This window comes from Paenibacillus pectinilyticus (genome assembly GCF_001700435.1).
Taxonomy (GTDB): domain Bacteria; phylum Bacillota; class Bacilli; order Paenibacillales; family NBRC-103111; genus Paenibacillus_E; species Paenibacillus_E pectinilyticus.
Genome location: NZ_LYPC01000014.1, coordinates 1,038,085 through 1,095,755 on the forward strand (window position 1 = coordinate 1,038,085; position 57,671 = coordinate 1,095,755).

42 protein-coding genes (2 of these 42 only partly in view) are annotated in these 57,671 nt (G+C 46.6%); 34 read left to right on the forward strand and 8 right to left on the reverse strand.

What is annotated here, in order from left to right:
- Nucleotides 1-1,061: the 5' portion of a response regulator gene (locus A8709_RS11280; RefSeq protein WP_065852442.1), read on the reverse strand. The gene continues 565 nt to the left of window position 1, outside the view; 1,061 of the gene's 1,626 nt are visible here — the first part of the coding sequence; the start codon lies at nucleotides 1,059-1,061; its stop codon lies off the left edge, out of view.
- Nucleotides 1,062-1,295: 234 nt separating this feature from the next.
- Here A8709_RS11280 and A8709_RS11285 point away from each other — a divergent pair, with 234 nt between their 5' ends.
- The 8 genes from A8709_RS11285 to A8709_RS11320 all read left to right on the forward strand — a co-directional run bounded on the left by A8709_RS11285 (nucleotide 1,296) and on the right by A8709_RS11320 (nucleotide 10,560).
- Nucleotides 1,296-2,699, forward strand: a complete 1,404-nt coding sequence (locus A8709_RS11285; RefSeq protein WP_065852443.1) for an ABC transporter substrate-binding protein — start codon at nucleotides 1,296-1,298, stop codon at nucleotides 2,697-2,699.
- A 79-nt stretch (nucleotides 2,700-2,778) separates the two neighbouring features.
- Nucleotides 2,779-3,675 (forward strand): carbohydrate ABC transporter permease, encoded by an 897-nt coding sequence (locus tag A8709_RS11290; RefSeq protein WP_065852444.1) that lies wholly within the window; start codon nucleotides 2,779-2,781, stop codon nucleotides 3,673-3,675.
- A 15-nt stretch (nucleotides 3,676-3,690) separates the two neighbouring features.
- On the forward strand, nucleotides 3,691-4,521 hold the full coding sequence (locus A8709_RS11295; protein WP_065852445.1) for a carbohydrate ABC transporter permease: 831 nt from the start codon (nucleotides 3,691-3,693) through the stop codon (nucleotides 4,519-4,521).
- Between the two features lie 84 nt (nucleotides 4,522-4,605).
- A complete protein-coding gene (locus A8709_RS11300; protein WP_065852446.1) occupies nucleotides 4,606-5,523 on the forward strand; it encodes a dihydrodipicolinate synthase family protein in 918 nt (305 codons plus the stop codon).
- 16 nt (nucleotides 5,524-5,539) lie between these two features.
- Nucleotides 5,540-6,220 carry an N-acetylmannosamine-6-phosphate 2-epimerase gene (locus A8709_RS11305; RefSeq protein ID WP_065852447.1) on the forward strand — a complete coding sequence of 227 codons (681 nt, stop codon included), beginning with the start codon at nucleotides 5,540-5,542 and terminating at the stop codon, nucleotides 6,218-6,220.
- Between the two features lie 10 nt (nucleotides 6,221-6,230).
- Nucleotides 6,231-7,187, forward strand: coding sequence for an ROK family protein (locus tag A8709_RS11310; protein ID WP_065852448.1), 957 nt, complete (start codon nucleotides 6,231-6,233; stop codon nucleotides 7,185-7,187).
- 256 nt (nucleotides 7,188-7,443) lie between these two features.
- Entirely contained in the window at nucleotides 7,444-7,671 is a 228-nt protein-coding gene (locus tag A8709_RS11315) for a hypothetical protein (RefSeq protein WP_065852449.1), read from the forward strand.
- Nucleotides 7,672-8,910: 1,239 nt separating this feature from the next.
- Nucleotides 8,911-10,560, forward strand: coding sequence for an exo-alpha-sialidase (locus A8709_RS11320; RefSeq protein ID WP_065852450.1), 1,650 nt, complete (start codon nucleotides 8,911-8,913; stop codon nucleotides 10,558-10,560).
- Between the two features lie 121 nt (nucleotides 10,561-10,681).
- Here the strand turns inward: A8709_RS11320 and modB are convergent, their stop codons facing one another.
- Complete coding sequence (gene modB, locus A8709_RS11325) at nucleotides 10,682-11,347, reverse strand: molybdate ABC transporter permease subunit (RefSeq protein ID WP_065852451.1); 666 nt, start codon at nucleotides 11,345-11,347, stop codon at nucleotides 10,682-10,684.
- 11 nt (nucleotides 11,348-11,358) lie between these two features.
- A complete protein-coding gene (gene modA / locus A8709_RS11330; RefSeq protein WP_065852452.1) occupies nucleotides 11,359-12,225 on the reverse strand; it encodes a molybdate ABC transporter substrate-binding protein in 867 nt (288 codons plus the stop codon).
- A gap of 160 nt (nucleotides 12,226-12,385) precedes the next feature.
- Between modA and A8709_RS11335 the strand changes: the two genes are divergently transcribed.
- Nucleotides 12,386-13,339 carry a helix-turn-helix transcriptional regulator gene (locus A8709_RS11335; RefSeq protein ID WP_065852453.1) on the forward strand — a complete coding sequence of 318 codons (954 nt, stop codon included), beginning with the start codon at nucleotides 12,386-12,388 and terminating at the stop codon, nucleotides 13,337-13,339.
- An 83-nt stretch (nucleotides 13,340-13,422) separates the two neighbouring features.
- Here A8709_RS11335 and A8709_RS11340 read toward each other — a convergent pair whose 3' ends face one another.
- On the reverse strand, nucleotides 13,423-13,686 hold the full coding sequence (locus A8709_RS11340) for a hypothetical protein (RefSeq protein WP_065852454.1): 264 nt from the start codon (nucleotides 13,684-13,686) through the stop codon (nucleotides 13,423-13,425).
- A 225-nt stretch (nucleotides 13,687-13,911) separates the two neighbouring features.
- On the opposite strand from A8709_RS11340, the gene A8709_RS11345 reads away from it, so the two are divergent.
- Together A8709_RS11345 and A8709_RS11350 are read left to right on the forward strand one after the other, a co-directional pair.
- The gene (locus tag A8709_RS11345; RefSeq protein ID WP_065852455.1) at nucleotides 13,912-14,640 is read left to right on the forward strand and encodes a hypothetical protein; all 729 of its coding nucleotides are present in this window, start codon (nucleotides 13,912-13,914) and stop codon (nucleotides 14,638-14,640) included.
- The gene (locus tag A8709_RS11350; RefSeq protein ID WP_065852456.1) at nucleotides 14,606-15,439 is read left to right on the forward strand and encodes a hypothetical protein; all 834 of its coding nucleotides are present in this window, start codon (nucleotides 14,606-14,608) and stop codon (nucleotides 15,437-15,439) included. Before A8709_RS11345 ends, A8709_RS11350 begins: the two co-directional genes overlap by 35 nt.
- A gap of 82 nt (nucleotides 15,440-15,521) precedes the next feature.
- Here the strand turns inward: A8709_RS11350 and A8709_RS11355 are convergent, their stop codons facing one another.
- Entirely contained in the window at nucleotides 15,522-17,033 is a 1,512-nt protein-coding gene (locus tag A8709_RS11355) for a sulfatase family protein (RefSeq protein ID WP_065852457.1), read from the reverse strand.
- Between the two features lie 155 nt (nucleotides 17,034-17,188).
- On the opposite strand from A8709_RS11355, the gene A8709_RS11360 reads away from it, so the two are divergent.
- Together A8709_RS11360 and A8709_RS11365 are read left to right on the forward strand one after the other, a co-directional pair.
- Nucleotides 17,189-18,031 (forward strand): AraC family transcriptional regulator, encoded by an 843-nt coding sequence (locus tag A8709_RS11360; protein ID WP_065852458.1) that lies wholly within the window; start codon nucleotides 17,189-17,191, stop codon nucleotides 18,029-18,031.
- Nucleotides 18,032-18,157: 126 nt separating this feature from the next.
- Nucleotides 18,158-19,693: an ADP-ribosylglycohydrolase family protein gene (locus tag A8709_RS11365; protein ID WP_065852459.1), complete on the forward strand. Its 1,536-nt coding sequence runs from the start codon at nucleotides 18,158-18,160 to the stop codon at nucleotides 19,691-19,693.
- On the opposite strand, the gene A8709_RS11370 is transcribed toward A8709_RS11365, so the two are convergent.
- Entirely contained in the window at nucleotides 19,690-20,601 is a 912-nt protein-coding gene (locus A8709_RS11370; protein ID WP_065852460.1) for a helix-turn-helix domain-containing protein, read from the reverse strand. The two genes, A8709_RS11365 and A8709_RS11370, sit on opposite strands and share 4 nt — an antisense overlap.
- A gap of 180 nt (nucleotides 20,602-20,781) precedes the next feature.
- On the opposite strand from A8709_RS11370, the gene A8709_RS11375 reads away from it, so the two are divergent.
- The 6 genes from A8709_RS11375 to A8709_RS11400 all read left to right on the forward strand — a co-directional run bounded on the left by A8709_RS11375 (nucleotide 20,782) and on the right by A8709_RS11400 (nucleotide 28,602).
- Nucleotides 20,782-22,530, forward strand: a complete 1,749-nt coding sequence (locus A8709_RS11375; protein ID WP_065852461.1) for a sensor histidine kinase — start codon at nucleotides 20,782-20,784, stop codon at nucleotides 22,528-22,530.
- A 3-nt stretch (nucleotides 22,531-22,533) separates the two neighbouring features.
- Nucleotides 22,534-24,096, forward strand: a complete 1,563-nt coding sequence (locus A8709_RS11380; RefSeq protein ID WP_065852462.1) for a response regulator transcription factor — start codon at nucleotides 22,534-22,536, stop codon at nucleotides 24,094-24,096.
- A gap of 94 nt (nucleotides 24,097-24,190) precedes the next feature.
- Complete coding sequence (locus A8709_RS11385; RefSeq protein ID WP_065852463.1) at nucleotides 24,191-25,525, forward strand: ABC transporter substrate-binding protein; 1,335 nt, start codon at nucleotides 24,191-24,193, stop codon at nucleotides 25,523-25,525.
- Nucleotides 25,526-25,787: 262 nt separating this feature from the next.
- Nucleotides 25,788-26,690 carry a carbohydrate ABC transporter permease gene (locus tag A8709_RS11390; protein WP_065852464.1) on the forward strand — a complete coding sequence of 301 codons (903 nt, stop codon included), beginning with the start codon at nucleotides 25,788-25,790 and terminating at the stop codon, nucleotides 26,688-26,690.
- 67 nt (nucleotides 26,691-26,757) lie between these two features.
- Nucleotides 26,758-27,534 (forward strand): carbohydrate ABC transporter permease, encoded by a 777-nt coding sequence (locus A8709_RS11395; RefSeq protein ID WP_425262320.1) that lies wholly within the window; start codon nucleotides 26,758-26,760, stop codon nucleotides 27,532-27,534.
- A gap of 24 nt (nucleotides 27,535-27,558) precedes the next feature.
- Nucleotides 27,559-28,602, forward strand: a complete 1,044-nt coding sequence (locus tag A8709_RS11400; RefSeq protein WP_065852466.1) for a glycoside hydrolase family 88/105 protein — start codon at nucleotides 27,559-27,561, stop codon at nucleotides 28,600-28,602.
- A gap of 528 nt (nucleotides 28,603-29,130) precedes the next feature.
- On the opposite strand, the gene A8709_RS11405 is transcribed toward A8709_RS11400, so the two are convergent.
- Nucleotides 29,131-31,119, reverse strand: coding sequence for a beta-galactosidase (locus tag A8709_RS11405; RefSeq protein WP_065852467.1), 1,989 nt, complete (start codon nucleotides 31,117-31,119; stop codon nucleotides 29,131-29,133).
- Between the two features lie 252 nt (nucleotides 31,120-31,371).
- Between A8709_RS11405 and A8709_RS11410 the strand changes: the two genes are divergently transcribed.
- The 7 genes from A8709_RS11410 (at nucleotide 31,372) to A8709_RS11440 (ending at nucleotide 42,515) form a co-directional block, all read left to right on the forward strand.
- A complete protein-coding gene (locus A8709_RS11410; RefSeq protein ID WP_065852468.1) occupies nucleotides 31,372-32,343 on the forward strand; it encodes an ABC transporter permease in 972 nt (323 codons plus the stop codon).
- Nucleotides 32,344-32,378: 35 nt separating this feature from the next.
- Nucleotides 32,379-33,263 (forward strand): carbohydrate ABC transporter permease, encoded by an 885-nt coding sequence (locus tag A8709_RS11415; RefSeq protein ID WP_065852469.1) that lies wholly within the window; start codon nucleotides 32,379-32,381, stop codon nucleotides 33,261-33,263.
- Nucleotides 33,264-33,310: 47 nt separating this feature from the next.
- The gene (locus A8709_RS11420) at nucleotides 33,311-34,897 is read left to right on the forward strand and encodes an extracellular solute-binding protein (RefSeq protein ID WP_065852470.1); all 1,587 of its coding nucleotides are present in this window, start codon (nucleotides 33,311-33,313) and stop codon (nucleotides 34,895-34,897) included.
- 168 nt (nucleotides 34,898-35,065) lie between these two features.
- Nucleotides 35,066-37,408, forward strand: coding sequence for an AraC family transcriptional regulator (locus A8709_RS11425; protein WP_065852471.1), 2,343 nt, complete (start codon nucleotides 35,066-35,068; stop codon nucleotides 37,406-37,408).
- A 130-nt stretch (nucleotides 37,409-37,538) separates the two neighbouring features.
- Nucleotides 37,539-40,139 (forward strand): exo-rhamnogalacturonan lyase family protein, encoded by a 2,601-nt coding sequence (locus A8709_RS11430; protein WP_065852658.1) that lies wholly within the window; start codon nucleotides 37,539-37,541, stop codon nucleotides 40,137-40,139.
- The gene (locus A8709_RS11435) at nucleotides 40,123-41,391 is read left to right on the forward strand and encodes an FG-GAP-like repeat-containing protein (RefSeq protein WP_065852472.1); all 1,269 of its coding nucleotides are present in this window, start codon (nucleotides 40,123-40,125) and stop codon (nucleotides 41,389-41,391) included. Before A8709_RS11430 ends, A8709_RS11435 begins: the two co-directional genes overlap by 17 nt.
- A 17-nt stretch (nucleotides 41,392-41,408) precedes the next feature.
- On the forward strand, nucleotides 41,409-42,515 hold the full coding sequence (locus tag A8709_RS11440) for a rhamnogalacturonan acetylesterase (protein ID WP_065852473.1): 1,107 nt from the start codon (nucleotides 41,409-41,411) through the stop codon (nucleotides 42,513-42,515).
- Nucleotides 42,516-43,639: 1,124 nt separating this feature from the next.
- Here the strand turns inward: A8709_RS11440 and A8709_RS11450 are convergent.
- Nucleotides 43,640-45,790 (reverse strand): S-layer homology domain-containing protein, encoded by a 2,151-nt coding sequence (locus A8709_RS11450; protein ID WP_208607668.1) that lies wholly within the window; start codon nucleotides 45,788-45,790, stop codon nucleotides 43,640-43,642.
- Between the two features lie 386 nt (nucleotides 45,791-46,176).
- Here A8709_RS11450 and A8709_RS11455 point away from each other — a divergent pair, with 386 nt between their 5' ends.
- From A8709_RS11455 to A8709_RS11490, 8 genes are all read left to right on the forward strand, one after another.
- Nucleotides 46,177-46,467: a hypothetical protein gene (locus A8709_RS11455; protein ID WP_084224832.1), complete on the forward strand. Its 291-nt coding sequence runs from the start codon at nucleotides 46,177-46,179 to the stop codon at nucleotides 46,465-46,467.
- An 89-nt stretch (nucleotides 46,468-46,556) separates the two neighbouring features.
- Nucleotides 46,557-48,284 carry an AAA family ATPase gene (locus A8709_RS11460; RefSeq protein ID WP_084224833.1) on the forward strand — a complete coding sequence of 576 codons (1,728 nt, stop codon included), beginning with the start codon at nucleotides 46,557-46,559 and terminating at the stop codon, nucleotides 48,282-48,284.
- A 376-nt stretch (nucleotides 48,285-48,660) separates the two neighbouring features.
- Nucleotides 48,661-51,975 (forward strand): discoidin domain-containing protein, encoded by a 3,315-nt coding sequence (locus A8709_RS11465; protein ID WP_065852476.1) that lies wholly within the window; start codon nucleotides 48,661-48,663, stop codon nucleotides 51,973-51,975.
- A 143-nt stretch (nucleotides 51,976-52,118) separates the two neighbouring features.
- A complete protein-coding gene (locus A8709_RS11470; RefSeq protein WP_065852477.1) occupies nucleotides 52,119-53,162 on the forward strand; it encodes an S-layer homology domain-containing protein in 1,044 nt (347 codons plus the stop codon).
- A gap of 251 nt (nucleotides 53,163-53,413) precedes the next feature.
- Nucleotides 53,414-55,201, forward strand: coding sequence for an LTA synthase family protein (locus A8709_RS11475; RefSeq protein WP_167357057.1), 1,788 nt, complete (start codon nucleotides 53,414-53,416; stop codon nucleotides 55,199-55,201).
- Between the two features lie 264 nt (nucleotides 55,202-55,465).
- The gene (locus tag A8709_RS11480; RefSeq protein WP_141692494.1) at nucleotides 55,466-56,320 is read left to right on the forward strand and encodes a sugar phosphate isomerase/epimerase family protein; all 855 of its coding nucleotides are present in this window, start codon (nucleotides 55,466-55,468) and stop codon (nucleotides 56,318-56,320) included.
- Between the two features lie 3 nt (nucleotides 56,321-56,323).
- Nucleotides 56,324-57,358, forward strand: a complete 1,035-nt coding sequence (locus A8709_RS11485) for a Gfo/Idh/MocA family protein (RefSeq protein WP_065852479.1) — start codon at nucleotides 56,324-56,326, stop codon at nucleotides 57,356-57,358.
- Nucleotides 57,351-57,671, forward strand: partial view of a 6-phosphogluconolactonase gene (locus A8709_RS11490; RefSeq protein ID WP_425262321.1) — the 5' end (the start) only. Its footprint extends 450 nt past the window's final position; only the first 321 of its 771 coding nucleotides appear in the window; it begins with the start codon at nucleotides 57,351-57,353; its stop codon lies off the right edge, out of view. Before A8709_RS11485 ends, A8709_RS11490 begins: the two co-directional genes overlap by 8 nt.

Here is a 57,671-nt window from a genome sequence, read left to right on the forward strand (position 1 = left end):
GTCATCAACGTTTGAGCCAGTTGCCCCATCAACGCTTGAATCTCTGACGCCTGCCCACCTTCGATTCCGGCAATGATCCGATTCTTGTCAGCCTCATCCAGAAGTAATCGCGTTTCTTTCACACGAAGGGATCCTTCGCCAGCATCGACAGGAAAGAACAACTGACAGTTCGGTTGGTAAAAGCGCTGATATAGAGCTTTATCCGTTTGAAGCAGCAGCTTGTGCAGATGGGTACTATCCGTTGTTGGTTTGCCCTCCGCTAAATAGAATCCAGTTTCACAAGGTGAAATTATGAGTTCAGGATCATTGCTGCGTATTTCTTGAGTTTCTTCTAGTACGGTGATCCCATAGCATTTCGTTTTATCTACATAGAGAAAAAGCTTTCTAGGTATCGTTGTAGGATAGGTTAAATCAAGAACGTGCTGTATCAAGCTTTCCGCATGCTGACGAAATCCTTTTCTGGCAGTGGAAAGAGGAGGTACTCCTGTTGGTAGCCATGTCACGACAAAGGGTTGATACATCAGCGTCGCATTCTCGAAGTCACGGAGAAGTGGCTTGATGCCTTCTTCCCAAGCGAGGTGATCATCCTCTAACAAAAATCGGACGAGCTGGTGACTTTCCTGAACGCTGCTTTCACTCGCTTGCTTTTCTAATTCGTTACGGGTGAGGAGCTCGTTTCGCCGTAAAGCAAGTGTATTCATAGCGCTCTGTATGGTGGCAAGGCTTTCATCATATTCTAAAGGCTTAAGCAGGAAGGCATGTACGCCCCCGAGGCGAATCGCTTTCTGAGCATATTCGAAATCATTGAAACCGGTCAATATAATAAAGAGGGTATCCGGGAGTGCCGCTCGAATGTGTTCAATCATCTGAAGTCCGTCCATTTCCGGCATTCGGATGTCGGTAATGACCAAATCAGGGGGCTCGCGTAAAGCGGTGAGATGACCGTCCTTGCCATTTTCAGCTTCAACAATGGAGCTTACTTCCAACGATGGCCAGTCAAAATAGTGCTGTAACCCAGCTCTGATCAGCGGTTCATCCTCGACAATGAGTAGTTTATACATGAAGTTCACCCTATCTTGTTAGGACTCTAAAACAGATATTGTTAATTATTTATTAAAGTATACCATTAAAAACTTCGCAGCAGCGGCTGTCATATCCTAGAAAACGAACAGGTCAGAATACGACCATGAAAGTAAAGATACAGGGATTCTCCTTGTTTTCAATATGACTTATAGTTAGCGCATGGAATGAAACGAAAGCAATTTTATTCCACAATACATAACGGGGGTGCTCAAATGAGGGCTATGAAAAAAGGACTTATGACATTGGTAGGCGTTGCTCTTGTCGGGTCACAGTTAGTTGCATGTACGAATACATCTACGAAAACACCAGCGAACACAGCCGCGAGTACTGCCGAAACGAAGACAGCAACAACACCAAGTCCAGTGGCTGCGAAGCCAGTTGAGATAACATGGTGGAATTTCCCGAACTTCCAACCGCTGGATGGTGAAGTTGGGAAATATGAGAAGCAGATCATTGCTGCTTTTAACAAGAAACATCCAGAGATTAAAGTCAACCTTGAAATGATTACATTCGAGGGTGGGCCGCAAAAACTGAATGTCGCAATCGCTTCCAATTCTGCGCCAGATGTGATCTACGATGCACCAGGACGAATCATCGACTGGGGGAAGAAGAAGCTGCTCGCTCCGCTTAACGATATCGTAACCGATGAAGTGAAGAAAGATATTACGCCAGCTCTTTGGAAGCAATCCATGGTCGGCGATCAAATTTACATGTATCCCATTAATACAGCGCCATTCATGATGGCCGTAAATAAGACTGTGTTTGAGAAAATCGGTGCCCTTGATTTGCTGCCGCTAAGCCGTCCTGATCGGACATGGACGATGGCTGAATATGAGAAAGCGCTGCAAGCTGTGAAGGATAAGGCGCCGGAAATTATTCCGACCGGCTTTTTCGCAAAAAGTACAGCTGGCGATCAAGGAACACGTGCTTACATTGCCAACTTAGGCGTGTCCAGATTCTTGAGTGAAGATAACTCTAAAGTTGCGATTAATACGGATAATGCAGCTAAAGCGCTTGATTGGGTGGCGAAAGCAACGAAAGATAAATTAAGTGTGGCTGGGGCCGCTTCCTTAGCAGCAGCAGATGTCAACGATTTATTCCTGCAAGGTAAATTAGCTTTCACACTGAACTATTCGGCCGTACTTAAAGCACAAAACGTTCCAAACAAAAAAGTGCAATTCGAAGATATCCTTTTACCATTCCCGACGTTAGATGGATCCAAGCCTAAGCTTGAGCCATATTTGGGCGGTATGGCAGTGTTTAATAACGGAAATCCGGACAAGATTGCCGCTGCGAAAAAATTGGTTGATTTCATTGCCAATGATCCCGAATATGCGAAGAAAAACTTGATCCAAACCGGCGGTTTGTCAGCACGCACATCAATTACTGGTCTGTACAGTGATCCTGAATATAAATATGCAGAAACAGCACGTCAATTTATTACAGATGCACCGACAATTGCCGATGGTTATGCCGATATTCGTACATTCTGGTTCCCAGAATTACAACGTGTGTTAACGGGCGGAGCGACAGGTAAAGAAGCATTGGATAGCTTTGCAGCCAAAGCGAACGAAGCTATTGCCAAAGCGAAGAAAGATCAAGCAGCTTCCAAATAACGAGAGGCATGTCCTCTGGGAGTAGAGTGCGTGAGTGCTCTACTCTTTTTAATAAAAAAAGGAATTGGAGGGGAGAAACATGGAGGTAACGGTTCGTAAAACGAAAGGCTACGTACGCCGGGATTGGCTGATGAGCTATTTATTTTTACTGCCTGCACTTGGATTCTTCTTGCTATTTGTAGCGTATCCCATGATAAAAGGTGTTTATATCAGCTTCTTTGATTACTCCTTACGCAATTTTAACTTTATCGGATTTGAAAATTATGTATCTCTAATACACAATGAAACGTTCCTGAAAGCAATGCGAAATACTCTGCTATTGGTTGTTATCACGGTACCGATTGTTATTGTATTTTCGCTATTCGTAGCGGTTTCGATTTATAAGAAAAAAGAATTTGCTCGGTCCTTTTACCGAGGTGTGTTCTATTTACCCGCCGTATCTTCGGTTGTCAGTATTACCGTTGTATGGGGTTGGATTTACCATCCGAATTACGGCATTCTCAATTATCTGGGCGGATTGATTGGGCTGGAGCCGGTTTCTTGGTTAGGTGATCAGCGAACAGCTTTATTAGCTATTATCGCTGTCCTCATTACGACATCCGTCGGTCAGCCGATCATCTTGTACGTGGCTTCTCTGGGGAATATTCCAACTTCGTATATTGAAGCAGCAGAGATTGATCGCGCCACGCCGTGGCAAATATTTTTGAAAATCATTTGGCCGATGCTGATGCCGACGAATCTGTATATTATCGTCATTACAACGATTAATACGTTTCAGTGCTTTGCGCTGATCCAGCTGCTTACATCCGGTGGACCTGTTTATAGTACAACAACCGTCATGTACGGCGTATATGAGCAAGCGTTCGTGCTGGGCCATTTTGGCAGCGCAGCGGCGATGGGTGTCTTTTTAGCCATCATTATCGGTATTATTTCACTGATTCAGTTCAAATTCTTTGGCAGCGATGTTGAGTACTAGGAGGGGACGGACATCATGAAACCAAGCGCTGGGCAAAGGGTAACTAAAGGGTTCGCGACACTACTTTTGATATGTTCTACGTTGTTTTTTATATTCCCATTTTACTGGATTGTAACAGGGGCCTTTAAGTTTCAAACGGTGGCTACCCAAATACCACCTGAATGGTTTCCACTGAAACCAACCCTGCAGAACTGGTCTGACTTATTTAAAAATCCGGTGTGGCGTTGGACGCTAAACAGCTTCGTGATCGCGTTGCTAGAAATGTTTGCAGTCTGTCTCGTCTCAGCATCAGCAGGCTATGTACTAGCGAAGAAGCTGTTCCCGGGACGCAAAATTATCTTCACGATGTTCATCGCCGCCATGGCGCTGCCTAAGCAAGTGATTCTGGTTCCGCTCTTTACGATGCTGGCCGACTTTGGCTGGGTCAATACGTATCGTGGACTGATTTTACCAGCGATTGGATGGCCATTCGGGGTGTTCCTGATGAAGCAATTCGCTCAGACGGTGCCAGGTGAATTAATAGAAGCTGCGAAAATCGATGGATGCTCGGAAGTTAGGTTATTCTCAACAATTATTTTGCCCCTGCTGAAACCAGCACTAGGCGCATTAGCGATCTTTACATTTATTGCATCCTGGAACGATTATTTCAGTCAACTGATTATGACAAGATCAACTTCGATGATGACTCTGCCACTTGGTGTGGCTACGATGCAAGGTGAATTTACCACGAACTACGGAATTATGATGGCAGGAGCGGCACTCGCGTCTGTTCCCATGATTACGATCTTTCTCGTGTTCCAAAAAGCCTTTACACAAGGGATTACGATGGGTGCTGTAAAAGGATAAGGATGTTAACTGGGGATTATCTGGGAATTCAATGTTAGGAAAATACAAAATCATTCAGTCAACCATGCGGAGGTTCGTTCATGTATGAAACCCTATAATCTAGAACAATTCAAAGGGATTATTATTGCCCTCTACGCCAGCTACGATGATCTAGGAGAAATAAATACGGAAGCTGTACGGCGATTAGCTCGTTATTATGCAACAACTGGCGTTAAGGGGCTTTACGTCGGTGGAAGCTCCGGGGAAGGGATGCTACAAACGGTTGAAGAACGTAAGCAAATTCTTGCAGCGGTGGTAGCGGAAGTCGGCGAAGAGTTGACAATCATTGCCCATGTTGGAGCAGCAGCAACTCGGGATAGTGTAGAGCTGGCGAAGCATGCGGAGGAAGTAGGCGCACACGCGGTTTCCGCGGTTCCGTCGATCTATTATCGTTTATCTGCGGATAGCGTGGAAGGGCATTGGCAGGCGATTATCGATGCGAGTTCACTGCCTTTCATCATTTATCATATCCCGCAAACAACAGGCTTTCATTTATCGAAGGGCTTGTTAACGAAGATGGCGGCACAAGATAAAGTCATTGGTGTGAAAATTTCGGCTGAGAGTACGTTCGAGTTACAACAGTTCAAAGCGGCAGGAGGCAGTGACTTCCTCGTATTGAATGGGCCTGATGAGCAGTACTTGGCTGGGCGCGCAATTGGAGCAGATGGCGGGATAGGTGGAACGTATGGCGTGATGCCGGAGCTTTTTCTGAAAATCGAGATGTGCTATGCGCAAGGGAACATGGCTGAAGCACAAGCGTGGCAGTTTAAAGTAAACGAGCTTATCGTTAAATTGCTCTCATTTCCTTCTTTGTATGGGGCTTGCAAAGCGATTTTGAAATTGCGTGGGTTCGATATTGGTGTTCCGAGAATGCCGTTATTACCGTGTACCGAAGGTGATCAGGGTCGTATCGAGCAATTAAATGCGGAAATCATAACGCTAGTGGAGCTTGCCAAAGGATAAAGGAAGGAATGACCTTATGAATCATAGAGATCTGTTTCCTTTACACGGCTTGATTGTCTCCTGCCAGGCGTTAGAACATGAACCCTTACATGGCGGGGATACGATGGCCAAAATGGCGCGAGCCGCTGTCCAATCAGGTGCGATTGGGATCCGTACGAACGGTGTGCTAGATATTTTGCTGATTAAAAAAGAAGTGAATGTCCCTGTAATTGGTTTGATTAAAAGGGATATGCCCGGCTCAAGCGTGTTTATTACGCCGACCTTGGATGAGGTGAAGGCCATCGTGTTGGCAGGCGCTGATGTCGTTGCCCTAGATGTGACGGATCGCGAAGGACGTTTGGATGCCGTGAAGTCATTAATTACGTGCGCACACGAGTTGGGTGCTGCGGTAATGGCCGATATTTCGACGCTGGAGGAAGGCATCACTGCAGAAGCGCTCGGTGTTGATTTCATCGGAACGACCCTTTCTGGTTACACACCGTACAGTACCCAGCAAGAGGGACCAGATTTCGAGTTGCTGCAGAAACTCTGTGCGCGTGTTAGGGTGCCTGTAATTGCGGAAGGGCGGATCTGGACGCCAGAGGAAGCTGTGAAGGCGCTAGCCTGTGGAGCAGTGAACGTGGTTGTAGGGAGCGCCATTACTCGACCGCAGCTTATTACGGAACGCTATGTGCGAGCTTTACGTCAGTGGATGTAGGTGGATTGCGATGACTGCTCATTGGTGGAATCCTGAAGCTCAATATGCAATTGGCGTGGATATTGGTGGTACGAAGATCAATGCGGGCATTGTGAATCGGCAAGGTGAGGTGCTGCACTTCGTAAGCTTAATGACGATGGCTGGCGATGTGTACACGGTAGATCGTGTTGTGCAGGCGGTTCAGGAGTTGATAGCGGAAGTAGGAACGCAACAGCCTGACCTCCAAGTGAGAGGGATGGGTGTCGGAAGTGCGGGGCAAATCGATTGGGAGAACGGGGCGATTCGATCCGCGTCTGAGCTGATTCCCGGTTATGCGGGAACGCCGTTGAGAGCGATTCTTGAGGCGCGATTTGGACTTCCCGTTATCGTAGATAACGATGTCAATGTGCTCGCGCTGACCGAAAAACATCTGGGCGCTGGGCAAGATGAGACACATTTCGTATGCCTAGCGCTAGGAACAGGCGTCGGCGGCGCACTTGTCGTCGATGGCCGTCTCGTACATGGCGCATGGGGCGGTGGCGGCGAGCTTGGCCACATGTCCGTTGACTTTCGTGGAATTCCTTGCGTATGCGGGGGAATCGGGTGTTTGGAGCAGTACGCGTCAGGGACTTCGATCGGCAGGCGCATGCGCGAGAGGCTTGCGCAAAGCGGCTTGGCAGACGACACCGTGGACACGCGTGAAGTGTTTAAGCGTTGGCAAGCGGGGGATTCGCTGGCCGGTGAGCTTATGGATGAAACGATAGCAGCCTTGGGTGCTGCTATCGCTTCGCTGATCCACACCTTTAACCCAACGCTGATTGTGATTGGCGGCGGGGTTTCCGAGGCTGGGGATCGATTATTTGCCGAGTTGCGGCAAGAAGTAGGCCGCAGGACGATGCCCTCGATGTGGGCAGGCGTTCGGATTGAACCCGCCTATCAGGGTAATTGGAGCGGGATGATTGGCGCAGCTTTGCAGATGTGGGAGTGAGGAATGAGATAGGAGTAGTTTTGCAGGGGTGGGAGTGAGGAATGAGATTGGAGTAGTATTGCAAGAGTGGGAGTGAGTAAAGATTAGATCAAGATTGGAGTATCTCTGCAATGTGAGAATGAAAATCACGTAAATGATTGCATAGCGTCGAAGATAGGCCTCCCTTCATCGGGATTCACGATGGAGGGGAGGTCTTTTGTGTTTTGGAGCGAGTGAGTGAGGCGTCTGGGTTTGTCGTTTTATCGACTAACAGGGTGTGAGTGCTGGAAGTGCATTTGTAAGTCGATTTTATCGAGCTGCAGGTGTCAAGCAAGCTGAAGCACCAGTGCAAGTCGAATTTATCGACTTGCAGGTGCCAAGGGAGGCTGAAGCGGTAGTGCAAGTCGAATTTATCGACTTGCAGGTGTCAAGCAAGGCTGAAGCACCAGTGCAAGTCGAATTTATCGACTTGCAGGTGCCAAGGGAGGTTGAAACACCTGTGTAAGTCGATATTATCGACTTGCAAGTGTCAAGCGAGGCGGAAGCATCTGTGTAAGTCGATTTTATCGAGCTGCAGGTTTCAAGCAAGCTGAATCACCAGTGCAAGTCGAATTTATCGACTTGCAGGTGCCAAGGGAGGTTGAAACACCTGTGTAAGTCGATATTATCGACTTGCAAGTGTCAAGCGAGGCGGAAGCATCTGTGTAAGTCGATTTTATCTACCTGCATCTGACAAGCGAGGCTGAAGCACCTGTGTAAGTCGATATTATCGACTTGCAGATGTCAAGGGAGGTTGAAACACCTGTGTAAGTCGATATTATCGACTTGCAAGTGTCAAGCGAGGCGGAAGCATCTGTGTAAGTCGATTTTATCTACCTGCATCTGACAAGCGAGGCTGAAGCACCTGTGTAAGTCGATATTATCGACTTGCAGATGTCAAGGGAGGTTGAAACACCTGTGTAAGTCGATATTATCGACTTGCAAGTGTCAAGCGAGGCGGAAGCATCTGTGTAAGTCGATTTTATCTACCTGCAGCTGACAAGCGAGGCTGAAGCACCTGTGAAAGTCGAATTTATCGACTTGCAAGTCTCAAGCGAGGCTGAAACACCTGTGTAAGTCGATTTTATCCGACTAACTATCATCGAAAAGCCCCGATTCTGAAAGAGATAGTCGGTTAATCCGACTAACTATCATCGAAAAGCCCCGATTCTGGAAGAGATAGTCGGTTAATCCGACTAACTATCATCGAAAAGCTCCGCTTCTGGAAGAGATAGTCGGTTAATCCGACTAACTATCATCGAAAAGCCCCGATTCTGGAAGAGGTAGGCGGTTAATCCGACTAACTATCATCGGAAAGCCCCGCTTCTGGAAGAGATAGTCGGTTAATCCGACTAACTAATCTCGGAAAGCCCCGCTTCTGGTTGAGATAGTCGGTTTATCCGACTAACAGTCATCGGAGAGCTCCGCTTCAGGAAGAGATAGACGTTTTTCCCGACTAACCCCCATCAGATGTCCCTTTTCTCACATCGATCGCACCCCAAACCCTCGACATAGTCAAAAAAGAGCCCCTAAATGTCAAGTTCGAGGGATTACCAAGGAGTAAATGTGGTTTTATGATGGAGCTAGTCAGGTGTGTGGAAGCGCTTTTGACGAGTACATAGTGGGGAGGTAACTAGCACGCGTAAGATGGAAGTTTGCTAAATGAAGTAGCTTCAATTCACAGAAGAGAGGAAGGTAATTTTTGATGAAAATAATAACAAATGTGTTTCGTTTACTCTTATGTACGGCTATAGTGATGACTATGCTTACCTTTCAAGGTAAGATTGCGGAAGCTTCTGTTCCTGCGGGTGTGCTGAATTATGCGATTAACAGCACGTTTAATGGGACATCGGACTACGTGGACAAAACAGCTGACCGCACTGTCGTCTCATCGCTAACGCAAGGATCGATCTCTGTCAAATTCAAATCCACGAGCACAGCGGTTGCGAAGACATTTCTCAGCGTATCAGATACGAATGATCCTTCTAGCAATCTGTCCTTCACGATGAATAATGGCACGGTATACTTTGAAAACCGAGAAAATGGCAGCTATGCCACGCAATTAAGCGCTGCTGGGACGTATAATGATGGTGCTTGGCACACAGCGGTCTTAACTGTTGGCTCTACGGGCACGAAGATCTACGTAGATGGTTATCAAAAAGCAAGCGCAGCTTCAACGAGCTTCTTCACCAATGTGACCAACATCAATGGCATGTGGGTTGGCCGAAACGTGGATAGTGGCGGGGGCCAATGGTATTATTCAGGCAGTCTTGCTTATGTGAACATATACAATGTTGCGCTTACAGCGGCTCAGGTCAAAGAGCTTGAGTTCCTGACGGAACAAACGCTATTTACGACGAGTGACGGATTGGGTTATGCCCAATATCGCATTCCTAGTATTGTGGTTAGTTCAAGCGGCACGGTGCTCGTAGCAGCAGAAGCGCGATCTGGCGGTGATCAAACGCCGACGGATATCGTCTTTAAACGAAGTACGGACGGGGGGACGACGTTCTCTTCGCAAGTGATTTTAGCCCCAGGCAAATCACAAGGCTATGCGGAAATGAATCCCATGCTCATTGCGGAGAATACGGGTACGCGGGTTCATCTGTTGTGGAGTCGATGGATCTGGGGCAACTGCCAATATTTCATCCGTACAAGTACAGACGACGGGGTGACATGGGGGGCAGCACAAGACATCACTTCTGCCTTACTTCCATACAAAACATCAGGAAATGCCTATTATTTTGCCAATTTATCCGGTGCTGGAATGGGCCCAGGGCATGGAATTCAAATGAGTAATGCGGTACTGGTCGTACCGATTTATATGACCACACCGAACTGGACGAATTCGACAGTCGCTTCCATCTACAGCACGGATAATGGTGTAACATGGAACGCAGGCTCCAAAGTACCGAATCCTTCGGGCTTTTCGCTCATCCATGAGAACATGATGGTTCAACTGTCCAATGGCAGCCTCATGACGAATATGCGCAATCCGGGAAGTGATTACCGGGCAATCTCTACGTCGACAGGTGTGAATGGGACATGGAGCACGCCAGTGTCGGATACCACGTTGATCGATCCTGTTGTTCAAGGCAGTCTTCAACGTTATGATGCCTCGACGATCTTGTTCACGAATCCTGCGAATACGAGCACGCGAACGAATATGACGATTCGGATGAGCAACGATGATGGAGCTACTTGGGTTAAATCCAAAGAGATTTATGCCGGCACGAATGGCTATTCGGATATCGGAGTTGCACCAGATAAAACCATTTTTGTACTGTATGAAAAGCCTGCGGGCAGCAAAATCGCGTTAGCGCGCTTAAGTAAGGCGTGGATCGAAACGCCTTAATAGAGTGGCAGGGAGCCTTGCATCATGCAAGTCTCTTCCAGCTTTTCGTGGCTGAGCGAGAGCTCACCCTGTGTAACAGAAAAAAGCAGCATCCTCAGGTAAATACCTGCAGGTGCTGCTTTTATTCGTTCTTCCCTCTGCGATTGGCGAAAAACAAAAGCCCGAAAGATATCAAGATAATGGCGCCAGCCCAGCACCACGCTAAGGTTTGATTGCCGGACTCGACTGCAATGTAGATAGCGGTCGGTAATGTTTGCGTTTTGTGCGGGATATTCCCTGCAATCATCAAGGTCGCTCCGAATTCCCCAAGTCCTCTGGCAAAGCCGAGAATATAAGCAGATGTCACAGATCGCCATGCTAACGGTAAGGTGATATATCGCAATACTTGCCACTCATTAGCACCGATAGACCTTCCAGCGTCTTCCAAATCTTTGTTGATGAGAGAGAAACCGGTTTTCATCGTTTGATAAACGAGTGGGAAGGAGACCACGACCGAAGCGATCACAGCCGCCCCCCATGTGAAAATAATCGACTGATCAAAGATACGCTCCAGAAGGTAGCCAATCCAACTCTTTTTGCCTAGCAGGACAAGTAAGATAAAGCCCACGACCGTAGGTGGGAGGACAAGCGGTAGAAGAAAGCTGGTTTCTAACAATGTCTTTCCCCGAAAACGGCGCCGCGACATGTTCCAAGCTGCGAGGCCGCCAAGCACGAGAACAAAAAGGCTAGAGACGACAGCAACCTTTAATGAAAGCAGAATAGGAGAAGCGAATTCGGACCAGCTCATGTGTTACAACCTCATTTTGGGATGGTAAAGCCGAATTTTACGAAAACATCTTGTGCTTCTTTACTTTGCAGATACGTGTAGAAATCACCAGCTTCTTTGCTGTGTTTGGTTGCTTTTACGATGCCGGCAGGATATTCAATCGGTGTGTAGGATTTAGGATCAACACTGAAGGCTACTTTGACACTTTTGGAAGTCAACGCATCTGTTTTGTAAACGAAACCAGCTTCCGCATTTCCAGACTCTACATAAGTAAGAACTTGACGTACATCTTTGCCTTGTACTGTTTTGGCTTGTAGTGTATCCCATAGCTTAGCGTTCGTCAATGCTTCTTTGGCGTAGCTGCCTGCTGGAACTGTCTGAGGCTCACCAACGGCTAAATGCTTGATACCGTCGCCAGTTAAATCTTCGACTTTCTGAACGGCTACTTTGCCATCAGCAGGAACTACAACGACAAGTTCATTGATCAATAAGTTCTTTTGCTGAGCGGGATCAATTAATTGCTTATCGGTGAGAGCTTTCATATTTTTCGTTGCTGCCGAGAAGAATAAATCTGCGGGAGCTCCTTGTTCAATTTGCTGTTGAAGTGCGCCGGATGCGCCGAAGTTAAAATTGAGTTTGATTTGTTTATTTTTGCTCTCATAGTTGGTTTGAATCTCTTTGAAAGCATCGGTCAAACTTGCAGCTGCTGAGATCGTAAGTTCTACTTTCTCGGTGGGTACAGGTGTTGCTGTTGGTGTAGCCGCTGCGGTTGCTTGTGCCGTTTGTGTTGGCGTCGTACTTGCTGATGACTGATCCTTATTACTTCCGCAACCTGAGATAATCATGGATATGATAGCGAAAGATGCTAAAACATAACTAACCTTCTTTAAACGTAACATGATATTCCCTCCAATGTTATATTTATATCTATTTGATTATAAATAAAATAATATAATCAATGTTCATTATATTAAACCATGTCTAATTAGTAAACAAATCGATTGAAATACCGTAAGCGTCGCCGTATGATAATAGAAGCTGCATTGATGGAGGTTTACCATGACAACGGACATGTCCTATACAACGGAAGAAATATCTAAACTTTTGAAAATATCTAAATTAACGGTCTATGATCTCATCAAAAAAGGGGAGCTTCCAGCCTATCGGGTGGGCAAGCAAATGCGTGTAGATGCTTCTGATCTTGAGGCATACAAAACACGTGCCAAAGGCGGCAAGCTAGCTGCGGTTCAAACGGAAGCCGTCCAGGCCCCAAGCCACTATCCAATCTCACCCGTTTCTTCATCAAAAAACACGCTTGTCATTACTGGACAGGATGTAAGTCTGGATATATTAGCGAAACATATTGAGAAATATGTGCCTCATTATCGACCGCTTCGGTCGTATGTGGGCAGTATGGACAGTCTGATTTCGATGTATAAAGGTGAATCCGATATAGTGAGCACGCATCTGTTAGATGGGGACACAGGTGAGTATAACCTTGCCTTTATTCGAAAATTATTGATTGGTTCCTCTTATGTAGTGGTGAATCTAGTGTCGCGAGCGGCCGGTTTGTATGTCCAGCAAGGAAATCCGAAAGGAATACTGGGCTGGGCAGATCTCACACAGCCTGATCTTCGCATGGTGAATCGGGAAAAAGGCTCAGGAGCACGAGTTCTTCTCGATGAACAACTCCGTCTACATGGCATCTCTCAGGGCGTACTGAGTGGATATGACCAAGAGGAATCGAATCACATGAGCGTAGCTGGGAAAGTGGCGACGGGTGAAGCCGATTTCGGGGTTGGTATTGAAAAGGCGGCCTCCATGGTTGGCGGCGTGGATTTCATCCCGCTGATTCAAGAACGCTATGATCTCGTTATGCTCAAAAAGCCGGAAAACCAAATTTGGATTGAACAAGTGAAGCGTGTGCTTCAATCGGAATCTTTCCGAAATGAGCTGCGCCCTATTCAAGGGTATGATTTGTCACAGACGGGGAACATCATATATGAGACGTAACGATACATTATTCGACAGTCTGTCACAGAAGCAAGAACCCACCTTGGCCTAAGGTGGGTTCTTGCTTTCTTTATAATCTATTTTCATATAGAAGCAGGAGTGAAAACGTTAGTATTCGAAGGGGGCGGCAAAATCCGTTGATTAAATGTTGTGCTGCAATCAATGTACATGGGGTACACACTCTCTGGCATCTGAATACGAGGAGGAAGATAGGGTTCGATGGTTACTTCATTTTCGGGAACGGTGGAAAGTCTGAGGCGTTTGCTCTTCTCGAACACATCAATTAAGAGATAGTACATGATACTAATCACAATAAATCCCAATCCACAGATTTGTAAATTATGCATTCTAGTTCGCCTCCTAAGAATCATTTTTCATAGAATAACGGATTTGGCGTGCGATGTCGCTCGAAAATCGGTGTCGTTTTCTGAATTATTTTCAGAGGAGGTGGGAGCATCGGCACTTGATCTTGACTTATTCAGTGAGAACCATTATCATTTGATGTAGAGTTCAATTGAAAATGATTATCAATGAAAGACGAAGGAATGGACATCATGAGGGGGCGAGTGAGGATGAATCACAACGAGAACGGAATCGGCAGCGGAACCATCCAAGTCATTGCGGATTATGAAGTAGAGCGGTGGCTGCACACGCTTTCTCTTGAAGACCAAGCGCGCACTTCCGAAGATCCAGATTGGCAGCAACTCACGCAGTACGCAGCCTACCATGCGATAAATGGGTGGTACTCCTTACCCGTCGCTTCACGGTCGTTGCTCGCGTTGACGCAGCTTTTTGAAAGAAAATGGACGAATAAAGTGAGTAAGTTTGGATCGGAAGCTACGTATCGAGAAGTGAAGCACCGTGTGCTAACGCATTTGTATGATGTGCTTAGAAGTGACAGCGCCTTGGAGTGGCCGCATCTGTTGTTTGAGAGCATAGATGTTTGGATGGAAGAGCTTCAAATGGGATTGTCGATGATTATTCAGGTGATGGCGCCGTCAGAGAAATCCTTTGTTATTCATAAATATGTCATGGACGACGGCGCGGCTTCGCTCGCACTGTTTACACATATGTCGATTGTTTTTTGTCATAAAGCATTTGGCGTCATGCCGGAAGCCTTGCAAATAGTTAATCTAATGAGCGGTATGCAGCAACGCATAGAAACGAAGGATTTCATCGTTGAACAGTCGATCGATTATATCCGACTTGTCAAAGATGTCTATTTAGAAAGCCGAACATGTGGATGCTGCGTAGAGGAGGGTCTTCATGGAAATAAATCCAATATGGCAATCCACCAGTGATTTATTATCCCTCCGTTTTACAACATTGACCGCCTCCTCGGATGGCATCTTGTATGCCGGAACGGAAGGGCATGGTGTCGTACAATTTACACCGTTACGCTCTTGGGAATGTGCATCTGAGGGTTTGCCGGAAGGTGTTCATGTTTCTCGATTGGATTGGGTAGAAGGGCAGTTATTCGCCTCCACGAGGCTTGGCTTATATCGGCTAGAGGACGATGTTTGGCAGCAAACTTCGGTTACCGATTCCTGTTATCGGGCGATTGGCTGGGGGGATCGATTCGTCCTAACGGAGAATGGTTTGCTCTGCGGGAATAATGAAGATTGGCTCCCCCTCGCCTATCGCGGGAAGAAGACGTATGATTTGCTTGTAACGCCTCATTTTATTTTCCTAGGATATGAGGATGGCGTTGCATTCTACGATTTATTTACGGGAGATTGGTGTACCATGCCGCTTCCAGAAGCTGTAACAAGCTTAGCTGTGTTTAATAGCATGCTGATTGGGACGACAGAGAGTGGCAGTGTGGTGATGGGCAATAAAAAAGGCGGCTTCCTGCAGCATCGATTCGAAGGCATGTTCATTAATCGCTTGGTGCCGCATCGAGGTTCAGTCTATGCTTGCGCGGATACAGGATTGTACAAGTTGATCGAGTTCAGAGGAAGTTTCATGATGCAAGCTTTGAATGCCCAAGCCGAGGTTACGGATTTGCTGATTTGGCGAGATATGATGGTGATCTCGACCAGAGAATCAGGGATTAAGTATAAACATGCTGATACAACCGGTTTTCAGACGGTCCTATAAAAGAAGAAGCTCCCAGATGACTACATTCTGGGAGCTTCTTCTTTTATAGAGGGAATCCAGCCGAACACATCCTTACATTCTGCTAAGCATGCCAAATCCGCGGCATCGCCAGCGGCTCCTTACCCAGCTCTGCCCAAATATAAGAAAGCAGCAAGCTCGCTTTCAGCTCTTTAAACGCAGGATCGTCCCACAGATTATTGATTTCACCAGGATCCTCGTGGAGATCAAAGATTTCACCGTAGGTTTGGTTATAGTAAACGGTTAGCTTATACCGCTCATCGACATATGTTTTTTGATGAATGGTCGTCTTCTCATGGCGGAATTCACAGATCGCATGTTGGCGAACCCGTTCGAGAATTCCTGTCCAAACAAGGCTTTGATCCAGACCTGTCATGGAACACGGAATAGGCAGACCAGCCAAGGATAGAAAGGTTGGCGCGAGATCGACGAGCGATTGAATCGCATTGGACGTTCGTCCGGCAGGCACGTGACCTGGATAGCGGACGATAAACGGCAGCTTAATGAGATCCTCGTAATGGAAGCCGCCTTTGTATTGAAGGCCATGCTGGCCGAAGAAATGACCATGATCCGTCGTAAAGACGACAATCGTATTATCCGCTAGGCCTAGTGCATCAAGCCGATCAAGAATACGGCCAATGTGCGCATCCATACAGCTAATCATGCCGTAATACGTGGCGACGATTTGTTTGCGCTCATGGTCAGGCAGCTGTGAATGAGAGTGATACCCATGAATGCCATAACCGCTTTCGTTTAAATAGGAAAAGTCGGGTTGATCCTCTTGTGTCAGACGGAAATGCGGCGGATTTTTCTCGTGTTCGCCTGGTGTCGCGGTAGGGATTGTTAGCTTATTCGGATCATACATCGTGTCCCAGGGAGCAGGGACGAGATAATCGGGGTGCGGATCGAAAAAACTGGACCACAGGAAGAACCCTTCGTCCGATTGTTGATATTGCTCCAGCAGGGCGTTGGTTCTTTCGGCAATCCAAGTATTGTAATGGAATTCTTCTGGAATAGCCCAATGATGGAGCTGCTTAGGATCCATATTTCCCGTCGGAGCGACGAAATAATCACGCCAGTTCGTAAGACCCTTCTCTTCCAGCCATAGCACATAATGTTGTCCCACGTGAGCTTCGTTCGTATGATTCCGCGCAAGTTCCACATGATCAAAGCCATAGAAAGGTTGATCGAATGATTGCCAGAACTCGAGGTCTTGCAGAATCGGATACGACTCTAGAGAGGGATATTCCTCAGTTCCTTTTAGCGGTTGAAAATGTGCCTTGCCAATTAGCGCTGTGCGGTAGTCAGCCTTTTTAAAATCCTCGCCAACGGTATGCCGATCTTCCAGTAACTTGGTGCCTAACGTCCAGGCCCCGTGCTGGCTAGGGTACTGGCCCGTAATGATCGAAGATCTTGTCGGAGTACATGTCGGATTCGGACAATAGGCCCGCGTAAACGTTGTCCCCTCATTGACCAGTCGATCCAAATTGGGAGTAGATATCTCAGAATTGAATGCCCCAATCGTATTCCAGTGCTGCTGATCGCTGGTGATCAGTAGAATATTTGGTTTCTTCATGTGATAAAGTCCACCTTTCTATTGCTGCATGACTCTCTATTTGTAGTATAAAAACATAGGATCAAATACAAAATGACAGAATGTTAGAAGTTGTCATTATGTCTTGTTTTTATTAAGCTTAAGAGAGTTCTTGAAGTGATGGAAGTAGGTGTCGGATGCAAGAGTTTGAGATGGAGTTTGCTGATGTGTGGTACTTATTACCCCAACCCTTTCAATTAACTAGCGGCTGTTGGATCGTCCGAGCAGGACAGAATATTGCGAAACGTACGTATCACATTGGACCTAAGGTCATTGAACAAACGAGCTTTCACTGGATTACACAAGGAAATGTAAGAGTGACCTCTCTTGAACATGCTGTAGAATTAAGTGAGGGAGATCTGTTTTGTTTGTTTCCGGGTCAGTCTTATATCTACGAAACGATGCAAGTAGCGGAAGAAGATCCCCCTCTGAAAATGATCTGGTTGGCCATGGAGGGCAATCAACTTCCACTCGTAACGGCAGAGTTCGGACTCACGCCAAATAAATATTGGTTAAAAGAGATCATGAGTAATGAGGTCGGAGAGACATTGAGAAGTATACTAGGTGTTATAGTTTCCTCGAAGTGGCACAAATTTCTGGTGCAGCGTTTACTCAGCGAGCTTTTCTACAAGATGGATTTGCAAGTGAACAGAGCCGCACCGAATGAGAGAGAGAATTGGCTTCAGCAGGTCAAGGAGTTCTTCGATCTCCATTATACGGAACAGATTCGGGTTGAGGATGCTGCACACCAATTCGGCTATCATCGATCCCATTTGTATGCAGCTTTTCTGAAAAAGTATGGTACCTCTCCGCAACGATACTTGGCCAGCAAGCGACTGGAGAAAGGGGCAGAGCTGCTCAAAACAACGACTCTGTCTGTCACAGAGATCGCTTATTCGCTCGGTTATTCCGAGCTGTACGCGTTTACTCGCGCTTTTACCACTTACATGGGTATCTCTCCACGGACCTATAGGGCCTAAATCACATGGATAAATCAGATGATTCATAAGCGGATATACTCTAAATCGTATATGTTAGCGTTACCATTGCCCTTGATATACTCAGATTAGCAAGTGAGAAAGCTATTTTGGGAGGCAGGGTTCACGATGAAATTAAGTTTAAACGCATACAGATCGAAGCTGATGGGCTGTTGGATTGGGAAAAATGTAGGTGGCACACTAGGAGCGCCATTCGAGTGCAAACGCGGGGTGTTTGATGTTGATTTCTACACGCAAGAATTGAATGGGGAACCGTTGCCCAATGATGACTTGGATTTGCAGCTGGTCTGGTTGAATGCAGCGGAGAAATTTGGCCGCAATGTGAATGCTCAAATTTTAAGCGAATATTGGTTGTCGTATATCGTACCGAATTGGGGCGAGTATGGAGCGGGTAAAAATAACATGCGCCAAGGCATTGTCCCTCCGTTATCGGGGTATGTGAACAATGTGTACCGCGATAGTAATGGCGCTTACATTCGCTCCGAAATTTGGGCTTGCTTGGCACCGGGTAACCCGGATATTGCAGTCAAATATGCCTATGAAGATGCTATCGTTGATCATAGTCATGAGGGCGTGTACGCGGAAGTTTTCTTCGCAGCTATCCAGAGCTCAGCTTTCGTCGAGAGTAATCGCGATACGTTAATTGATATTGGTTTGTCTTACATTCCCGCAGATTCCGGCGTAGCCAAGGGAGTTGCTTCCGTCAGAGAAGCACACGCCAAAGGTTTATCTTGGCAAGAAGCGCGTATTCAAGTCTTGAACGACGTCCCCGGAAGCTTCGGTATTCTCGCGATGCGTCCAGAGGATTTACCGACGGATGTCCCGGTTGGTAAGATGGGGTACGATGCGCCTAGCAACGTGGGGATAACGATCCTTGGCTGGCTTTATGGAGAGGGCGATTTCGGCGAAAGTATCTGTATTGCCAACAACTGTGGCGAAGATACCGACTGCACGGCCGCTACGATTGGCTCGATTATGGGAATAATTGGCGGAGCAGAAAGCATTCCAACCAAATGGACAGATCCAATCGGGGATTCGATCAAAACGCTGTGCTTGAATCTTGGGGATCAAGGCTTACGTATTCCCAAAACAGTAACGGAGCTTACAGATCGCATCATCCGTTTGACTCCTTCGTTCCTAGGCAGCCAACTGTGTGACGTTGTCACCGCAGCTGATGGCTATACGATCGAAGTCAAGGAGCAGAAGCAATTGTTTAGCCAACCGCAGCAAATCAATGCTTGGACGAAGCGCAGCTTCGCGGATAAGCTCAGCCAAAGCCCATTTCAGGTCGCTTACGATTTCGTTATTTTCTCCACGATTGTCGACTATACAGAGGCCCCTTTTATTCAAGAAGGTACACCCAAAACGATCAAGTTGATTATCGATAATCAGCTGTTCATGCAGCAATGGCTGCAAATCAAATGGCATTTGCCAATAGGCTGGACGATTTCGCCAGGACCGCAAGTGGGTGCTTCCTTGGAACAGTATCACTGTCATGTCGGGCGTACAGAGTTGTCATTTACACTTATACCGAACGGATTGCAGGAAGCTCGTTACGATCTCATCGCTGAAATCACTTCGCAAGGACGTCCAACGAAGGGACTCATTCCACTTGTGTTTATCAATGGCGTAGCAAGCAGCTAGTCTAACTGATTAGACGATGGTTGCATAATAGCATCACGATATTGCTGGGGGCTGATGCCTTCCAGCTTTTTGAATATTCGGGAGAAATAGAAGGGGTCCTGGAAACCTACGATATCCGCGATATCTCGTATGATACTAGTCGAGCTGGTTAGCAGGTGCTTGGCTTTTTGGATTTGCAATTGATGCACATAGGAGCCAATGGGCATCCCGGCATATTTTTTGAATATTTGGGATAAATAATCGTAATGATGGTGAAGTGCACTTTCGAGCTCTTTGCTGGAAGGATTAGATGTATAGGTTTCGTCCAGTAGATTCACGATTCTTCGATACAGCAGAAAGGTGGAAGACACTTCGTTCTGTACCTGCTTCTGATCTACTAAATCTTGCGCAAGCCGCTCAAGAATTTGCCCTAAAAGCAAAGAGGTGCGGTATCGGAAGTAGCCTTTAGGTTTGTTAAATTGTTGATGTATGTTCTCGAAAATGCCCAGCATCTCGTAGCGATTGAAAGGCTTACCGCGACGAGGTAATAGCAGAAAGTCTGTAAGACTTTCGGATGTGGCCGTTCGCAAATCCTGTGTCGCTGTTGGTGCAGCTGGGAGGCGGGAATCGGCCTCTTCAGTATGCATGCGCAAACCCGGATCAGCAGCGAACTGAACCCAATAAAAGCCGCTTTGCGCTGCAATCGGTTTCCAGCCGCCGTGCTGTTCCCACGGCATCAGCAAGAACGTTTCCCCACTTTGGAGTTCAAGGTGATCCTCACCTACCTGGAGATAAATCGGCCCCTCAGTCACCATAATTAACTCGAAAAAAGGGTTAGATTTCTCGCGTCCAAAGTCATCATTACCTCGTAATTCAGAGATCCATTTCACGTCTAAACGGGAGAGTCGCGAGAATAGTAAATAGTCCATGAAGCACCTTCAATCCCTATGAAATAAAGCTTTCTTTGCTTCAATTAGTATACCATAATTTGCTGCATAGAAAGATTTTGAGTCGGGATGTGGCCCTGCAGGAATTTTATTTGACCGTTGACCATTATCCCGCTCAGTGCCATAATCGACTTACTAAATGACGTAGGGAGTCAGCCAACCATGGGGTTACGTTCTATGATCGATACGTATCGACATATGAGAATCAAAAACAAGTTATCCATTTTGATTACGTTGATTATCGCGCTTTCGTTGACTTTCACAATCATTACACAGCAGTATGTGTTCTCCATTTACGACGGACAAATCTATGAGAAATCGTCGAGTGTTCTCAATCTGTCGTCTACAGCTATCGAAACAGAGCTTAAACGCTTACAGCAATTGTCATATAGGATTATGTCCGAGGAACAGGTGCAAGATTGGCTGACCTCACTCAAAAAAAATCCGTCAGATTATGACAGACTGATCATTAGTCAATATTTGATTGACCGTCTGATTAGTTATTCCGGAGAAGAGCCCTATCTGTATTCGATACAAATTATGGATGCGTCGGGGAACGACCATGAAGGCGGCAACATTCTCAAGATGGATGAGGATCGGAAAAAGCAAGTTAAGGCCGTTGCCGCAGATGGCATGGGAGAAAATCGTTGGATTTATCCTGACAGTAAGGATCCAGCTTTGATCATTACACGAGAAATCCGATCGTTTCATAAAACGAATTTTGATTTGGACTATTTAGGTACATTGGTAATTCGCATTAATATTGATAAAATCGTGCGTGATATCGCTCCGGAAGAGGGAGACGTGATGATTGTATCGGATGGAAGCGTCATCTTCCCGCGAGAACCTTCCTTCGATTGGAGCCGGATTGCGAAGCCGAAAGATGCTGTTAAAGGGTATGAAATCCAGCAGATTGATGATAAAGAATATTTCATCGCACAGATTCAATCGCATAATACGGGTTGGACCTATTTGAATATTACGCCGTTTAATCAAATTTTTGACCGCATCGTGTTTATTAAAGAAATGGTTGTTTTCGTCTTTATTGCGATATTTGCTGTGGTTATCCTACTTGGGATTCGGTTCTCGATAGGCTTAACGCGTCCGATTGACGAATTGATGATTCGGATGAAGCTCGCGGAGAAGGGGAACTTCGAAGAAGCCAATCTCTTTCCTTCTGGTGGACAAGTTGCCATGAATGAAATAGGCCTACTACAACGAAGCTTCCGTTTTATGATTGAACGGATTAATACGCTAATTCAGGAGAATTACGCGAATCGCCTCCTCCTGAAAGAAACAGAATTTAAGGCGCTGCAGTCGCAGATTAATCCGCATTTTCTTTACAATACGTTGGAATCGATTAATTGGATGGCTAAGGTGAACAAACAAGCCAAAATTTCCGAGATGGTGGAAGCGCTCGCGTATTTACTTCGTCATTCTGTCGACTTGAAAGAGCCGATCATTCCACTGAGTGAAGAGATTGACATCGTTCGCAGCTATGTAACGATTCAGAAAATTCGCTTTGAAGAGCGTTTAGTATTCAAACTGGATGTGCCTGATGAACTGATGGGGCGCTCTATTCCGAAGTTGACGCTGCAGCCGTTGATGGAGAATGCGATTCATTATGCTTTGGAGTCGACGATTGAGCCCTGCGAAATTTCGATTCGAGGCTGGAGTACAGAGGAAGGCATCTTTCTAGCAGTTGAAGATACGGGTCCTGGTATTCCAAGAGGAATTATCGAGAGATTACGCAGTGGCGAAGTGACAACCAAAGGCAAGGGCATTGGACTCTTAAACATCGATGATCGGATTAAACTCGCCTTTGGCGAAACGTATGGGATCCGAGTGGATGAAACCGTGGAACACGGTGCCCGTGTCATTCTTATTTTGCCTAAAGGATTGGAGGAATAATGGATGTATAAAGTATTATTGGTTGACGACGAACGCATTATTTTGGACGGGATTTCCCGAATGGTCGACTGGCAGTCTATGCAAACCGAGCTGATTGGCACTGCGCGAAACGGTGTGGAGGCCTTTGATTTTATACAGAAACAAACGCCTGATATCATTATCAGTGATATTCGGATGCCAGGCATGGATGGCTTAGAGTTAGTTGCGCGGGTACATGATGCCTATCCACACATTCGAATTGTGCTGCTATCCGGCTTTGGCGAGTTTGATTATGCGAGCAAAGCGATGCAATACGGTGTGAAGCATTATTTACTCAAGCCGACCAATGAAGGGAAAATTGGCGAAGCGCTGCAGGAGATTGTCGCGGAGCTGGAACAAGAAACGAGTAAGGAATCGTTCGTTCTGAACATGAAGGCTGAGCTGGAGAAGGTCATGCCCCATGTGAAAGAGCAGTTCCTGAAGGAATTCGTAACGAATAAAACCTATGGTCATTGGGACTGGGACTATTTTCGGAGCTTATTTAAGCTCGATTTTGACTATCAGATTCGATTGCTCTTATTCCAGTTGGAAGAAGGTTTTGAGTTTGAGCAGTTATTTGCCATTAAGAATATTGCTCAGGAAATTTTAGAGAGCCCTCTTCTGAGTACGACAATTGGGAATCATGTCTTGATGCTGCTGGAGGAACCTGAGCATATCGATCAACTGCAAGAGAAGATTTACCATATACGGGACACTTTCCACATGTATTACAAAATGGATGCGACGATCGCGTTAAGCGAGTCGGGTCATATTACGAAGGCTAGGCAGCTCTATAAGGAATCCTTGAGCTTATTGAATTACCGCTTCTATTTGGGTGAAGGCAGTCTAATCACACGCAAAGATACGGCTGTCTCCCAATCGGTTCCGACCAAAGAGATTGGCTGGGACGAGGAACGGCTGAACATGTCGGTACGTTCGGGCCATCGGGAGGAAGCGGAGGCAGCTTTACATGATTTCATCTGTGGATTGAAGGAAGCGCAGCTGGATATCGATGTGACCAAGTCGTATGTCATTCAGCAGTTCGTATCACTTGTACGCATTTGTGCCCCGGAAGAAATGAATGCTTATTTCGCGCAAATTCCAACGATTGTGGAGATGAACACACTCCAAGCTATCCAATCTTTTATGGGGAATATTGTAACGAGCATGACGGAACGATTCTATGGCATGAATAAAGTGAAGATCAGCGGAATCGTTCAGAAGGTTATTGACGTCATTAATGATCAAATGGGGAACACGGAGCTTAGCTTGAACTGGGTAGCCCATGAAATGCTTTATATGAATGCGGACTATCTGGGGAAACTCTTCAAGAAAGAAACAGGTGAAAAGTTTTCGAATTATGTCATGAAAGCTAGGATTACAAGAGCGACTGAATTAATTGCAGCAGATGCGGATATCAAAATTTTTGAGCTCGCAGAGCGACTTGGCTTTGGAGATAACCCGCAATATTTTAGCCAAGTATTTAAAAAATATCGGGGTTCGACACCTTCTGAGTACATGAAATCGACAGAGACCTCTGCATTTTAAACAATTAGGACTGTATTTTGGATTAACCTTTCCTCCTTTCAGCGAGATAATACGAATAGAAAGAAAACGATTACAATTTGGGGAGGAAATACAGATGAAAAAAGTCATGTTTACTGTAATCTCGGCTGCCTTATTACTAGCAGGTTGCGGATCCAATGGATCAAGCAGCTCCACGAGCAGTCCAAGTACGGGTGCGAGCCCAGCAGCAAGTGCAGCAGCGACAGCAAGTGCCAAAGCAGATCCAGTTACTCTTCGTGTTTCATGGTGGGGAGGACAAGCGCGTCATGATTACACACTTAAATTGATTGAATTGTACCAACAGAAGCATCCAAATGTGAAAATTGAGTCGGAATATGCGGCTTTTGATGATTATTGGAAAAAGCTTGCTCCACAAGCTGCTGCGAATGGATTGCCTGATGTCTTCCAAATGGACGTTTCCTACTTGACGCAATATGGAACTAGAGGACAGTTGGAAGATTTAACACCGTATACAACGAGTGGTCTGTTGAACGTGAAAGATATTGCAGAAAACAGCCTTTCTGGCGGTAAAGTGGATGGTAAATTGGTTGCTATGAACGCAGGCTCCAATGCACTGGGTGCTACTGTCGATACACAGATGTTGAAAGACAATGGAATTACGTTAAAAGATGATTGGACGTTTGGTGACTTGGACGCAATCGGCGCGACGCTGAAAGCTAAAGGCAAACTGCTTGCTGGCGATCTTCGTCATGACGTATACTTCCCTTTCTATTTGAGAAGCGTTGGTCAAAAGCTATATGCTACTGATGGTACGCAACTTGGCTACTCGGATGATAAAGCGTTCGTAGACTACTACACGATGTACAAAAAATGGTATGATTCCGGTTACTTGCTACCGCTAGATAAGTTGGCACAGAAAAAAGGATTGGCCGAAGATGATGAAATGGTGCTAGGCAATGCGGCTGCTACATTTGCTTGGTCCAATCAGTTCATTGGCTTTAATACAGCTGCGAAACGCACGCTCGATATCATGAAAACGCCAAGCTGGAGTCAAAACAAAGCGTTGTTCTTGAAACCAAGTATGTTCTGGTCTGTCTCCAAAAGCTCCAAAAACAAAGAAGAAGCAGCAAAATTCATCGACTTCTTGATTAATGATATCGATGCAAACAAAATCATCATGGGTGAGCGCGGCGTGCCAGTTTCCTCCAAGGTGAAAGAAGCTTTGATGCCGTTATTGTCTCCTGAGCAAAAGAAAGTATTTGAATACGTCGCTTGGGCGGAGAAAAATGCTTCCCCAATGGATCCGCCAAGTCCAATTGGCTCCGTTGAAGTTGAGAAGCTGTTGAAGGATACAGCTGAACAAATTATGTACAAAAAATTGACAGTTGAAGAGGGCGCAGCGAAATTCCGTAAGGATGCGAACGCAATCTTGGCTAAAAACAAAAAATAAGCTTGTTCTGAAAGCCTCCGCATTCTTGTGCGGGGGCTTTCTTCATTTGAAAAAGCCGCGTCCCACGCGGCTTACATAAGATAGGAATTGTCCTGCATCGCTTCTGTGATGTCGCCGTAACCGTTTACTTTCAGTCTGATATTTATACAAACACAACGGTTTTTTGCCTTCTGGCTGAGTTTCAACTCTTTTATAATAAAGATAGAGAAGAGAGGAAGCGAGGCTTCCACTCCATTAAATCGAGGTTAGGGGTTGATCACCAATGAACAAGCTGCGTTATAACGACAACCTGGTGGGGTACGTATTTGCTTCCCCTTTCATTCTGGGATTTCTCATTTTTACGCTGTATCCCATCATTTCTTCACTCTTTTATTCGTTTACGGATTACAACTTGTTTGATGCACCGAATTTTATAGGCTTTGACAACTATCACAAAATGTTTACGGCTGACGACAAGTATTGGAAGTCCGTTAGTGTAACTTTTACGTACGTTTTCGCTAGCGTGCCATTGCGACTCGCTTTCGCCTTGATGGTAGCGATCCTGCTGAATAAAGCGATTTCAGGTATCGGCATTTACCGCTCCGCGTTTTACTTGCCTTCCTTGATTGGGGGCAGCGTGGCAGTCTCCATCATGTGGACGCAAGTATTTGGAGATAAAGGCTTGCTGAATTCCGCACTAGGTGTGATCGGTATTCATACGGATACCTCCTGGATCGGGAACCCATCGACGGCCTTATGGACACTCATTGCTTTGTCAGTCTGGCAGTTCGGTTCTTCCATGCTCATCTTCCTTGCAGGTCTCAAAAACATTCCAGCTTCTTATTATGAAGCGGCTAGCGTGGACGGCGCGAATAAAGTTCGCCAGTTTTTCAAAATTACCCTCCCGCTGCTCAGCCCGATTATCCTATTCAACCTGATTATGCAAACGATTTCTGCATTCATGACCTTCACGCCAGCCTACATCATTTCACGCGGCGAAGGCGGACCGTTAGACAATACATTGCTTTATTCTTTGTACTTATACCGCAGAGCCTTCCAATTCTACGAAATGGGTTATGCGTCCGCGATGGCGTGGGTCATGCTGATCCTAGTCGGTATCATTGCACTTGTGATTTTCCAAACCTCGAAATATTGGGTTTACTACGAAAACAAAGGGGAGAAATAACATGGCATTTTCCTACAACTACAAACGCTTTGGCTATCATCTCCTTTTAGTCCTATTGTCACTCGTGATGATGTATCCCATCATTTGGCTGCTGGCAAGCTCATTGAAGCCAAATGACGAAATTTTCTCAACCGCCTACAGCTTGATTCCGAGCCGTATTGCTTGGGAGAACTTTCAATCGGGCTGGAGAGGCTTTGCAGGCAATTCATTCGGCCGCTTCTTCCTGAACTCATTCTATATCGTGATCCTGTCTACGATCGGCGCGGTGGCAAGTTCTGCACTCGTTGCTTATGCTTTTGGACGTATTCCATTTTTTGGAAGAAACTTCTGGTTTGGCTGTATGATGCTAACCATGATGCTTCCGCATGACGTTACCATCATTCCACAATACGTACTATTCTCGAAGTTAGCATGGATTGGCTCTTTTAAACCAATTATCGTACCGCAGTTCTTTGCGATTCCCTTCTTTATCTTCTTGATTATGCAGTTCATTCGGACGATTCCCATTGAGCTTGATGAAGCTGCTAAAATGGACGGATGCAGTAAATATAGTATCTTTTTCCGAATTTTGGTGCCACTTATCGTTCCGGCACTCATCACATCAACGATCTTTTCCTTCTACTGGCGATGGGAAGATTTTATTAACCCGCTGCTTTACTTAAATAAACCGAGCCTGTACCCTGTGTCTTTGGCCTTGAAGCTTTTCTTAGACGGAGAGTCCGTGAACAACTGGGGCGGCATGTTCGCAATGGCATCTGCGTCTCTTGTACCGATTATTGCGGTGTTCTTCATTTTCCAACGGTACATTGTTGAAGGGATTAGCACTAGCGGTTTGAAAGGATAGAAGATGAAAGGGGAACTTATAGACATGCCGAAATTAGTTTTTGATGACAATGAGATCAAATCAGTGATTGACCAGGTGGTAGATCGCACCTTTCGGATGGACTTTGGATGGGATTGGCCAGGTGGCGTTGCGTTCTATGGCGTTTGTGAAGCGTACGCGGCGACAGGAGATGAGTCGTATTTAACTAGGCTGAAGGCTTGGGTGGACGAAAATATGGAGGATGGCTTACCGAAGCTTTCCGTTAATGCGGTATCTATCGGACATTCCCTTCTGACCCTGTATGAAGTGACGAAAGAGGAGAAATATCTCGACACAGTCAAGGAAATGGCTGAGTTCCTGACTTCAGAAGCGGAGCGATTCGGCAATGATATTCTCCAGCATACGGTGAATTCAGAGACTTATAATTTCCCTGAGCAAGCGTGGGTTGATACGATGTTCATGGCCGGTTACTTCCTACTTCGTGTAGGTACATTGCTAAATCGTGAAGATTATTTCGAGGATGGATTGAAGCAATATCACGGACATGAGAATGTCCTGCAGGATGCTAAAACCAACCTGTATTATCATGGCTGGGATAACATTGCACAGAATAATATGTCGTCCATCTTCTGGGCGCGCGGTAACTCCTGGGCAGCATTAACGATGGCGCGTGCGCTCCATCTGGTGCCCGTGACGCATCCGTCATTCATGATCATCGATGGCTCGCTGCGTGATCAACTGAGCTCACTCGTCCGTTTACAGGATGAATCCGGCTTGTGGCACACGATCGTGGATGATGAGACGGCTCCGCTCGAAACGTCAGGCTCATCGGGTATCGCGACAGCGCTGTTAACCCGCGGCAGGCTGTACAACAAGTACACGCAGAAGTCGATCGACGGTATTTTGGCACGCATCACTGAGGATGGAACCGTAACGGGTGTGTCTGCAGGTACAGCCGTGATGAAGAATGCCGAAGGCTACAAAGGCGTGCCTGATAAACGTATTCAAGGTTGGGGACAAGGCTTAACCTTGACGTTCCTTGCAGAGGTGCTTCTTTCGAGGAAGAATAGCTTCGGGAACGGGTGTTGAGTTAGATGAAAACCTCCAGTTTCATTTCGGCTTTCTGTGACTTTCACAGGGAATGGCCGAACATGTGACTGGAGTTTTTTTTGTTTCGCGATTACTATGGGAAAACGAAGAGGACGTCCCGTAAGTAGCACTTACTACTTCTATAGTAACTATATTCTTTTGACCAATAAGCACCCGCAGTGGTCTTATCCTACGAATAATTACAAGATCTGAAGCGATAGGCACGCTAGGAATGCTTATCATGCGAGTATGCGCTCAAAATGGCACCTCATGGGACCATTACGCACTCGCCGTGGGCTTATCGCATGAATAATCACGACTACTAAGGCAATAAGCCCACTAGGATTACCTATTCAGCAAGTACTCGCTTAAACGGGGCTGTCTCTAAAGGTCTAATAAGACCTAAGCGATAGCTTTGTTTTGTTTTAAAATAGCCAGAAACAAAGGGGCTAATCAAATTTTGCCCCGATCGCAATTCTGTTTGGCTTTTGGGACACCCCTTTGGTTATCTAGAGCTGAGCGCAGCACTTATCGATGAAACTGGATTACTTTATGCTCATAGCGGCCAATTTCAAGTCGACCGGCACGGTAAATCGCTCTTGTATTCGGATCGAAACCATCCTGTGGCAGGGTTACGCTGCCGCCTGCGCCGTCCATGTTAACGACGACCCAGATGTCGCAATCAGCACCATGTCTTGGTGCGACAATCGTTCCGATAGTCACGTCGGTGCGAAGGGAAACGCCTGCAGCGTCCGCATAGTGCACGATGAGACGGTTCAACATCTCCTCGCCCTCATCACCTGCTGGCATGGAACCGAGCATGACGATCTTCCCTTTGCCGTGACTCTTCTCGGTCAGGAAAGCCAATCCTGGCGTTAGTCCCGAGGTCACAGTGCCAACGGCAACGGCTTCTTTCGGTTCGAAAACGGAGCTCCAGAGCGAGAGCGGGGCGGCGATGTCAAAAGCGCTGCCGATGGAGTTGCTGCCATCCATAGGGAACGTGTAGACAGTTTCCACACCGGCTAATTGCTCTAAATCACCGAGCGCTGCCTTCGTATGCATCGTGTGTTCTTCTGTACGCCCGCCAGAGAGTGGGCCTACCACCCACACGCCGCCTACGGCGACGAATGCCGCAGCACGCTGAATCAAATCAGCGGAGATATAAGGGAGAAATGGCGTGAACAGCAGTTTGTAGCCAGTCAGATCTCCACCTTCTGGGACCACATCCCGGTGAATGCCTGTGTTTAGGATCCGCTCATAGAAATCGGTCGTGAGGCCGCGATGATTCAGCCCTTGGTGCGGTTCCGTTTTCAGGAACGCTTTGGACACATCGGAATACGTCATGGCCACTTCGGCTTGCGTAGGCCGTGTAGCTAAGATCGTCGCTTCGATTTCTTGTCTCGCCTGCTCGACTTCCAGCACGTTCGGGAAGCCAACGGTAGGCTTGCCCCACGTGGAGATGACGGAGCCATGAGGCTGCTCGCAGCCTGCCCGCTGTTGCCTCCAAAGCCAGTAACAAAATGCTTCTGCACCAAGTGCATAAGCGGCAACAGCTTCAGCTTTGAGATAGCCATTGGGATGAGGCTTCGCATAACTTGCAAGGGAAGCCGCATGGGATGGGCTCGTTTCCATGATCCAATAATCGCGTCCACTTTTGAAATTACGCCAAAGATCGTTATTTAATAAATAATTCGCTGGATTATCATACGTCGCGTACGTATCGAAGGAGGCAAAATCCAGCTCGCGGAACAGCCGCTCGTTATCCACACTAAAGGCAACACTGCTATTATGCGTAATGGGCGCATCGGAGAATCGTCGAATGATGGCTGCTTGCTCGTCCGAAAACTGTGCGATTTTCTCCATCGAGAATCGTTGGTACATCGTGCTGAGAGACGAATTATGCAAGAACGGCGCAGGACCTGGCTGCGGGACTTGCTCGAAGCTATGGTAATATTCGCTCCATATTTGCGTGCCCCAAGCTTCATTCAGCTTCTGGGTGGTTTCATATCTCGCTTCCAGCCATTGATGCCACTGCGTGAGACAGGTTGCACACATACATTCGGATACATGTGCTTTAAATTCATTATCAATCTGCCAACCGATCACGCCTGGTAAGCGGCCATTTGCTCGTGCAATATGCTCCGTGATGAGGGCAGCTTTCTCGCGAAAATAGGGGTGATTCGTACAAGCGTGTTGACGTGAGCCGTGGCCCATAACTTGCCTCTGATCATTCACATACATCCGCTCAGGATGCCCATGCGTGAACCAAATCGGCGGTGTAGGTGTCGGCGTACACATAACGGTTTCGATGCCATTTTCATGCAGAAGATTCACCATTTTAACAAAAAATCCAAGATCAATTTTACCCTCAGTGGGTTCCATATTGGACCAAGCGAATTCGCCAATTCGCACGACATTTATGCCAGCTTGTTTCATTAACGCGATATCTTGCTCAATGACAGAGGCATCCCAAAGCTCTGGATACCAGGCTGCGCCGTGATACAACTTATTTCCCATTTTCATCATCCATCCTCTGTGTCTGAAAGTTAGTTTCTACTATAAATGCTATTCCAGTCAGGGGCAATAACACATTCTTGCTGGAAATATTAGGGCATTTGAATTGTTTTGAAGGGTTTGCACTTTCTTGAGCGATGATGAATTTAAGAAATTGGAAGGGCTTACAAGAATGTCTGATTGGCGGTAAATGCCAGTCGAGACATAATAGGGCTACAACGCGAACAAGGCGATCAACAGATGGAGGTGAAGAGAATGAAGCAAGAGGCTGCTTCTAGCGACATAGGGATCGTTCAAGCTTCAGATGTAAAAGTACATCGTAGAACGCAGATGTGTAGCAGGTTGCGCAAGGATAAATGGATCTACGTGCTGATGATGCCGGGCTTGTTGTATTTCATTATTTTCAAGTATGTACCCATGTGGGGTGTGCTGCTTGCCTTTAAGAACTATCAGCCCTTTCTTGGATTTTGGAAGAGCGATTGGGTTGGCTTGGAGCATTTTCGTGTATTTTTTCAAAATCCGGAGTTCTTTATGCTGCTCCGTAATACGCTGTTGCTCTCATTCTACAATTTGGTCTTCTACTTCCCGGCACCGATTGTACTGGCCTTACTTCTGAATGAGATAAAAGTAAATCTCTACAAAAGAACGATTCAAACCTTGATTTATGTGCCGCATTTTATCTCTTTAGTCATCGTTGCTAGCTTGACTTATGTTTTCCTAACAACACAAGGCGGGCTCGTAAATGAACTATTACAGAAATATGTTGGACATAAAATTGATTTTCTCGCTAGTCCGAGCTGGTTCCGGCCGATGATCATCCTTCAAACGATGTGGAAGGAATGCGGTTTTGGAACAATTATTTTTCTGGCAGCGTTAGCTGGCGTAGATGTAGAACAGTATGAAGCAGCCATCACGGATGGAGCCAATCGCTGGAGACAGCTGTGGCATATTACACTGCCTTCGATTCGAAGCACCATCGTCATCCTGCTCATCTTACGGATGGGGGATGTGCTGGATAATGGATTTGAACAAATATTTCTTATGTTAAATCCGCTGAACCGGGATGTGGCAGAAGTATTCGATACCTATGTCTACATGATGGGGATCACACAGGGAGCATTTAGTTACAGTACAGCTGTCGGCTTGTTCAAAGCGGTTATTGGCGTCATCTTGGTCCTAGGCGCAAACTGGACAGCCAAACGTTTTGGTCAATCAGGCATTTACTAGGATCCGATTACTATGGAGTAAAGGAGGAGAGGGTTTTGGCCAAACAATATAAGAGTGTTTCTGGAACCATCTTCGATGTGAGTAATTATGTTGTACTTGGCGTCATTGGCATCGTTGCCATATTACCGTTTCTCTATGTCATTGCCGGGTCATTTGCATCGGATGCAGAGTTAACGAGGCGAGCGGTTTTTCTCATTCCGGAGACGTTTACCTTATCGGCCTACCGTTTTATATTCTCCACGGATACGATTATGCAAAGTATCGGGGTATCCCTCTATGTCATGATCGTAGGTACCTTTGTGAATCTGTTTTTCACAGTCACCATGGCTTATGCCTTATCCAAGCGGAGTTTGATGGGGCGGAATACTGTCTTGAATTTGATCATTTTCTCTATGCTGTTTGGCGGTGGATTAATTCCGACCTATCTGGTCATTCGCGAACTGCATATGTTGGACACTTATTGGGCTTTGATGATTCCTGGTGCAATTAGCGCCTTTAACCTCATTATTGTCAAAAACTTTTTCCAAGAGCTCCCCCCGGAGCTAGAGGAAGCAGCGAAAATCGATGGATGTACAGAGCTTGGTCTACTCTGGCGAATCGTACTGCCGTTATCTATGCCAGTGCTGGCAACCTTTACGTTATTTTATGCCGTCGGACATTGGAACAATTTCTTCTCGGCCTTGCTATACATCAATGACCCTGCAAAATGGCCTCTGCAAGTATTGCTTAGACAAATCGTTTTATTATCACAGGCAGCAGCAGGAGATATCAATTCCATGGATCCCAATTTTGTGCAACCGCCCGAACAATCTATTAAGATGGCCGTTATCGTCGTAGGCACCATCCCAATCCTGCTTGTCTATCCGTTCCTGCAAAAACATTTTGCCAAAGGGGTCTTGATCGGTTCGGTCAAGGGGTAACGGATTACGATAGAGGCAAGTCCATATCCTAGAGGAGGCATGATTAGATGAAAAATAATGCGAAAAAATGGGTTTCCGTAGCAACTGTAGGCACAGCAGTTATGACGACCATCGTTGGATGCAGCAGTGACAAAGAGGGCTCAGCGACACCGGCAGCATCTATTTCTCCAACACAAGCGGCTGCACAGACCAAGGCGCCAGAGAATCTTGCTCCACTTGATCTCAGCATTATGCTTCCGATCTTCAAGACGAATTTCCCGAAAGATGATGGGCCCGTTACGACCGAAATTGAGAAAAAAACGAATACGAATATTCATCTGGAGTGGGTGCCTAACGCGTCGTACACGGATAAATTTAATATTACATTGGCTTCAGGGAAGCTGCCACAGATCATCTATGTTGGTGATGTAAAGAACCCAAGTTTCGTAAATGCGGCTAAATCGGGTGCGTTCTGGGAAGTTGGAAAATACTTGAAAGATTACCCGAATCTCAGTAAATCCAATCAAGTCATCATGAACAATTCGTCCATTGAGGGGAAAAACTATGGCATTTATCGCGGCCGTGCTTTGGGTCGAAATGGGATCAACTATCGGAAAGACTGGCTAGAAGCTGTTGGTATGCAGCCGCCCAAAACGATTGATGATTTCTACGCGATGCTCAAAGCATTTAAAGAGAAAGATCCCGATAAAAATGGCAAGGATGACACATATGGTATGGTTTTGGTCAAATGGACGGGGCAATGGGCAAGCGGCTTCGATACCATTAAGCTCTGGTTCGGGGCGCCAAATAAATGGGGTATCGTAGATGGGAAGCTTGTACCTGAGCATCAAACTGCAGAATATTTGGAAGCGCTTAAATTCATGAAAAAGCTGTATGATGAGAAGCTGATCAATCAAGATTTTGCGGTATTTGATTCAGCGAAGTGGAACGATCCTATCGTCAATAATCAAGCAGGGGTCATTGTAGACGTAACGGATACAGCGACACGTATTGATGATCGCATACATGCGGCGCTTGCCAAAGAGGGCAAAGATAATCCTAACATTCATTATGTAGATAATATGATTGGTGTCACTGGCAAAAATGGCCTGAAAGCATTACCGACCTCCGGATTTGCAGGTATCCTCGCCATTTCCAAATCCAGCGTGAAGACGGAGGATGAGCTCAAGCGTGTTTTGAAATTTTTGGATCAAATGAATGAGCCTGATCTTCAAACATTAGCTGGATACGGCATTGAAGGCAAGCATTACACCAAGGAAGGTGATGCGCTCGTGCCAAGTAAAGATACAGCGCTTCTCGAGTCCGAAGTGGAAGGCTTAAACCAAATGCTGCCGTTCATCCCAGAGGATCGCGGCCTGAAGGTGAAGCAAACACCGCTTCGTTTGCAAACGACACAGATCCAGAAGGATGCGGAGCAGTACATCGTAGCCAATCCAGCTGAGCCGTTCATCTCCTCGGTTTACTCGCAAAAAGGTCAGCAGTTGGATAACATCATTAACGATGCACGCATTAAATTCATCGTCGGCCAAAGTGACGAAGCCGCTTTGAAGGCAGCGTTTGAGACGTGGAAGAAATCCGGTGGCGATGATCTAGTGAAAGAAATGAATGAGTTGTATGCTGCAGCAAAGAAATAAGGTGGAAGCCGTGTCTGGGGACACGGCTTTTTTTGAACGCACAACGCCAAAAAGTCGGAAAATTAATACAAATCCACTGGAAATTCTCTTCCACCTTCTCGCTAATCGTTATACGCTTTAAGGTAAAGTCTACGCTCCAAACTAAACTTTCGAACGGTTGGTGAGTGCATGTTACGAGCAGTAAGAGAAGGACTTGCCAGACGACTTGGCAAGACAATCGGTGGACAAGGACGCTTCTTTAGAAAGAGTTTAATCACCATTTTCATCGTATCGGGAATTCCAGGTCTACTGATGGGTGCACTGGTTTACTGGATAGCAGGCGGGCGTGTAGAAAGTGAACTGCTGCAGCTGCACTATAGGCAAATCGAGCAACGGTCACAGAACATCGATGATCAATTGGGCAATCTGGAATTATTGCTTTCACACTGGGCATTTGATAACAAATTTGACTATAGCTTAAATGGCTTTGATTTTGTTCGAAATTTTGAACGCACGCAAGATATTACGAGAACCTTAGTTGCGATGCAGGGCTCTAATGCGATGGTGAAGCGAGCGGAGCTATACATAGGTGGGAATAGTTCGGTGTTATTCACGCCTGAATACATGAAACTTGATGAACGAAATATGCCGATCAATCGTTATGAACCGCTCATCCATGGGCAAAATACGACCTACTGGACGCAATGGTCCTTTGATCCTGCACATCCGGAGAACAAAGATTTAACGCTTGTCCATCACATTCCCGGGGGAAGTTTGAACCCGTTTGGCGTCTTAGTTTTTCGTTTTGATAGTCAAAAGGTGGCCAATATGCTCAATACGTTGACACCGTATGACGAGGGAGAGACGTTCTTGATTCAAGATACAGGTGAACTGTTCGTTTCAGCGAATGGCAACACGGCGTCATCCCCTTTTGTACAGGCGCTTCGTGACAAAATAGCCTTAGAATCCTCCAAGAAAGGCTCCTTCTTCATGGATTGGAAGGGCTCTACCTATACGGTTTCTTATGGCAGCTTAACCCGAATAGCGGAAGATTGGACGTTCGTGTCCGCTTCCCCCATTTCGAATATTACTTCGCCGGTTGTTTTTATCTCGAAATTAATTATTACCGTTAGTCTCATCGCTTTATTGCTCGCAGGCTTGCTCGCCTGGTTAGCTTCGCGCCGTATTTATGTGCCTGTTAAACGGTTAGTCACGATGCTTGGAGGGAATACGACGGCTCATGAGCTGAAAGATGAATTTTCGTTACTAGAGTCGCAATGGATGCATATGCATAACGAGAGTTTGGCGCTGAATTCGAAACTGACCGAGCAGATGCCACACTTAAAAGACAGCTTTTTACATCAGCTTTTACAGGGATATTTGAATGCGTATTCAGAGGATGATTTACTGACCAGAATGGAGCGTTTTAAGTGGGAAGTGAAGAATAAGCAATTCGTTATTCTCTATGTCCAATTAATTGGGATAACGAGCGTAGAAGGAAACTTTCGGCTTGGAGAAGAAGGGCTCGTGACCTTCGCGGCTGTGAATATGATGGAAGAGTTGGCTTCGCAATATTTTGAACAGAGTAACGTCCTTAATTTCCATGACCTGACAGCGGGTATTCTGCTAATTTGTCCAGAGGGACAGTCACTTACAGAATCCTGTCAATCCTTTAGCGATGAATTAAAACTGTCGATTAACCGGATTTTAAAAATGAGAATGACTTTAGCGATTAGTCGACCCGTTCTTCGCGTTTCAGAAATTCCCATGGCTTTCGAGCGCGCGAAGCAAGCAGTAAGCTTTCGCTATTTCGATCATGTGAATCAGATAATAGATTTGGAGCAGGACAACTTCGCAGGAGATGAGGATATGGAACTACAATACCCATTTACCCAGGAACGGGAGCTAATTCAAGCTTTACGGACCGGAAAAGAAGGGGAAGCGAGCGAGCTGCTCGTGGCATTCTTAGAGGTTTTAACCTGTAAAGGAGCCAAAGAAATCGAGGTACAACAAGGGATGCTGCATTTATTAGGCAATGTTCAGCATGCGATTATGGTATCTGGGATTAATCCCAACCGGCTTTTTAAGGGAGCGAACTTATATGAGCAACTTTCTCAGATACGGGAATCTTCGAGAATCTTGGCTTGGTTTCAGGAAAAAGTGCTGAGACCCTTTATGAAGGAGCTATCAGGCCGGTCCGATGCACAAGTGAAACGTATTATTGAGCAGGCGATGATTTACTTACAAATCAATTATAGGCAGGATATCTCGTTAGATAACTGCGCTGAGCATACAGGGACGAATCCTTTTTTCCTGAGCAGGTCCTTTAAGCTGGTGACGGGTAAAAACTTTATCGACTATTTGACCGAGCTTCGCATGGATAAGGCCAAAGAGCTGCTCAGGGACTCAGAAATGCGTATCAACGATGTGGCCGATCAGGTGGGCTATCAGCATACGTATTTTAATCGGATCTTCAAAAAGCAGGAGGGCATGACGCCAACTCGCTATCGAGAACTCAGTCGATCTTCATAAACAACAATGTACAAGGTAAACAAAATAGTGCAAACGGTTCGATCACTGCTAGACAATAATGTCCGCTTGTTGGCAAGAAATCATCTTTCTACAATGAGGCTACATGTGAAAAGGAGATGATCGCTTGGTTATGAATTCGACTATTAAGCTGCGCTGGTTGCATGAAGAGGCAACTAGACCTGTCGGTATGACGTGGGGGATCCCATGGCGAGAAGGTGAGCTGAGTCGTGACGAATCACTTCAATTGAAATCCGTGAACGGACTTTCGACAGTGCCTATGCAAAGCTGGCCAACGGCTTTCTGGCCGGATGGCAGTGTGAAATGGTCGGCCCATGCAGCAGCAGTTCATCCTGGCGAACACACAGGCTTTGTGGTTGGAAAAGGAGAGAGGACCGATGCCATTCAACGCGTTCTGGTAACCGAAACAGCTGAGACCATTATTCTCGATACCGGGATTATGATCTGCACGCTAGGAAAGCAAGGCGATCAATGGCTTCGCAGTATCGTCCGTGATGGCATTGAAATATGCAGCGGTGGTGAGCTGATCTGCTTGCGGGAAGCGCAAAGCGTTGTATCCGGTGTGCGGACGAGTCGCGAAGAGACCTTCGAAAGCCGCATAATGCGGGCTGAAATTGAACAGGATGGACCGATTCGAGCTGTCGTGAAGCTGGACGGGAGACTTCGTTCAACAACAGGTTCAAGGGAGTGGCTTCCTTTTACGCTACGACTCTATGCGTATGCCGGTCTGGAGACAATTAAACTTGTGCATACGTTTTATTATGATGGCAATCCCCATGAGGATGTCATCAAAGGGTTAGGAATCCGTTTCGGTGTACCCATGCGTGGCGCTCACTATAATCGGCATATTCGCTTTGCAGGTGATCGAGGAGCTTTCAGTGAATCGCCCAAAACGCTGCATACTCGTCGCACGAAAGGTAAGTATAAGGAGCTATTTGAACGTCAGACATTGGGGGAAATGACTGATTTCGATCCCGCAGAGGATAGCTATTTTCTCGGATTGCTGGATGATTCAGCAACGTGGGGCAGTTTCAAACTCGTGCAAGATTCGTCCGAGCATTATCGGATTTGGAAGCGGACGAAGGCGGGATGCAGCTGGGTGAAAGTAACGGACGGAGCACGGGCTGGTGGTCTCGGATATGTGGGCAGTGAAGGCGGCGGCTTAGCTGTGGGGTTACGCAACTTCTGGGAAAAGCATCCATCCGGTTATGAGGTGCACGGTACAGATGAATCGAACGCTGCGTTCACCATCTGGATGTGGTCCCCTGAAGGAACGCCAATGGATTTACGGCATTATGATACAGAAACACACGTTGAGTCTTCGTATGAAGGGGCTGAAGAACTTCGCGCAACTCCGTATGGGATCGCCAATACGAGTGAATTGTTGCTTTACTGCACGCGAGAAACGCCAGACCCAGAGTTATTTGCGCATATGCAGGAAGAGACGCAAAAACCATTCCTGCTCGTCTGCGAGCCTTCATATTATCACGAATCGGGGGCTTTCGGCTATTGGAGCCTGCCGGATCGAAGCAGCACGGTAAAGGCGCAGTTGGAGAATAGGCTCGATGGAATCATTTCATTTTACCAAGGAGAAGTCGAGCAACGGAAATGGTATGGATTCTGGGATTATGGTGATTTCATGCATAGCTACGATCCGGTAAGGCATGTTTGGAATTATGATTTAGGCGGATGTGCATGGCAAAATACGGAATTAGCTCCGAATATGTGGCTTTGGATCATGTTTTTGCGGACGGGGCGAGGTGACATCTTCCGTATGGCTGAAGCAATGACTCGGCATACCAGTGAAGTAGATCTATACCATTTCGGCGAGTACGCAGGACTGGGTTCAAGGCACAATGTTGTCCATTGGGGTTGCGGCTGTAAGGAAGCCCGAATTGGGATGGCGGGTCTGCATCGATACTTCTATTATTTAACCGCAGATGAGCGAATCGGGGATGTCATGGACGAAGTGCGTGATTCCGATTATACAACCGTGAATCTGGATCCGATGCGCGCGTATTTCCCGAAGGATGAGCATTCGACACATATTCGTGTAGGGCCGGATTGGGCAGCTTTCAGCTCGAATTGGATGACCCGGTGGGAGCGTTATGAGGACACAAAGTATCGGGATAAGATTCTTGTTGGCATCGATTGTATCAAAGAGGCTAATTATCGGCTTATTTCAGGGCCAACCTATGGTTACGATCCTAAAACTGGCCTATTGACGCCTCTAGGCGACGATAATTGGGGACGACATTTGGCAATCTGTATGGGTGGACCACAGGTCTGGTTCGAGCTTGCTGGCATGTTGAAGGATCCAGAATGGGAAGACATGATGGCCGATCTTGGCGTGTATTATAACCAAACACAGGAAGAAAAAGATAAGATGACCCATGGTCAAATATCTACCAAACATTTTGAACATCCTGTGCTCAGTGCCGCGATAACGGCATATGGCGCGTACTACAAGCAGGATGATGAGACGGCTCGGATGTGTTGGTCGATTTTGTTAGGAAGCGCATTTGCAAAGGTTGATCTGCAGGAGAAGGTGTCCAATGTTACTCATGTAGATACATTACGTGAAATTGATTGGATGAACACAAATGAGGCCGCACAATGGTCTTTGAACACGATCATCGCGTTGGAACTCATATCGGAGTGGCTTCCTGAATCGGTGAATGAAGGAGGAGAAAACAATGCGGAAAGCGATTAAAGAACCATTTCTAATAGGTAAAATTGATATTCAAGAGGCCGGACCCCGCTGTAAAATGCTCCTAGGTGATCTTAACGGAGATGGTCGTATGGAGATAGTATTGGTACAGCCTGACAATCGGAAAGATGTTCGTTACATACCACATCAGGTGCAGTGCCTAACGGCCTTTGATTTGGAAGGGAGGCTGCTGTGGCAGACAGGCAAGCCGGATCCTGAAGCAGGGAGTCCTGGCTCGGATTATCCAGCTCAAATCGCTGACATTGACGGGGATGGATTTCTCGAGGTGCTATGCGTCATGGATGGTCGCTTTCTCATTCTGAATGGGCAAAATGGGGAAGTGAAGGCCTCACATGAGTTGCCGAACGCGCAAGCGCATGACTGTATTATCGTTGCTAATTTAACCGGTGGTGCTTATGCCAGCGATGTGATTCTGAAAGATCGCTATCACAGGCTGTGGGCATTGGACCGCGATTTTAATTTATTATGGACGTATGAGGGGAATCCAGGGCATTTTCCCTGGGTAACCGATTTAGATGGCGATGGAAAGGATGAAGTCATGGCTGGTTATGATTTGTTGGATCACGACGGACGTAAGTTATGGAGCTGTCATGATTTAGATGACCATGCGGACTGCATCTGGGTTGGCGACGTGAATGGGGACGGGGAACCGGAGCTTGTAATTGGCGGCAGTGTGACGGTCATGTACGATCGCTGGGGCAAAGAACTTTGGCGCTACGAAGGTTCTATTGAGTCACAGCATATCGCTCTAGGCAAGTTCTGCAGCGATTCACCTGGCTTGCAAATAGCGGGTCTAGATCGCCTTGTTCGAGAAGATGATGGCAAGGGATTGAAAGGGAAGGACGCGCTGTTCCTATTAAATGGGGAAGGGCGGGAGATTTGGAAAGAAGATCGCCAAACCGACGGTTGGCTGACCATTATTGAGCCTCTGCGAGGTTGGGAGGCAGGGGGGCTGGATTTGATTTTGGCGTACCGAAGAGGGGGAGACGTGTGGCCTTCCTTGTACGACGGTGAGATGAACACTGTTGTCGAGTTTCCACTACATGGCTATGCGGTGCATGCCGATATGACGGGGAGCGGGACGGAACAAGTCATCATCTATAATGATGAGAGGGCTGCCATTTATGCGAGTCACGCTTTTGATGTGAAAGCATGTGTATCAGGCCAGCCATTGCCACAGCCGAAACGCTTGTCTAGTTCGACTTTATATCCTGGCGGAGAGATTCCGCTATAAGAAGAAAGGAATCTATCATGATACAGACCTATAAGTTTGATTTCGGAGTCGGAGCTCCAGAAGAGGGGTATACCAAAGTTACTCCGCAAGATGGATACGAGAAAACGGTTGGATATGGATTCACATCTGTTGCGAATGTCTATGCGAAGGTGCGCAGCGAGGTAGGCCCTTTACGCAGAGATTTTTGCATACCGGTAAATACATCTTTTGTGGTGGATGTTCCAGATGGGACATACAGGGTGTCTGTCCTGCTAGGCGATGATATTGCGGAAACGGAAACGTCGATCACCTGTGGCGAAGGTAGGTTCATGCTTCATAGGCAGCGTGTATCGGCGGGGCATTTTGTCCGTACGAGTTTCTCCGTTTGGGTGACAGAGGGTCAATTAAAGCTTACATTTACAGGCAGAGCTCCGCGCATCAATGCGATGGAAATCGAGCCTGCACCGAGTGTGTGTATGCTGTTTTTAGCAGGTGATTCAACGGTGACTGACCAACCGACAGACGGGTACCCCTATGCAGGGTGGGGGCAAATGCTTCCCTTGTTCGTTAAAGCCGATGCGGCGGTTGCCAATTATGCGCTGTCAGGGCGCAGTTCTTTAAGCTTCATTCGCGAAGGTGTGTTAGATACGATTTGGAGCAAAATCAAACCCCACGATTACCTGCTCATTCAGTTCGGTCATAATGACCAGAAGCCTGACGAAGCCAGGTATACGGAGCCTTATACAACGTATAAGCAAACGTTGCAAACCTACATAGACGGTGCACGGGAGCGGGGCGCATTCCCGATTCTGGTGACGTCCGTGCAGCGTCGCTTTTTTGAAGAAGATGGTACCCTTCGCGATACGCACGGGGACTATTTGACGGCGATGCGCGAGTTGGCGGAGGCCGAAGAGGTGCCTCTGATTGATCTAGCCGCGCGCAGCAAGGCGTTGTTCGAGGCGCTTGGGCCGGAGGCAACGAAACAATTATTCATGTGGCTGGCCCCCGGTGAATTCCTGAATTTCCCGGACGGCGTGGAAGACAACACGCACTTCCAGCAGCAAGGCGGCATAGAAGTGGCGAAGCTTGTACTCGCAGGATTGAGGGAACTGAAGCTGCAGCCGTTGAGCTTGTATTTGCGGTAAGTGGAAGCCACTTACTCACTTACACGACAGCATACGTAGGGAAACTAGTAAGTTCAAACGGGATTGTAATTCCGTGAGCTCGCGGATCGCGCGGTAGACTAAGTCGAAGAAATCGACTTGCAAAAGGAAATGGAGTCCATAGAGGTAGACTAAGTCGAAGAAATCGACTTGCAGGAGGGAATGGAGTCCTGAGAGGTAGACTAAGTTGAAGAAATCGAGTTGTGGGAGCGATAGGGGTTCTGAGCGGTAGACTAAGTCGAAGAAATCGACTTGCAAAAGGAAATGGAGTCCATAGAGGTAGACTAAGTCGAAGAAATCGACTTGCAGGAGGGAATGGAGTCCTGAGAGGTAGACTAAGTTGAAGAAATCGAGTTGTGGGAGCGATAGGGGTTCTGAGCGGTAGAATAAGTCGAAGAAATAGACTTGGAGGAGCGAATGGAGTTCTGAGTAGTAGATTAAGTCGAAGAAATCGAGTTGCAGGAGCGAATTGTGCTCTGAGTGATTGATTAAGTCGAAGGAATCGACTTGCGGGAGGGAATGGAGTCCTGAGAGGTAGACTAAGTCGAAGAAATCGACTTGCAGGAGGGAATGGAGTCCTGAGAGGTAGACTAAGTCGAAGAAATCGACTTGGAGGAGAGAATGGAGTCCTGAATGATACCGAATCAGAGTCAATCGGGCAACAGATAATCGGAAAATCTCCTAACTTGCCCGAGTCAGAGACGATTCACCAGTAGATAATCGGAAAATCAGTCTAACTTGACCGAGTCAGAGTCGATTCACCTGTAGATAATCGGAAAATCCGCCTAACTCGCCGGATCAGAGTCAATCCTACAGTAGATAATCGGAAAATCCGCTTAACTCGACCGAATAAGACTCAATCCAGCAGTAGATAATCGTAAAATCTGCCTAACTCGACCGAATCAGAGTTGATCCAGCAGTAGTTAATCATAAAATCCGCCTAACTTAACCGAATCAAAATCAATCCAGCAGCAGATACCCGGGAAATCCGCCTACCTCGCCCCTTCAGATCCGCTAGCTGCCGCCACCCAGCAGCTTTACAAAGAAACGAGCCTCCTATATAGGGAGGCTCGCTTTCTTTTACAACTATACAACGCACAATCCCGCTATTGAATACTAATCGTTTGAATCGTAGCGCCAGTACCTTGCAGCAGAATTGCATGATTAGCTACCATATTCGCAATATTACCCAAGATCGTGACGGTCGATGCAACGTTATAGGTTGTCGTGGTCACTATGCCACTGCTGCTAGTTTGATTCAGGGTAATTGTTGCGATTTTACCATTACTGTTGAACGTTACACTGTTGAAGGTGCCCGAAACGCTGAAGCTTTGATTGTTTCCAGTTGTGAGCTGTGTAACCTCGGCGTAGACGGCAGAATTGTTATAGGATCGAACCTTGATCACATCGCCTGCCTGAAGGGCGGTTGCACTTACCAGAACACCTCCGCGGTAAATGAACGCTTTATCATTCAAGGTAACTGCTTGCGCTACATTCCCGCTAACCACGATTAACGTATTGTTAGAGGCAGAAACGACGGTTCCTGTCAGCAAGGAGATGGTAGGAAGCAACAGATTCGAACCATCTACATGCTGCGATACTTCGGCAGTCAGTACGACCCCGCTATTATAATGCACGGTAATGACGTCGCCTGGTTGAAGGACGGAAGGCGGGCACAGCACACCGTTGACATAAATAAATGTATTCGCATGCAGCTGAAAGCTGTAGGCTTTCCCAGCGCTTGTCACGGTAATTTGGTTATTGCTCACCGAACCGACAAGGGTTCCTGTCATATCGCCAGAAGTCGTTTGCTGTGAAACGGATTGTATCACTTCAATGACCGCAACTGAGTTGTTGTAGGAATAGGTGGTCAAGATATCGCCCACTTGCAGAGCGGATACATTCGTAATGGCGCCATTTCGATAGACGATGGCTCCGGTATTGAGCGGCAGACCTTTGACCTCGCCATTCGAGTTCACCAAAAGAGCATTGGAGCTGATCGGGTAGGCCATGGTTCCAGTCACTGTGCTGTCATAGTTGGTAGGTGTGCCTGTAGTGCCAACCGATTGTGTGACTTCGACGAAGCTTACACCGTAATTATAGGAGCGTGTACTAACAATATCGCCTAATTGTAAACCTGAAGCTGAAATTTGAGCGCCGTTTCGGAAAAATAAAGCATTGGCGTTGAGCGGGAGCGTAATCGTTTGACCGCCGCTCACGAGCGTCAGCGTGTTACCAGTTACAGCCGCTGCGACCATACCTGTTTTAACCCCGATAGCCTGTGATGGGTTCGTTGTTGGGTTGCCGCTAAGCTGTGTCACTTCGAGGAAAATAATGTTGTTATTATAAGAGCGGAAGTTTACGACATCACCCGTTTGCAGTGCGGAGCTGCTTACACGGGCACCATTTCGTAATATGAATGCATTGGCATCAAGGGGAAGACTGGATGTTTGCCCATTGGTTGTAAAAGTAAGAACATTGCCGCTGACAGGAGCGGAGACGGTTCCCGTGATCAAGCCATCATTGCTGCTAGGTAATTGATTCCCGGCGCGATCTAGTAAGGCGGCGATTTGTGCGCGGGTTACGAGTTGTTTGGGACGGAAGGTGTTGTCTTCAAAGCCGTTGACTAAGCCCTTATCGACCGCAACTTTGACGTAACCGATCGAGCCTGCAGGCACACTGGAAGCATCTTTGAAAGGAAGCTTGGCATTCATGTTTGCTTCAGCTTCATTCTGAAGTTTCAGCGCTTTGACAAGGAGGGTTGTGGCCCAGAGTCGATCTGCCGGCTGATTCGGATTAACATTCGTATCTGACTCGCTGAAGAGATCATTCTCTAAGGCAACGGCTACATAACCGACAGCCCATGCAGGCACGCTTTTGGCATCATTAAAATTAAGCTTAGTCGCCATTTCTTCCGCGGATTCCGCTTGATCACGCAACCCCATTAGTCGTACAGCTGCCGTGATGGCTTCGATACGTGAGACCGATTCCTGCGGTTTGAAAGTGCCATCTGGATACCCATCAAAAATCCGTCTGGAAGCCAGACTCATAATGTAGCGCAATGCCCATTCAAAGTCTTTGCCCTGTGTATCCTTGAAGTCGAATTTCACATTAACATTCTTGGATTTGTCTTGCGTAAACCGTGAATTGTTGTTGCGATTGTCGTCTCGGTTATCATGTCCGTTTTGAGCAAATGCCGTTGTTCCCATACCCATCACGAGTGTGAAGGCAAGCGTTGGTACTAACCATTTTTTCATACGCGAATGCTTCATCTTTTTCTTCTCTCCTTAATAAAATTGAATGAGTAGAAAATTGCGATTGTGCGATACGTGCTGAAGTTCGGTGCAACCTATTACATAATTCGGAAATAGATGGATTTTTATGGGTGTACCCAAAACTTGATTACGCTTTCGTTATCTAGCGGTCGTTACCATACGAATTTTCAAAGATTCCGTTGCATACTTCGGTCTTATTTTCCGACTAAATTAATATATTTTTCTTAAAACAACATTCATGTAGAAGGAAAATTACACTTTGTGAAGTATGTAATAGATATGTAATCGCTCTATCATCAAGTTGTCATCCGTCAACTTCTCACCCGTCAGTATTCCTAGCATAGTATGTAGGAAGGTGGTGATGAAAAGTGACATTTTCACTTGAGAGTTGGGTAGTTTACACGATGTGGGGAATATTTGGCTTAATGTTTATTGATTTTCTGATTGCCTTCTTCAAATCCTTTTGGGCAGGATCCTTTACACCCGCATTGGTGCTAGGTTATCTAAAAGATGTCCTATACTATGTATTGCCACTAAATTTCCTATTATCTATGGTTTCAATTGATCCCACAGTCTGGGCTTTGGTGGTTTTTTACTTCATTGGCGGCCTCGCTGTGATGATCAAGTATGTGCTCGATATCATTAAAAGATTTCAATAAGGAAGCTGGAGGCCCTACCTCGAGTAGGGCCTAGATCTCGTTTTTTTCATAGGGTAATTCTAACTTTATATACTAAGGAAGTGTAAGCCATGAGGAGATATCAATGGATTAAATGGCGGAAGTTCATCCTCTGGCTAACGGCCGTTGTTTTGTTGGGCGTGCTGTTATGGGTTGGCGGACCAACCTACTGGGGGATTGCGCTAAGTTTAGCCAGCCTACTGATGCAACTGGTTTTTGCAATGGCCTTTATGATCATCCAATTTGTTGCGCTCTTCTGGTTCTTGGCGCGAGGGCGAACGTACTGGATCCTACCTGGAGAGACAGGTTCCACGTGGGATGATTATCGAGGGAATCCGGAGATTGTGGAGAACGCCAAGCGAATTGTTACCTTGCTGAGAGGCGTGAAGGATTTCAAAGAAATGGGCGGAGAGGCTGTCCGTGGTTTACTTCTGTGCGGTCCGCCGGGTACAGGGAAATCTTACCTAGCGCAGGTTATCGCTAATGAAGCACAGGTGCCTTTTGCCTATGCATCAGCACCAAGCTTTCAGAATATGTTCTTCGGTGTCGGGAACCTGAAGGTTATGGGTATTTATAAGAAGTCACGTAAGCTCGCAAAAGTGTATGGCGCTTGCATCATTTTCATTGATGAAATCGATGCGATCGGGATGAGCCGACAAGGCGGCGGTGGTATGGCGATGGGCGGCATGATGGGTATGGGTGGTGGTTCTGGTCTACTCAATGAGCTGCTCTTACAGATGGATCCACCGAATATTGATAATTCCAAATTTGTAAAATTACTTCGTTCACTAGGCCTTCGCCGTAAAAAGGCAGAACGACCTGCCGTATTAACTATTGCAGCGACGAACTTGCCTGATGTACTTGATTCGGCGTTGCTGCGACCTGGTCGTTTCGATCGTCAGCTATGGGTCGATGTTCCTGACTATGATGGTCGGGTTGACATTTTCCAATACTATTTGAAAAAAGTAAAACTGGATCCTTCCCTCACAGCGGAGAAGGCTGGTATGGACTCCATCGGCTATAGTCCAGCGCAAATTAAGCATATTGTGAATGAAGCTGTTGTGATTGCTCATCAGCGAGGTGCAGCAGCTGCCAGCTATGAAGACTTCCGTGCAGCCATGGAGACGTATGAGTGGGGGCTTAAACAGCCCTATCGTTCCATGCAGGACGACGAGAAACGGAGTATCGCCTATCATGAAGCGGGGCATGCAGTAGCTCAGTTCTTGCTTAAACCTCACTCGCGTGTTTGGAAAGTAACCATTATTCGTCGTGGTGGCGCATTAGGACTCTCAGCTACGAAGGAGACACATGAGCGACACCTCAAAACGGATTCAGAGATGCTTGTATCCATTCAGGTCAGTTTGGCTGCTCGTGCTGTAGAAGATGAGTTCCTGCATACAAAATTGAATGGTGTTACGTCTGATTTACAGCGTGCAACAGAAGTAGCAGGTGCGTACTTGGGCATGATGGGTATGGGGAATGAGTTGTTCAGCTTCTTGGCTGTTGGCTCCCGTGTTGATGGACTCAAATCCCTTCGACCACAGATTAATGAGCTGCTGAATCAACAGATGCAAGAAGTGAAGAAGCTAGTGCTGGCGTATCCGGAGTTCGTTCACACGATTGCGGAAGAGCTGCTGAAGCGCGAAGATTTGACAGGCGAAGAAATCGAAGAGATTTTCGAGAACCTGTATGGAGACACGAAGCCAAGAGCTGTAGCGGTTAAGCCGATTCCTTTGAAAAAGCCGGTAGCGCTCGACAAGCCGTCTCCTGATGTTGTAGATACGGATGAGAATATGTAGGATTCCTAATGTTCATATGAAAAACCTTCTGTTCCACAAAAGTGGGATCGAAGGTTTTTTACTTATTAGCACCATGGCCGCCAAATATTACGTAAGATTAATTAGGGAGTGTCGATTGATGGAGACTCTTGTTGGAATTTGCAAACAAGGATACCCATCATAGTTAAAAAATGACAATACCTTGAATTCTCCTCCCATTCATCTTAAGTTTACCGCTTTCCATGAAAGCGTTATTTTTCTATGATTAGAATATCAACTACGAGACAGCATCCTACTTACTGCAAGAAGAGAGGGTGATCGGGGATATACATGTAATCGCTTACCAAGTGAGGGAATAAAGCATGTCTGCAAAGTTCTAATCTAAGGGAGGTATACGATGCGTAGTTTGAAAAAAATAGTTTCTTCTGTCTCGATGATGGCAGTGGTCCTCAGTTTATGGTCACCAGGTGTGTCTCATGCAGCAACGCCGATCACTGATGCCAATTCATCGATTTTTGGTCCCAATGTCTATGTCTTTGATCCGACGATGGCTTCTGCTGATATTCAAACGGCGGTGGATGGTGTATTTGCAAGGCAAGAAAGAAGTGAGTTTGGTACGGAAAGAGATGCGCTCCTCTTCAAGCCAGGAACGTATAACGGTAACTATTATGTTGGCTTCAATACACAAGTATCGGGTCTGGGTCAGAATCCTGATGATGTGTTGATCAATGGCGGGCTGAATGTGAATGCGGATTGGGATAACGGAAATGCAACGCGAAACTTCTGGCGGGGGATTGAAAATATCAGCATTAACCCGACGTTAAAGATTCCGGATCCAGCCCATATTACCCCAGGGAATACGCAAATCGCGGTTTCACAAGCGGCACCTCTAAGACGTTTACACGTGAAGGGTAAATTGAACCTGTTTGATTTTGACTCGAATTGGAATGCTGGCTGGGCAAGCGGAGGTTTCCTCGCAGACTCAATCATTGATGGGCAGGTTATTCCAGCTTCGCAGCAGCAATGGTTTTCCAGAAACAGTCAGTGGGCTAGTTGGTCCAATGGGGTTTGGAATATGGTGTTTGTTGGTGATAAAAATACGCCGACCGGTGCTTTCCCAGATCCGCCGTATACGGTCGTTCCGAATACGCCAATTATTCGTGAGAAGCCTTATCTGTATATCGATGGTTCAAATAACTATCAAGTATTCGTTCCTTCCCTTTCCCAGAATACGCAAGGTGCAAGCTGGGCGAATGGCGCAACGCCAGGTGATTCCATTGGGATCGACCAATTCTATATTGTTCGTGCAGACATTCCAGCTACTACCACTGCAGCGAACATCAATGCGGCATTAGCAGCAGGTAAGAATTTGCTGTTTACGCCGGGTATCTATCACTTGGATGATACAATTCGTATCAATAATCCAAATACGGTCGTGCTTGGCATCGGGATGCCAACATTAATTCCAACGACAGATAAACCAGCCATGAAGGTTGCAGATGTTGATGGAGTGAAATTGGCAGGGCTGCTCTATGAAGCAGGTCCAAATGCGACGTCTACGTTGCTCGAAGTAGGCCCAGCAGGAAGTGCGGCTGATCATGCGGCCAATCCGACATCCTTACATGACTTATTTTTCCGCACTGGCGGAGCTGTCGTTGGTCAAAATGCATCTCAAATGATCATTAACAGTGACGATGTCATCGGTGATCATTTCTGGATGTGGCGTGCCGACCATGGAGCGGGTGCCGGTTGGACACAAAACGTCTCGACCAATGGTCTCATCGTAAACGGTGATGATGTCACGTTGTACGGCTTGTTCAATGAACATCACAATGAGTATCAAACGGTGTGGAATGGGAACGGTGGTCGTCTGTACTTCTACCAATCCGAAATTCCATACGACGTACCGAATCAAGCTGCTTGGATGGATGGAACGAAGAATGGCTATGCCTCCTACAAAGTTGCTGATACGGTCACCTCGCATGAAGCTTGGGGATTGGGCGTCTACTCCTATTTCCGAGATGCAGCCGTGAAGCTGGAGAATGCAATCGAAGTGCCGGATGCGCCAGGTGTCAAAATCCATAATGCGACAACGATTTGGCTCAATGGTACAGCAGGCAGCGAAATCACACACATTATTAATGGTGTCGGAGGGCGTGTTTACGGTACATCAGGAAGCTCACAAAGACAAACCATTAATTTCTATGGAACTGATGTCGGCGACACAATACCACCTAGTGTGCCAACGAACCTAGCAACGAAGGAAACACCGGCTTATAATCGTGTCAAAATTGGTTGGACACCATCAACGGATAACCTTAACGTTGCGGGCTATGATGTTTATCGAGATGGTACGCTCATCGGTCATACAACGACTGCGGAATATGTGGATACGACTGTAAAACCATTAACTACCTATAGCTATACCGTGAAAGCCAAAGATGGTGGAAATAACTATTCAGCGTTGAGCGCTCCACTAAGTGTTACAACGCCGAAAAGAGCTTTGGATCGCTCCTCATGGACGGGGACTTCAACATCGGCAGATCCTGTAGCAAATGTATTAGATGGAGACATGGGTACGCGTTGGAGCTCAGGCAAGCCAATGGCACCATCTCCAGAGCAATCCATTACCATTGATATGAAAGTACCGACAAGCATTAATAGCATAGAGATGGATTCAACGGGAAGCAATAATGACTATGCGCGTGGATACGCCATCTATGTATCGAATGATGGCGTGAATTGGGGGACTCCAGTAACGACAGGTGTAGGCACGAATAAGCTTATTACGGTCGATTTCCCGCCGCAGTTGGTCAGATATTTTAAAATTGTTCAAACGGGTACGAACTCAAGTTGGTGGTCTCTCTACGAGGTGAGAGTATACGGAGCGGTTCCTCCTTCAGCTACCTTAGTAGGACCTGCAAGTGGAAAGGTTACAAGTGGGCAATCTTTCGATACGACAGTTAAGCTGGATAATGTCGTGTCTAGTGTATATGCCCAAGATATTCAACTTACGTATGACCCAAGCTTAATTGAATTTGTTTCAGCAGACTCCTTGAATCCCGCCATTACGATTATCGGCCAAAAAGATACATCTGGGCATTTACGTATCTTGACTGCCAATTTAGCTAATGGCGATGTGAACGGACCTGTGCTGACGCTGCACTGGAAAGCGAAAGCGCCAGAAGATAATACGTCAACTTCGATCTCGCTGGACAGCTTGGCCATCGCCGATTTGCAAACAGCCACGAACCTTGGACCAAGTTCGAATGTGATTTTAGTCAAAGCAATCGTCGATCTGACGATATTGAATGGCAAGATTGCAACAGCGGAATCGACGTACAGTGGTGCGACAGAAGGTTACGAAGTGGGTCTATATGTACCAGGATCCAAAGCAACACTACAATCAGCGATTGATGCGGCTAAACAAGTTGCAGCGAATCCAGATGTGACGAAACAGTTAGCAGCACAAGCGGTTACTGATCTTAATAACGCACTTGCAAGCTTCGCTGCTAAGCAATACCAAAGTTCGCCAGGCGACGTGAACAACGATGGCGTCTTCACAGTCGTAGATTTGGCCAATGTGGCAGCGGCTTATGGTAAAACATCAGCTGATACAGATTGGGCACAGTTCGAAAAAGCCGACTTCAACAAAGATGGCAGAGTTGATCTAGTGGATTTGGCAGCTGTAGCACAACGTATTCTAAATTAATTGAAATGGAATAAAAGGCATTCGATAAAGGAATAGGGCTGAGGCATCTCCGCTATGATACATTGTGTATAGTTTCATAGCGGGAGCTTTTGCTTTTTACACAGCAAGATACGTTCCTTACACGCTGAAAGGGGAAAACGATCATGGCTTTGCGAAAATGGTTGACTTGCAGTTTCGTCTTAGTATTTATAGTAGCGGTTATCCTTCCTACAGCAATTTGGGCCTCTGGGGCTGATTCAGCAGGTACGTTTACAATGTCGATTTCGAAGCAGCTGCCTAAGCTTGGAGAATCATTTGAAGTTGTTATCGATGGACATCAATTAGTGGATGCGTATGCATTCGAAATTAATATTGATTATGATCCTACTAGGTTAAAATTTATAGATGCCAAGTCAGATGTGCCTGGGTTCTCCGTTTCTCCCATTGTCAAAGACACACATATCCAACTCGCGCATACGCGTGTAGGACAAGGGAAGGGACTAGAGGGCGAGCAGATCTTGTTCAAACTCCATTTCGAAGCGATTCAGAATGGGAAGTCAGATCTTATTTTAAATAACGTCAAAGTGGTTGATTCTAAGCTCGTAAGTGCCACAATACAAATAAGTGCACGCACAGCGCTTACCGTTCATGATCCCTTCTCATTCAATGATCTCGATGATTTCGACTGGGCTGTAGATGCCATTCAAGAATTGGCTTCGAAAGGCATTGTGAATGGAACGGGTGATCGCCTATTTAGCCCAGCAGCTGCCGTAACGCGCGCTGATTTCGTCGTGCTGTTGATGAGAGCACTTGGGTTGAAGGGTACCGACGGTGCATCATTTGACGATATCCAAGCTGGCAGCTATTATGAACAGCCTGTTGCAGCGGCTAGAACATTGGGGATTGTGCAAGGTGATGAGGGGAATCAGTTCCATCCGACGGCTTCGATCACTAGGGAGGATATGATGGTACTCACCGATCGGGCACTTCGTGCCTCCAATCATTTCTCTGCAGCAACTCGTCCATCTGCGCTGACTGATTTCAATGATGTTCCTGCGATTTCAGACTATGCGGTGGAAAGTGTCGCCATCTTAGTGGGCATGGGGCTCGTTCATGGTTATGACAATGGCTTGCACCCGAAAGAAACGACCAATCGTGCACAGGCTGCTGTACTCATCTATAATTTGTTGAATGATATCAATAAATAGCCATGTAAAAGGACCTTAAAGCATCTGCTTAGAGGTCCTTTTTGACGCAATAATCGCCGTTATTTTCGCCATTTTGCAATATTTGTAGGCTACATCGGAAGGGGACTTGTGATAGAATGGAAAAATCGGCTTGAATTAACGAGGTATGAGGTGAAAGGTCTTTGCTGCAAATATCATCCTATAGAAGAAAAACATTGGGGTCTAGGGTCCAACATTTTTTACGTTTACTGTTAAGTAGCGAGAAGCTGACGTTGTATACGTACATAGCTATTCTATTGAAATCAGAGCTTTTGCTTGCCGCGCTGCATGCGCCAGGTATTGCGGGGCTCAATATTGGTAAAATGTATTTCACGGTGCCACCGGTCTTATCCCATTTTATGCTCATTTTGTTTCCTGTCGTGATTGGACTGTTCTTCAAAAAGCGCGGCCGCCGCAACTATTTAATGGGGCTCAATCTTGTTATTAGTTTGCTGCTCATCAGCGATGTCGTGTATTACAGGGCGTATTCAGCGTTTCTTTCGCTTCGATTTGTCCTGCATCCGAACGGTTTTAACCCGCTTGACTTAAATCTGTGGTCGTACATACGTCTATTTGATTTCTGGTTTGTCATCGACTTATTCCTCATCGGAATCGTGACGATCTTTCGCTTGCGAAGCACGTCGATAATGTCTCGCAAACTTGAGCGTAAGAGACATCCGATTCTAGCGCTGGTCCTGATGTTCATTGCGGTAGGAATCGTGTCTTACGATCATTATCGGATTGATGTCAAAGATACAACCAAAGGAGAGATGATGTTCTTCAAGCTGAGTTGGGCGCCGTTCCAATCCATGTCAGACATGTCTCCAATCGGCTATCATCTCTATGATGGGCTACGTTTGTTTGGCGAAGCGAAGGGAATCAATTTGACGGCACAACAACATACCGAGGTGCAAGATTGGCTGGCAAGTAATGCCGAGGGGTTGCCGGACAACAGTTATAAAGGGATGTTCCAAGGCAAAAACCTCATCGTCATTCAGGTCGAATCCCTGGAAAATTTCGTGATCGGCCAGAAAGTGAACGGGCAAGAAATTACGCCGAACATCAACCGCTTGCTGGGAAACAGCCTGTATTTTACGAACTTCTATGAGCAAGTCAATAACGGGACAAGCTCGGACAGTGATCTCATGACGACCACGTCAGTGTTTCCTGTTCGCATCGGCGCCAATTTCTTCCGTTACCCGACGAACACGTATAATTCGTTACCGAAGCTGATGCAAGGGATGGGTTACCAAACGGTTTCCACCCATTCAGAACCGGCAGGAAGCTGGAATTGGGTCGAAGCTCATCATAATATCGGGTACCAAACGAGCTGGGATCTTCGTACGTACAAGGAAGATGATACCGTTGGACTCGGACTTTCGGATGAGTCTTATCTCAGACAGCTAAGTGATAAAGTCACAAGTCTGCAAGCACCTTTTATGCTCCATGTGATTACCTTATCCAGCCATGGGCCATTCGATTTACCGGATAAAACAAGAAAGCTGCAACTTGATCCAAGCTTGGATAAGACGATTATGGGCGCCTATTTCCAGGCGATTAATTACACAGATAAGCAGATTGGCGCGTTCTTGGATAAGCTGGACCAATCCGGCTTGATGGATCAGACGGTTGTTGCCATTTATGGTGATCACACTGGCGTGCATAAATATTATCAAGACCAAGTCGATGCCATTCCTTCCTTGGAAAATGAAGCGTGGAGAACACATTCGCTGAAGCTGCCTTTCATCATTTACAGCAAGGGCTCAACAGGTGAAGAAATTTCGACCATCGGTGGTCAAATTGATACCTTGCCTACGCTTGCTTACTTAATGGGCGTAGACAAGTCCAAATTCGAGACGACGGCCATGGGTAAAGTTCTCGTGAATACGAATAAGAACTTCACGATTTTGAACAACGGCACACTCGTTGGGGATCCAAATGAGAAGGAGAAGGACCATATCCTGCGCTCCTTCCAGATCGCGAATTGGCTGCATGAGAGTAATTATTTTGCGAAGCCATAGTGCAAGTATGAGAATAAGGATTTCTTATAGGTAATAGATGTAGGACTGGTTCCCAAGTAGATTAATCTACACAGGAACAGTCCTTTTTCTCATTTCTACAGGATGAGAAATAGGAGGGACATTCCTTTTGCGCTATCTAACTTAAAAAATGTCAGTTTCCTTCGAAAGAAATGACAACTTTGCAATACGTTTTGTTGTTATAGTGAAGACAGGATTGAAAGCCTGAATCGTTGGCTTTTTACTTGAGTAAGGAGGATGTCCCTTGTGATATTGGAACGACTTGGTGTATTGACGGATGAGGTTTCTCCTCATTTGGAGGAAGCCTTACGATGGGCTTCAGAGCAAGGCTTAACGCATGTCGAAGTGCGTGTCGTGAATGGGCGTAATGTCGCCGAGATGACAGATGAGGAAATAAAGGAAATACGTCGTCAAGTTGAACAGCGAGGACTGTTTGTTTCCGCTATTGCATCCCCGCTATTCAAATGCGCGCTGGATCCAGCGAGACGTGTAGCTTCAGGGGACACCTTCGGCCAGAAGGAAGAAACGGTCGAAGCCCATTTTCATAAATTAGATCGTGTCATTGCGATTGCTAAACTGCTGGGTACGAGCCGAATTCGGATCTTTTCGTTCTGGAGGGAGGAACAACCTGCTCTTTATGAGGGGGAGATTGCTGCGCATTTAAGAAAGGCGGCTGAGATTGCTCTTGAAGCTGGCGTGGAGCTGCTGCTTGAGAATGAGCCTGCGTGCAATGGCGGTTATGCCGAGGAGGTGGCGGCGATTGTACGACGTGTAGACTCACCTGCCCTCAGAGGCTTATGGGATCCGGGTAATGAGGCATATGGCGGGTGCGAATCCTATCCTGCAGGCTACGCGAGTATGAAAAGTGTCCTTTCCCATGTTCATCTCAAGGATGCTTATCTCGATGTGGACGGCAGGGCGCGTTGCGTACCCCTAGGTTCGGGCAATGTGCCTGTCATTGCTCAGTTGAAAGCCCTTTTGGCCGATGGGTATGAAGGACTATTCACGATCGAAACACATTATGTTCCAACTGGTGGAAGTAAAAAAATGGGTACGCAAATGACGTTAGATGCGCTTCGCGTTCTGTTAAGTGAGGTATAAGGGATGGCGAATTGGAGATTTGGTATCATTGGCTGCGGTACGGTTGCTGATTTCCATATGGAGGCTATTCGTCAGATTGATGAAGCGAAGCTTACGTATGTATCCAGTCGCAACGAGGCAAAAGCTAAAGAAGTGGCCGAACAGGAAAAATGCGCATGGACGACAGACTATCATCAGCTCTTAAGTTCGCCTGAGGTCGATATTGTCTGTGTGACAACGTCAAGTGGGAGCCATGCCACGATTGGCTTAGATGTGCTCAGGGCTGGTAAGCATCTGGTTATTGAGAAGCCGATCGCGATGCATGCTCAAGATGCGGAGAAGCTTGTACGGACGGCGAAGGAAATGGGCGTTCAGCTTTCTGTCATTTCACAAAGGCGCTTTGAAGCACAGAATCAAGCCATCAAGCGTGTCTTGGATGAAGGTGGATTAGGCAAGCTGCTCCTCGTAGAAGTATCACTCCCTTTCTTTCGCTCACAAGCCTATTATGACAGCGCGGGCTGGCGAGGGACGAGAGATGCCGATGGCGGAGTGTTGATGAATCAAGGAATCCATAGCCTCGATCTGCTATTGTGGTTTGCTGGCGAGGCCAAATCGGTATTTGGCAAAATTGCCACACAGACACATGCGATGGAAGCGGAGGATTTAGGATTAGCCATCGTTCAATTCGAGAATGGAGCCTTGGGCAGTATTATGGCCTCAACGAGTATGAACCCTGGTTTCGCTGCAACGATTCATTTGTATGGTGAAAAGGGGACGATTAAGCTGGAAGGTTCGACGATCGTCCATTGGACGGTTCCAGGCTGGAGTGAGCCGAATCGGACTGCGCGAAATACCTATGGGGGTATATCTGATCCGCGTGATATCGTGTCGGATTTCCATCAAAGTCAATTGATTGATGTCATGACCTCGATTGAAACGGAACACCCCCCTTTAATAACAGGTGAGGATGGCCTTCGTGCCGTTCAGCTTGTCGAGCGAATTTATCATAGTGCCGCACAAGGGAGAGAACTCGCGATGAAGGGAGAACATGATGCCTAGTCAAATGCTATTGAAAGAAATGCAAGTGGATGCGTTGAAAGTGCGTGTTTATCAGAATCGTAAGGCGATGGGGACGGCGGCAGGTGTGGATATCGCAGGGAAGATCAAGGAACTGTTGATGGTAAAACCAAACATTCGGATGATTTTTGCCGCTGCGCCATCACAGAGTGAAGTGCTCCAGTATCTCAAAGAGGATCCTACAATTGATTGGTCGCGAATTACAGCCTTTCACATGGATGAATATATCGGTTTACCTGTCGATGCACAGCAGAGATTCAGTCAATTCTTGTGTGACCATCTCTTTGATCATGTC

Coding starts and splice junctions, on each gene's coding strand:
- A8709_RS11285 (WP_065852443.1), top strand. CDS start 1,296: ATGAGGGCTATGAAAAAAGGACTTATGACATTGGTAGGCGTTGCTCTT.
- A8709_RS11290 (WP_065852444.1), top strand. CDS start 2,779: ATGGAGGTAACGGTTCGTAAAACGAAAGGCTACGTACGCCGGGATTGG.
- A8709_RS11295 (WP_065852445.1), top strand. CDS start 3,691: ATGAAACCAAGCGCTGGGCAAAGGGTAACTAAAGGGTTCGCGACACTA.
- A8709_RS11300 (WP_065852446.1), top strand. CDS start 4,606: ATGAAACCCTATAATCTAGAACAATTCAAAGGGATTATTATTGCCCTC.
- A8709_RS11305 (WP_065852447.1), top strand. CDS start 5,540: ATGAATCATAGAGATCTGTTTCCTTTACACGGCTTGATTGTCTCCTGC.
- A8709_RS11310 (WP_065852448.1), top strand. CDS start 6,231: ATGACTGCTCATTGGTGGAATCCTGAAGCTCAATATGCAATTGGCGTG.
- A8709_RS11320 (WP_065852450.1), top strand. CDS start 8,911: ATGAAAATAATAACAAATGTGTTTCGTTTACTCTTATGTACGGCTATA.
- modB (WP_065852451.1), bottom strand. CDS start 11,347: ATGAGCTGGTCCGAATTCGCTTCTCCTATTCTGCTTTCATTAAAGGTT.
- modA (WP_065852452.1), bottom strand. CDS start 12,225: ATGTTACGTTTAAAGAAGGTTAGTTATGTTTTAGCATCTTTCGCTATC.
- A8709_RS11335 (WP_065852453.1), top strand. CDS start 12,386: ATGACAACGGACATGTCCTATACAACGGAAGAAATATCTAAACTTTTG.
- A8709_RS11340 (WP_065852454.1), bottom strand. CDS start 13,686: ATGCATAATTTACAAATCTGTGGATTGGGATTTATTGTGATTAGTATC.
- A8709_RS11345 (WP_065852455.1), top strand. CDS start 13,912: ATGAATCACAACGAGAACGGAATCGGCAGCGGAACCATCCAAGTCATT.
- A8709_RS11350 (WP_065852456.1), top strand. CDS start 14,606: ATGGAAATAAATCCAATATGGCAATCCACCAGTGATTTATTATCCCTC.
- A8709_RS11355 (WP_065852457.1), bottom strand. CDS start 17,033: ATGAAGAAACCAAATATTCTACTGATCACCAGCGATCAGCAGCACTGG.
- A8709_RS11360 (WP_065852458.1), top strand. CDS start 17,189: ATGCAAGAGTTTGAGATGGAGTTTGCTGATGTGTGGTACTTATTACCC.
- A8709_RS11365 (WP_065852459.1), top strand. CDS start 18,158: ATGAAATTAAGTTTAAACGCATACAGATCGAAGCTGATGGGCTGTTGG.
- A8709_RS11370 (WP_065852460.1), bottom strand. CDS start 20,601: ATGGACTATTTACTATTCTCGCGACTCTCCCGTTTAGACGTGAAATGG.
- A8709_RS11375 (WP_065852461.1), top strand. CDS start 20,782: ATGGGGTTACGTTCTATGATCGATACGTATCGACATATGAGAATCAAA.
- A8709_RS11380 (WP_065852462.1), top strand. CDS start 22,534: ATGTATAAAGTATTATTGGTTGACGACGAACGCATTATTTTGGACGGG.
- A8709_RS11385 (WP_065852463.1), top strand. CDS start 24,191: ATGAAAAAAGTCATGTTTACTGTAATCTCGGCTGCCTTATTACTAGCA.
- A8709_RS11390 (WP_065852464.1), top strand. CDS start 25,788: ATGAACAAGCTGCGTTATAACGACAACCTGGTGGGGTACGTATTTGCT.
- A8709_RS11395 (WP_425262320.1), top strand. CDS start 26,758: ATGATGTATCCCATCATTTGGCTGCTGGCAAGCTCATTGAAGCCAAAT.
- A8709_RS11400 (WP_065852466.1), top strand. CDS start 27,559: ATGCCGAAATTAGTTTTTGATGACAATGAGATCAAATCAGTGATTGAC.
- A8709_RS11405 (WP_065852467.1), bottom strand. CDS start 31,119: ATGGGAAATAAGTTGTATCACGGCGCAGCCTGGTATCCAGAGCTTTGG.
- A8709_RS11410 (WP_065852468.1), top strand. CDS start 31,372: ATGAAGCAAGAGGCTGCTTCTAGCGACATAGGGATCGTTCAAGCTTCA.
- A8709_RS11420 (WP_065852470.1), top strand. CDS start 33,311: ATGAAAAATAATGCGAAAAAATGGGTTTCCGTAGCAACTGTAGGCACA.
- A8709_RS11425 (WP_065852471.1), top strand. CDS start 35,066: ATGTTACGAGCAGTAAGAGAAGGACTTGCCAGACGACTTGGCAAGACA.
- A8709_RS11430 (WP_065852658.1), top strand. CDS start 37,539: ATGAATTCGACTATTAAGCTGCGCTGGTTGCATGAAGAGGCAACTAGA.
- A8709_RS11435 (WP_065852472.1), top strand. CDS start 40,123: ATGCGGAAAGCGATTAAAGAACCATTTCTAATAGGTAAAATTGATATT.
- A8709_RS11440 (WP_065852473.1), top strand. CDS start 41,409: ATGATACAGACCTATAAGTTTGATTTCGGAGTCGGAGCTCCAGAAGAG.
- A8709_RS11450 (WP_208607668.1), bottom strand. CDS start 45,790: ATGAAAAAATGGTTAGTACCAACGCTTGCCTTCACACTCGTGATGGGT.
- A8709_RS11460 (WP_084224833.1), top strand. CDS start 46,557: ATGAGGAGATATCAATGGATTAAATGGCGGAAGTTCATCCTCTGGCTA.
- A8709_RS11465 (WP_065852476.1), top strand. CDS start 48,661: ATGCGTAGTTTGAAAAAAATAGTTTCTTCTGTCTCGATGATGGCAGTG.
- A8709_RS11470 (WP_065852477.1), top strand. CDS start 52,119: ATGGCTTTGCGAAAATGGTTGACTTGCAGTTTCGTCTTAGTATTTATA.
- A8709_RS11485 (WP_065852479.1), top strand. CDS start 56,324: ATGGCGAATTGGAGATTTGGTATCATTGGCTGCGGTACGGTTGCTGAT.